The organism is Sphingomonas sanguinis (assembly GCF_001476905.1).
GTDB classification, from domain to species: domain Bacteria; phylum Pseudomonadota; class Alphaproteobacteria; order Sphingomonadales; family Sphingomonadaceae; genus Sphingomonas; species Sphingomonas sanguinis_B.
The window spans coordinates 1-53031 of sequence record NZ_LDTE01000018.1 but is presented as its reverse complement, the minus strand read 5'-3'; the positions used below and the strand labels follow the sequence as shown (position 1 = coordinate 53031).

The 53031-nt window shown below is 67.2% G+C and carries 53 protein-coding genes; 18 read left to right on the top strand and 35 right to left on the bottom strand.

All coding sequences use genetic code 11. The features are described 5' to 3' along the window. Window positions 1–58 precede the first annotated feature (58 nt). Complete coding sequence (locus SB4_RS04200; RefSeq protein WP_058751546.1) at window positions 59–505, bottom strand: hypothetical protein; 447 nt, start codon at window positions 503–505, stop codon at window positions 59–61. Between the two features lie 138 nt (window positions 506–643). Here SB4_RS04200 and SB4_RS04195 point away from each other — a divergent pair, with 138 nt between their 5' ends. Beyond that, complete coding sequence (locus SB4_RS04195; protein ID WP_058751545.1) at window positions 644–838, top strand: hypothetical protein; 195 nt, start codon at window positions 644–646, stop codon at window positions 836–838. Window positions 839–851: 13 nt separating this feature from the next. Here SB4_RS04195 and trmB read toward each other — a convergent pair whose 3' ends face one another. Beyond that, window positions 852–1532: a tRNA (guanosine(46)-N7)-methyltransferase TrmB gene (gene trmB / locus SB4_RS04190; protein WP_058751544.1), complete on the bottom strand. Its 681-nt coding sequence runs from the start codon at window positions 1530–1532 to the stop codon at window positions 852–854. A 64-nt stretch (window positions 1533–1596) separates the two neighbouring features. On the opposite strand from trmB, the gene SB4_RS04185 reads away from it, so the two are divergent. Next, window positions 1597–2415 carry a formate/nitrite transporter family protein gene (locus tag SB4_RS04185; RefSeq protein ID WP_058751543.1) on the top strand — a complete coding sequence of 273 codons (819 nt, stop codon included), beginning with the start codon at window positions 1597–1599 and terminating at the stop codon, window positions 2413–2415. Here the strand turns inward: SB4_RS04185 and SB4_RS04180 are convergent. The 3 genes from SB4_RS04180 to lnt form a co-directional block, all read right to left on the bottom strand. Then, window positions 2369–3241 carry a hypothetical protein gene (locus SB4_RS04180; RefSeq protein ID WP_058751542.1) on the bottom strand — a complete coding sequence of 291 codons (873 nt, stop codon included), beginning with the start codon at window positions 3239–3241 and terminating at the stop codon, window positions 2369–2371. The genes SB4_RS04185 and SB4_RS04180 overlap by 47 nt on opposite strands. A 130-nt stretch (window positions 3242–3371) precedes the next feature. Next, window positions 3372–4571, bottom strand: coding sequence for a methionine adenosyltransferase (metK, locus tag SB4_RS04175; protein ID WP_058751541.1), 1200 nt, complete (start codon window positions 4569–4571; stop codon window positions 3372–3374). A 41-nt stretch (window positions 4572–4612) separates the two neighbouring features. Then, complete coding sequence (lnt, locus tag SB4_RS04170; protein WP_058751540.1) at window positions 4613–6151, bottom strand: apolipoprotein N-acyltransferase; 1539 nt, start codon at window positions 6149–6151, stop codon at window positions 4613–4615. A gap of 170 nt (window positions 6152–6321) precedes the next feature. Here lnt and SB4_RS04165 point away from each other — a divergent pair, with 170 nt between their 5' ends. From SB4_RS04165 to SB4_RS04155, 3 genes are all read left to right on the top strand, one after another. Then, complete coding sequence (locus tag SB4_RS04165) at window positions 6322–6753, top strand: VOC family protein (protein ID WP_058733988.1); 432 nt, start codon at window positions 6322–6324, stop codon at window positions 6751–6753. Then, on the top strand, window positions 6750–7052 hold the full coding sequence (locus SB4_RS04160; protein ID WP_058733987.1) for a polyhydroxyalkanoic acid system family protein: 303 nt from the start codon (window positions 6750–6752) through the stop codon (window positions 7050–7052). Before SB4_RS04165 ends, SB4_RS04160 begins: the two co-directional genes overlap by 4 nt. A 91-nt stretch (window positions 7053–7143) precedes the next feature. After that, complete coding sequence (locus tag SB4_RS04155; protein WP_241488467.1) at window positions 7144–7539, top strand: hypothetical protein; 396 nt, start codon at window positions 7144–7146, stop codon at window positions 7537–7539. 71 nt (window positions 7540–7610) lie between these two features. On the opposite strand, the gene SB4_RS04150 is transcribed toward SB4_RS04155, so the two are convergent. Then, entirely contained in the window at window positions 7611–8939 is a 1329-nt protein-coding gene (locus SB4_RS04150) for a PQQ-dependent sugar dehydrogenase (RefSeq protein WP_058751539.1), read from the bottom strand. A 127-nt stretch (window positions 8940–9066) separates the two neighbouring features. Between SB4_RS04150 and SB4_RS04145 the strand changes: the two genes are divergently transcribed. Further along, the gene (locus SB4_RS04145; RefSeq protein WP_153006060.1) at window positions 9067–9909 is read left to right on the top strand and encodes a hypothetical protein; all 843 of its coding nucleotides are present in this window, start codon (window positions 9067–9069) and stop codon (window positions 9907–9909) included. 303 nt (window positions 9910–10212) lie between these two features. Here SB4_RS04145 and SB4_RS04140 read toward each other — a convergent pair whose 3' ends face one another. From SB4_RS04140 to SB4_RS04090, 12 genes are all read right to left on the bottom strand, one after another. Further along, window positions 10213–11118, bottom strand: coding sequence for a hemolysin family protein (locus tag SB4_RS04140; protein WP_058716008.1), 906 nt, complete (start codon window positions 11116–11118; stop codon window positions 10213–10215). Between the two features lie 9 nt (window positions 11119–11127). After that, window positions 11128–11643 carry an rRNA maturation RNase YbeY gene (gene ybeY / locus SB4_RS04135; RefSeq protein WP_058751537.1) on the bottom strand — a complete coding sequence of 172 codons (516 nt, stop codon included), beginning with the start codon at window positions 11641–11643 and terminating at the stop codon, window positions 11128–11130. Between the two features lie 103 nt (window positions 11644–11746). Next, the gene (locus SB4_RS04130) at window positions 11747–12745 is read right to left on the bottom strand and encodes a PhoH family protein (RefSeq protein WP_058751536.1); all 999 of its coding nucleotides are present in this window, start codon (window positions 12743–12745) and stop codon (window positions 11747–11749) included. 428 nt (window positions 12746–13173) lie between these two features. Continuing rightward, entirely contained in the window at window positions 13174–14496 is a 1323-nt protein-coding gene (gene miaB / locus SB4_RS04125; protein WP_082669946.1) for a tRNA (N6-isopentenyl adenosine(37)-C2)-methylthiotransferase MiaB, read from the bottom strand. Window positions 14497–14580: 84 nt separating this feature from the next. After that, the gene (locus SB4_RS19460) at window positions 14581–14760 is read right to left on the bottom strand and encodes a hypothetical protein (RefSeq protein ID WP_153006059.1); all 180 of its coding nucleotides are present in this window, start codon (window positions 14758–14760) and stop codon (window positions 14581–14583) included. A gap of 276 nt (window positions 14761–15036) precedes the next feature. Further along, the gene (locus tag SB4_RS04120; protein ID WP_058751535.1) at window positions 15037–15786 is read right to left on the bottom strand and encodes a lysophospholipid acyltransferase family protein; all 750 of its coding nucleotides are present in this window, start codon (window positions 15784–15786) and stop codon (window positions 15037–15039) included. Beyond that, complete coding sequence (locus tag SB4_RS04115) at window positions 15783–16205, bottom strand: Fur family transcriptional regulator (RefSeq protein ID WP_007406973.1); 423 nt, start codon at window positions 16203–16205, stop codon at window positions 15783–15785. Before SB4_RS04115 ends, SB4_RS04120 begins: the two co-directional genes overlap by 4 nt. 99 nt (window positions 16206–16304) lie before the next feature. Then, window positions 16305–16775 (bottom strand): GNAT family N-acetyltransferase, encoded by a 471-nt coding sequence (locus tag SB4_RS04110; protein WP_058751534.1) that lies wholly within the window; start codon window positions 16773–16775, stop codon window positions 16305–16307. Then, window positions 16775–17425: a tRNA (adenosine(37)-N6)-threonylcarbamoyltransferase complex dimerization subunit type 1 TsaB gene (gene tsaB / locus SB4_RS04105; protein ID WP_058751533.1), complete on the bottom strand. Its 651-nt coding sequence runs from the start codon at window positions 17423–17425 to the stop codon at window positions 16775–16777. Before tsaB ends, SB4_RS04110 begins: the two co-directional genes overlap by 1 nt. Window positions 17426–17432: 7 nt before the next feature. Then, on the bottom strand, window positions 17433–18023 hold the full coding sequence (locus tag SB4_RS04100) for a malonic semialdehyde reductase (protein ID WP_058751532.1): 591 nt from the start codon (window positions 18021–18023) through the stop codon (window positions 17433–17435). After that, a complete protein-coding gene (locus tag SB4_RS04095) occupies window positions 18023–18592 on the bottom strand; it encodes a NifU family protein (RefSeq protein ID WP_058751531.1) in 570 nt (189 codons plus the stop codon). The genes SB4_RS04100 and SB4_RS04095 overlap by 1 nt, the downstream gene beginning before the upstream one ends. A gap of 166 nt (window positions 18593–18758) precedes the next feature. Beyond that, window positions 18759–19475 (bottom strand): aspartyl/asparaginyl beta-hydroxylase domain-containing protein, encoded by a 717-nt coding sequence (locus SB4_RS04090; protein WP_193753730.1) that lies wholly within the window; start codon window positions 19473–19475, stop codon window positions 18759–18761. Window positions 19476–19665: 190 nt separating this feature from the next. On the opposite strand from SB4_RS04090, the gene SB4_RS04085 reads away from it, so the two are divergent. Both SB4_RS04085 and typA read left to right on the top strand, forming a co-directional pair. Beyond that, on the top strand, window positions 19666–22626 hold the full coding sequence (locus tag SB4_RS04085; RefSeq protein WP_058751529.1) for a M16 family metallopeptidase: 2961 nt from the start codon (window positions 19666–19668) through the stop codon (window positions 22624–22626). A 259-nt stretch (window positions 22627–22885) separates the two neighbouring features. Further along, window positions 22886–24727, top strand: a complete 1842-nt coding sequence (gene typA / locus SB4_RS04080; protein ID WP_058733973.1) for a translational GTPase TypA — start codon at window positions 22886–22888, stop codon at window positions 24725–24727. A 234-nt stretch (window positions 24728–24961) separates the two neighbouring features. On the opposite strand, the gene SB4_RS04075 is transcribed toward typA, so the two are convergent. The 6 genes from SB4_RS04075 to SB4_RS04050 form a co-directional block, all read right to left on the bottom strand. Further along, window positions 24962–26701, bottom strand: coding sequence for a chloride channel protein (locus SB4_RS04075; protein WP_058751528.1), 1740 nt, complete (start codon window positions 26699–26701; stop codon window positions 24962–24964). 105 nt (window positions 26702–26806) lie between these two features. Further along, entirely contained in the window at window positions 26807–27694 is an 888-nt protein-coding gene (locus SB4_RS04070) for an LOG family protein (protein ID WP_058733971.1), read from the bottom strand. 33 nt (window positions 27695–27727) lie between these two features. Further along, window positions 27728–28390, bottom strand: coding sequence for an extensin family protein (locus tag SB4_RS04065; RefSeq protein WP_058751527.1), 663 nt, complete (start codon window positions 28388–28390; stop codon window positions 27728–27730). Between the two features lie 42 nt (window positions 28391–28432). Beyond that, a complete protein-coding gene (locus SB4_RS04060) occupies window positions 28433–28654 on the bottom strand; it encodes a helix-turn-helix domain-containing protein (RefSeq protein WP_058751526.1) in 222 nt (73 codons plus the stop codon). Beyond that, window positions 28654–29160 carry a DUF2975 domain-containing protein gene (locus SB4_RS04055; protein WP_058751525.1) on the bottom strand — a complete coding sequence of 169 codons (507 nt, stop codon included), beginning with the start codon at window positions 29158–29160 and terminating at the stop codon, window positions 28654–28656. Before SB4_RS04055 ends, SB4_RS04060 begins: the two co-directional genes overlap by 1 nt. A 102-nt stretch (window positions 29161–29262) precedes the next feature. Next, entirely contained in the window at window positions 29263–30000 is a 738-nt protein-coding gene (locus SB4_RS04050) for a DUF4328 domain-containing protein (RefSeq protein WP_082669943.1), read from the bottom strand. A 79-nt stretch (window positions 30001–30079) separates the two neighbouring features. Between SB4_RS04050 and SB4_RS04045 the strand changes: the two genes are divergently transcribed. Both SB4_RS04045 and serA read left to right on the top strand, forming a co-directional pair. Then, on the top strand, window positions 30080–31234 hold the full coding sequence (locus tag SB4_RS04045; protein WP_058751523.1) for a phosphoserine transaminase: 1155 nt from the start codon (window positions 30080–30082) through the stop codon (window positions 31232–31234). Window positions 31235–31385: 151 nt separating this feature from the next. After that, window positions 31386–32963 (top strand): phosphoglycerate dehydrogenase, encoded by a 1578-nt coding sequence (serA, locus tag SB4_RS04040; RefSeq protein WP_058751522.1) that lies wholly within the window; start codon window positions 31386–31388, stop codon window positions 32961–32963. A gap of 409 nt (window positions 32964–33372) precedes the next feature. Here the strand turns inward: serA and SB4_RS04035 are convergent, their stop codons facing one another. Continuing rightward, window positions 33373–34221 (bottom strand): hypothetical protein, encoded by an 849-nt coding sequence (locus SB4_RS04035; protein WP_058751521.1) that lies wholly within the window; start codon window positions 34219–34221, stop codon window positions 33373–33375. 236 nt (window positions 34222–34457) lie between these two features. Between SB4_RS04035 and SB4_RS04030 the strand changes: the two genes are divergently transcribed. Both SB4_RS04030 and SB4_RS04025 read left to right on the top strand, forming a co-directional pair. After that, window positions 34458–35564 carry an ATP phosphoribosyltransferase regulatory subunit gene (locus tag SB4_RS04030; RefSeq protein WP_058751520.1) on the top strand — a complete coding sequence of 369 codons (1107 nt, stop codon included), beginning with the start codon at window positions 34458–34460 and terminating at the stop codon, window positions 35562–35564. 112 nt (window positions 35565–35676) lie between these two features. Then, on the top strand, window positions 35677–36966 hold the full coding sequence (locus SB4_RS04025; RefSeq protein WP_058751519.1) for an adenylosuccinate synthase: 1290 nt from the start codon (window positions 35677–35679) through the stop codon (window positions 36964–36966). Between the two features lie 137 nt (window positions 36967–37103). Here SB4_RS04025 and SB4_RS04020 read toward each other — a convergent pair whose 3' ends face one another. The 6 genes from SB4_RS04020 to SB4_RS03995 form a co-directional block, all read right to left on the bottom strand. Beyond that, window positions 37104–37511 carry a hypothetical protein gene (locus SB4_RS04020; protein WP_058751518.1) on the bottom strand — a complete coding sequence of 136 codons (408 nt, stop codon included), beginning with the start codon at window positions 37509–37511 and terminating at the stop codon, window positions 37104–37106. Between the two features lie 61 nt (window positions 37512–37572). Then, a complete protein-coding gene (gene aroC, locus SB4_RS04015) occupies window positions 37573–38640 on the bottom strand; it encodes a chorismate synthase (RefSeq protein ID WP_058751517.1) in 1068 nt (355 codons plus the stop codon). Next, window positions 38637–39182, bottom strand: a complete 546-nt coding sequence (locus SB4_RS04010; protein WP_058751516.1) for a GNAT family N-acetyltransferase — start codon at window positions 39180–39182, stop codon at window positions 38637–38639. The genes aroC and SB4_RS04010 overlap by 4 nt, the downstream gene beginning before the upstream one ends. A gap of 199 nt (window positions 39183–39381) precedes the next feature. Next, entirely contained in the window at window positions 39382–40185 is an 804-nt protein-coding gene (gene fabI / locus SB4_RS04005; protein WP_153006058.1) for an enoyl-ACP reductase FabI, read from the bottom strand. Beyond that, entirely contained in the window at window positions 40182–41153 is a 972-nt protein-coding gene (locus SB4_RS04000) for a YihY/virulence factor BrkB family protein (RefSeq protein WP_058751515.1), read from the bottom strand. Before SB4_RS04000 ends, fabI begins: the two co-directional genes overlap by 4 nt. Window positions 41154–41160: 7 nt before the next feature. Further along, complete coding sequence (locus SB4_RS03995; RefSeq protein ID WP_058751514.1) at window positions 41161–42105, bottom strand: DnaJ C-terminal domain-containing protein; 945 nt, start codon at window positions 42103–42105, stop codon at window positions 41161–41163. Window positions 42106–42206: 101 nt separating this feature from the next. On the opposite strand from SB4_RS03995, the gene SB4_RS03990 reads away from it, so the two are divergent. Then, window positions 42207–42437, top strand: a complete 231-nt coding sequence (locus SB4_RS03990; protein ID WP_058751513.1) for a hypothetical protein — start codon at window positions 42207–42209, stop codon at window positions 42435–42437. A gap of 28 nt (window positions 42438–42465) precedes the next feature. Here the strand turns inward: SB4_RS03990 and SB4_RS03985 are convergent, their stop codons facing one another. From SB4_RS03985 to SB4_RS03975, 3 genes are all read right to left on the bottom strand, one after another. Further along, the gene (locus SB4_RS03985) at window positions 42466–43098 is read right to left on the bottom strand and encodes a transglycosylase domain-containing protein (protein WP_241488466.1); all 633 of its coding nucleotides are present in this window, start codon (window positions 43096–43098) and stop codon (window positions 42466–42468) included. Between the two features lie 82 nt (window positions 43099–43180). Continuing rightward, the gene (locus tag SB4_RS03980) at window positions 43181–44092 is read right to left on the bottom strand and encodes a transglutaminase family protein (RefSeq protein WP_058751511.1); all 912 of its coding nucleotides are present in this window, start codon (window positions 44090–44092) and stop codon (window positions 43181–43183) included. Then, a complete protein-coding gene (locus SB4_RS03975; RefSeq protein WP_058751510.1) occupies window positions 44089–46545 on the bottom strand; it encodes a circularly permuted type 2 ATP-grasp protein in 2457 nt (818 codons plus the stop codon). The genes SB4_RS03980 and SB4_RS03975 overlap by 4 nt, the downstream gene beginning before the upstream one ends. Window positions 46546–46708: 163 nt before the next feature. On the opposite strand from SB4_RS03975, the gene pdxH reads away from it, so the two are divergent. From pdxH to SB4_RS03950, 5 genes are all read left to right on the top strand, one after another. Further along, window positions 46709–47290, top strand: coding sequence for a pyridoxamine 5'-phosphate oxidase (pdxH, locus tag SB4_RS03970; RefSeq protein WP_058751509.1), 582 nt, complete (start codon window positions 46709–46711; stop codon window positions 47288–47290). Beyond that, window positions 47287–48240, top strand: coding sequence for a cation diffusion facilitator family transporter (locus tag SB4_RS03965; RefSeq protein ID WP_058751508.1), 954 nt, complete (start codon window positions 47287–47289; stop codon window positions 48238–48240). The genes pdxH and SB4_RS03965 overlap by 4 nt, the downstream gene beginning before the upstream one ends. Next, entirely contained in the window at window positions 48240–49043 is an 804-nt protein-coding gene (locus tag SB4_RS03960) for a PhzF family phenazine biosynthesis protein (RefSeq protein WP_058751507.1), read from the top strand. The genes SB4_RS03965 and SB4_RS03960 overlap by 1 nt, the downstream gene beginning before the upstream one ends. Window positions 49044–49127: 84 nt before the next feature. Then, entirely contained in the window at window positions 49128–49559 is a 432-nt protein-coding gene (locus SB4_RS03955) for a hypothetical protein (protein WP_206597983.1), read from the top strand. After that, window positions 49556–50020, top strand: coding sequence for a DUF3828 domain-containing protein (locus SB4_RS03950; RefSeq protein WP_058751506.1), 465 nt, complete (start codon window positions 49556–49558; stop codon window positions 50018–50020). Before SB4_RS03955 ends, SB4_RS03950 begins: the two co-directional genes overlap by 4 nt. 44 nt (window positions 50021–50064) lie before the next feature. Here the strand turns inward: SB4_RS03950 and SB4_RS03945 are convergent. After that, a partial coding sequence (locus tag SB4_RS03945; RefSeq protein WP_058751505.1) for a chromosome segregation SMC family protein occupies window positions 50065–53031 on the bottom strand: 2967 nt, incomplete at its 5' end.

Sequence of the window (53031 nt, the reverse complement as noted above, 5' to 3'; positions counted from 1 at the left end):
AAGCCCCCCTCCGTCAGGGCTGGCGCCCTGCCACCTCCCCGTGCCGGGGAGGATACAGCTACTCCGCCGCCAGAATCCCCTGAATCTCGTCTTCGCTGATCCCGAAGGCAGCGGCCAGTCCGCCCAGCGACGCGCCGCGCTTGGCGAGTTCGCGAATCCGGCCCTCATCGACCAGCGTGGCATAGCCGCGCGTATCGCGCTGTTCGCGCACCACGTCCTTGCGGCCCGAGGTGCGGTGGCGCTTGGCGGCGGCGGCGTGGGGGTCCTTGGCGGCGGCCGCCATCTCGGCCTCGCGGCGGGCGGCGCGTTCGGCTTCGCGCGCGGCGATGTCGCGCTCGCGATTGGCGGCGCGCGCTTCCAGGCGGCTGGCCATCAGCGATTCGCGCTCGCTGGCCCGGGCCTCGCGCGCCTTGGCGCGGGCGGCGGCGCGGTCCTCCAGGCTGTCATTGGTGCGGATGCGCAAACCGCCCTTGGCGGGCGTCACGCCCCAGCTGTCGTCGACCAATTCCCCCTCCCATGCCTGCAAAGGCGGCCGTCTATAGCGACGGGGCCGGTCGCCACCAGAGGGATTGATCGCGTGGCCGAGGCAACAAGTGGACAATCCGCTGGTTATTGATCCAGACTAACCATCTGGGAGGATGCGATGAACCCGATGCTCGACCCCGATCTGATCGAATATATGGACGACCCGACGCTGCTGGCCGCCTTCACCATGGCGATGGGCGCAGCCGACCGCGACGATATCGCCGCGATCAGCGCCGAGATGGCCCGCCGCAATCTGGCCCCGCCGCCGCCCTTGGCGGGACTGGCCGGACGTCCGGAGTTGCGGGTCGCCTGAAATACCGGTCCGCTTATTGGCGGATATACCGGAAATACCACACCTCATGCCCCTGACGCCGCGCCTTGCGCTCGTAGCGGGTCTCGGGCCAGTCGGCGGGTCGGGTGAGGAAATCCTGGGGGCTGCGCGCCTGCCAGACGAAATCGTCGCGGCCGTTCATGATCATCATCGACCAGTGGCAATAGGTCGGATCATCGGTGCCCAGGCGGAACTCCCCACCCGACTTCAGCTTGCGTGCGATGGTGTCCAACGGACCGTGGTTCATCATCCGCCGCTTGGCGTGGCGCGCCTTGGGCCAGGGATCGGGATGGAGGAGGTATACGCGGTCCAGGCTGGCATCGGGCAACCGCTCGATCACTTCCAGCGCATCGCCCATGTGCAGGCGGACATTGGTGAGGTCACGGTCGCGGATATGGCCCAGCGCGCCGACCACACCGTTCAAGAACGGCTCGCAGCCGATAAAGCCGGTGCCGGGCGTCGCCTCGGCCTGACCCGCCAGATGCTCGCCCGCGCCAAAGCCGATCTCGACCTGAAGCGGTCGGTCGTCGCCGAACAGGCGCATGGCGTCGAGCGGCCCGTCCTCGGGCACGCTGAGGCCGGGCAGCATGTCCTCGACTAGCGCGGCCTGGCCCTGGCGCAGCTTGTGGCCCTGTCGCCGACCGTAAAGGCGGCGGATCGTCGTCGGATCGTTCATCGCCGGGCCCTTAGCGCGAGAGGGCAGGGGAGCCAAGACTGGCCTGGCTCGTTGCCTGCCGCAGATGGACGACGAACTCCCCCAATCCGATGGGCCCGAGCCCGATAGCCGCGCGCAAAAGGCCGCCGATGCCAAGGACCTCCACCGGGCGGTGCGCGAGGCGGGGGAAAGCGAACTGGACCGGCCCGCGGGGGCACTGTTCTGGTCGGCATTGGCGGCGGGCGTTGCGATCCATAGCTCGCTGATTGCGGAGGGCGCGCTGCACGCCGCCTTGCCGGACGCGAAGTGGCGCAGCCTGATCGCCGCGCTCGGCTATCCGGTCGGTTTTCTGGTCGTCATCCTCGGGCGGATGCAGCTGTTCACCGAAAGCACCATCACCGCGATGCTGCCGCTGGTGACGAAGCCGTCGCGCTGGGCGTTGCAGCGGACCGTGCGGCTATGGGTCATCGTGCTGGTCGCCAACCTGATCGGCACGGCGCTGGCGGCGGGCATGGTTGCGGGCGGGGCGCTGGGCAATGCCGAGATCCGGCACGCGATGATCGAGGTGTCGGCACGAATCCTGGAGCTGGGCGGGTGGCAGACCTTCGTGAACGCCATCCCGGCCGGATTCCTGATCGCGGTGGTCGCCTGGATCTTGCCCAATGGCCGGACCCAGGCCTTCTGGATCATCCTGGCGATCACCTATGTCATCGCGATCGCCGGGTTCAGCCATTCGATCGTCGGGGCGGATGAGACGTTCCTGCTGCTCTTCACCGGGCGGGTGGATGCGATGCGGGCGGTGTTCGGGCTGATGCTCCCGGCGATCCTCGGCAATCTGGTCGGCGGGGCCGGGCTGTTTACCCTGCTGGCGCACGGCCAGGTACAGGGGGAGACGCGGGAATAGCGCTATTTCGCCTGGGGCAGGGCGCTGATCCGGCGGCCCTGCACCAGCCAGGCGGTCTTCTCCCCGTTGCCTTGTCCTCGGTCGCGACGAACAGCGGCGAGCCCATGCTGTACGAGGTGAAGACGTGAATCTCGGTGGGCGTCGGATCGAGCAGATGGTTGACCACCATGCCGACCGGCTCGGCACCCTTGGGGAGTTTCGGCTTGGTCTGCGCCAGGCAGCTGACGTTGAACGGCCGGGCGTTGGTCACATGCCCGTCGGGAGCGATCACCACGCGGTAATTGCCGCCCATCATATAGCTCTTGGTCGTCACTTGCGCGGTCAGCAGATAGACCGCGACGGGGCCGCCGGGGCGCATCGGCACGACCACGGTGTTGAACGGCGCGGGCGTGCAGGGTTGATAGTTGCGGGCGTGCGCGGTGTCCTTGGCGATCTCACGCGCGCGGGCGAGCAGCATCTGGTCGGGGGTCAGCGGCACGGGCTGGGCCAGCAGTTCGTGACGTGTGACTTTGCCGCCCTTCACATCGGCGACGAAAAAGGCCTGGGCCGAAATCGCCGGACCCCGGAAATAGGTGGCGCGCAGCACGCCGCCGCCCAGCGGTTCGATGACATAGCCACCGGCACCGGTCAGCTGGTCCTTGGGGACCGCGTCCATCAGCGCATCGGTGCTGACCCAGGCGGCCTTGTCGAAGGCGAAGATCGTCGCACCGGTATTGCCGATGGCCTCCAGCGTGCGCGTATCGGCGGATACCGTTTCCGGGATCGGCGCCGCGGCCCCTCCCGATTGCAGGATCGCCGTCGCTGCCCAGAGCATCCATGCCGTCATCGTGATTCTCCCCTCTCCCCGGGAGCAGGGTGCCAAGCCGATGCGACGGGAGCAAGTCACCGGACATGCAAACGCCCGTGCGAAGGACTCTCCGCACGGGCGCTCAGCCGGTCAATGCTGTCGCGCAGACTTAGGCGACGGCGGCCTTGATCTGGTCAACCAAGTCGGTCTTTTCCCAAGTGAACAGTGCGCCTTCGGCTTCGCGGCCGAAGTGACCATAAGCCGCGGTCTTCGAATAGATCGGCGCGTTCAGCTTCAGATGCTCGCGAATGCCCTTGGGGGTCAGGCGAACCAGCTTGGGCAGCGCGGCCTCCAGCTTGGCTTCCTCGACCTTGCCGGTGCCGTGCAGGTCGACATAGACCGACAGCGGCTCGGCGACGCCGATCGCGTAGGACAGCTGGATGGTGCAGCGCTTGGCCAGGCCCGCCGCAACGACGTTCTTGGCGAGGTAGCGCGCGACATAGGCGGCCGAACGGTCGACCTTGGTCGGGTCCTTGCCGCTGAACGCGCCGCCGCCGTGCGGGGCCGCGCCGCCGTACGTGTCGACGATGATCTTGCGACCGGTCAGGCCGGCGTCACCGTCCGGGCCGCCGATTTCGAACAGGCCGGTCGGGTTGACGTAGATCTGCTTGTCTTCCGGCAGCCAGCCCTCGGGCAGGATGTCGGTGAGGACCGACGTCACATAGTCACGCAGCTTGGCCTGGCCCGCCTCGTTCGACAGCTCGGCCGAGTGCTGGGTCGACACGACGATCGCGGTCGCGCGGACCGGCACGCCGTTTTCATATTGCAGCGTGACCTGGCTCTTGGCGTCGGGCTCCAGGAAGGGGGCCGCGCCGGAGTGGCGGTCGGCCGCCATCTTTTCCAGGATCTTGTGGCTGTAATAGAGGGTGGCGGGCATCAGGCCGGGCGTCTCGTCGGTCGCATAACCGAACATGATGCCCTGGTCGCCCGCGCCTTCGTCCTTGTTGCCGCTTTCGTCCACGCCCATCGCGATGTGCGCCGACTGGGCATGCAGGTTGTTCGAGAAGTCGAAGGTCTGCCAGTGGAAGCCCGACTGCTCGTAACCGATCCGCTTGACGGTATCGCGCACGGTCCGCTCGATCTCTTCCAGCGCGCCCTCGGCCCACTGGTCGTTCTCGAACACGCCCTTGCAGCGGATTTCACCCGCCAGCACGACCTTGTTGGTGGTGGTCAGGGTCTCGCACGCGATGCGCGCTTCCGAATCCTTGGACAGGAACAGGTCGACGATCGAGTCGCTGATCTGGTCTGCGACCTTGTCGGGGTGACCTTCGGAAACCGATTCCGAGGTAAAGATGTACGAGTTCCGCATTCCCGTCCTCATAAGGATATAAAGATAGCTTTATATCGGTCCTAGCGGGCGCGACGCCGTATGGCAACGCCGATCGCGGCCAGCCCTGCGGCGATGGCCAGCGCCATCATGTTGCCGATCCGCGAAAAGAGCGTCGGCGGCAGGGCGGCGGGCAGGGGGGCTTGGGCCGCTCCGGCTGTCTCTTGCGGGACGGTCGTGATCAGGCGGCCATCGGCGGCGATGATCGCGGAGATGCCGGTCGGTGTGGCGCGGATGATCGGCAGCCCCTCCTCGATCGCGCGCATCCGCGCCTGCGCCAGATGCTGTGGCGGGCCCCAGCGGCCGAACCAGGCATCGTTGGAGGGGTTGAACAGCAGGCGTGGGCGATGTGCCTCGTCCACCACCTGGCCCGAAAAGATGATCTCGTAGCAGAGCTGCACGCCGACCGGCCCGAAGCCGGGCACGCGCAGATTGCGGGGGCCGGGGCCGGGGGTGAAGTCCATGTCGCCGGGGACCAGCCGTGCCAGGCCCAGCGGCTTCAGCAGCCACGGCATGGGCAGATATTCGCCGTAAGGCACCAGATGCGCCTTGTCATAGCGACCGGTGATCTGTCCGTTCGGCGCGACGGCAAAGACACTGTTGGTCGCGCTCGACACCCGGTTGCGGTCCGGCGAGAAGAGCAGCGCGGTGCCGCCGACCAGCGCGGTGTCGCGCGGGCCCAGGGCATTGGCGATCTGGCGCCGCGTCCAGAAGGGCGGGGCATAGTTGAAGCCCATATAGGCCCAGTCAGGATAACCATCCTCGATCATGTCGCGCACCACGCCTTCGGGCCAGACGACCAGGCGGGGGCGCGGACCGGGGCGGCCCGACAGCGCGATCAGCCGCTGGAGCAGCAGCGGCCCGTCACTTTCGCCGCGCTGGTCCTGGCTGACATTGGGCTGGACCACGCGGACCAGCGGCGCGTTCGGACCGGGCTCGGGCGCGCGGGTGAGTGGGGCGGACAGCGCCGCCAGACCGGTCGCAGGCACCATGACGGCGGCGAGATGCCACTCCTTGCGCAGGCACAGCCAGATCGCCCCCGCCAGCACGACGGTCAGCCCCGACAGCGCATAGGTGCCGACAAAGGCGCTCATCCGCGCCACGCCGATGACCGGCAACCACGCGACGCCGATCGGGTCCCAGGCATAGCCAGTGAACAGCCGCGCGCGCAGATATTCGGTCGCGATCCACGCGGCTCCGAAGATCAGCACATAAGGAACGTCAGCCCGCCGTCCACGAAGCCGCCAGGCGACGCCCGCCGCCGCCATCGGAAAGATGGCGAGGTACAGCGCCAGCCCCACCGCCGCGAAATAGCCCAGGACGGGGGGCATCTTGTCCTGAAAGTCGAAGGCGTGCTGGAACCAATTGTTGTTGACGGTGAAATGTCCGACCCCGAACACCCAGCCCCGCCATAGTGCGGCGCGGATGGACGGCGCATCCTGCACCAGCGCCAACAGGACGATCAGCCCGACGAGCAGCAGCGGCCAGAGATCGAGCGGCGCAAAGCCACAGGCTGCGACGGCCCCGGCGACCAGGGCGATAAGAGCGGGATAGCGGGTCACGGCGCTGGCTATGGCGCGGGCCTGTGACAGGAGCAATGCGGGATCACCCCAAAATTCCTGCTCTGTAAGGGGGGCATGCGGAGCTTGGTGGAGGGGAGCGCCCGCCACCTCCGCTTGCAGGGGAGGATGCTGGGGTGGAAAACTCCGGCCCACCATCCTAGCTTCCTTTCATGACCCTGCGCCCCTTCCACCTCGCCTTTCCGGTCCATGATCTGGCCGCCGCCCGCCAATTCTACGGTTCCGTGCTGGGATGCTCGGAGGGAAGGTCGAGCGATCACTGGATCGACTTCGACCTGTTCGGCCATCAGATCGTCGCGCATCTCGATCCCGCCGCCAAGCCGGTCGCGGTCGAGAATGCGGTCGACGGCCATCAGGTGCCGGTGCCGCATTTCGGCGTCGTGCTGACCATGGCCGACTGGGAGGCCCTGGCCGCGCGGGTGGAGGCGGCGGGCGTGCCGTTCGGCATCGCCCCCCATGTCCGGTTCAAGGGGCAGCCGGGCGAGCAGGCGACGATGTTCTTCCGCGATCCCAGCGGCAATGCGCTGGAGTTCAAGGCCTTTGCCGACGACACGATGCTCTTTGCCACGGAGATGACCGCATGAGCGCCCCCATTTCGCTCGATATCCCGCACAAGCTCGGCAAGGAGGGCGTTCGCCAGCGGCTGGACGGCGGCATCGGCAAGATCGGCCGGATGATCCCCGGTGGGGCGACCGTCGAGCATCGCTGGGACGGCGACACGATGCACTTCACCGTCGGCGCGATGGGCCAGTCGATCGGCGCTGAGGCGACGGTGTATGAGGACAAGGTGCACGCGGTGGTCAACCTGCCCGCTTTTCTGTCGCTCTTCTCCAGCCAGCTGGAGGCGGTGATCCGCTCGGAGGCGCCGAAGCTGTTGAAGTAGGGCTTGAGCTTGATCTTCAAAACCAACAGATGGAGATCGGCCACCTCTCTGGCAGATTGCCGATGATCAACCAGCACTTTATGAAATGATCATGAAGCACGGCTCACTCGTCGCGTTCCTCTCAGGCGATCTCTCGTCAGAAAAGTTTATGGAGGAAATCGCTGACGAGATCACGGCGTTCTATGCCGATCTTCGAAATACCAATCAGGGCGTCGTAAAAATTTCGAGCGGGTTGCCCTTTGTTGTAACTCGATCTGCGGCCCGCCATTTGCTGGCTGCCATCAGCACTCAGGCTTTGTCCCCTGATGCGGCCGTGTATGTAGCTGACTGCATCGTAGCCAGTGACGACATCACCTTCGCAGATGAAGCTGCTCGCGACGCGGTCTTTTTTGTCGAAGATGATTCCGGTCGTTTTGCCCATGGTCGGGACGATGTGTGGACGTCTGAAGAAATTCTACAAGCGCTGGCGTCGCTCGACCAAGAGTAGTTTCGTTCGCGTGACGCCAAAAAAGCATTTTGCGAATGTGCGTGAAGGAGGCCGCAAAACGACCCCCGACCTCACTTCGCCGCGCTGACCTTCCACACCACATTGCCCACATCGTCCGCGACCAGCAGGCTGCCGGTCTTGTCGACGATCACGCCCACGGGCCGTCCCTGCGCCTCGCCCTTGGCGTTCAGGAAGCCGCTGACCACATCGATCGGCTTGGCCTTGGGCGTCGGGAAGGGGCCTGGGCCGAACGGCACGAACACCACCTTATAGCCCGAGGGCGGCTTGCGGTTCCACGAGCCATGCTCGCCGATGAACGCACCGTTCGCGAACCGGTCACCCAGCTTCGTGCCGGTCGCGAAGGTCAGTCCCAGCGCCGCGACATGCGGCCCCAGCGCATAGTCCGGGCGCTTTACATATTGCTGGAGCGGAGGATTGTCGGGCTGAACCCGATTGTCGGGATAGCCGCCCCAATAATACCAGGGCCATCCGAAATGATCGCCGAACTCGACCTGCGTCAGATAGTCGGGCGCAAGGTCCGAGCCGAGCATGTCACGCTCGTTGACGACGGTCCATAGCTGGCTGTTGACGGGGTTGAGCGCCATGCCGGTCGGATTGCGCAGGCCCGCCGCATAGATGCGCCAGTTCTTGTCCTTCGGCCAAACCTGAAGGATGGCGGCGCGATTCTTCTCGGCGTCTAAACCGTTGTCAGCGATGTTGCTGGCCGAGCCGACCGAGACATACAGCGTCTGTCCGTCGCCCGAGGCGATGACGTTGCGCGCCCAATGATTGCCACCGCCCCGCAGCGGCACGACCTTTTCAGGCGTGGCGGTGATCTTCGTCGTGCCCTCGGCATAGGGTACGCGAACCAGCGCGTCGGTGTCGGCGATGTAGAGTTGCCCATCGAACAGCACCATGCCGAAGGGCGAATTGAGCCCGGTCAGGAACGGTGTCTTCAGGTCCGCCTTGCCGTCGCCATTGGTGTCGCGCAGCAAGGTGATCCGGTTCGCCGACGGCACCGCCGCACCCGCCCGGCCCAGGAAGAAATTCATCACCCGGTCGACGATCCCGGCGCTGGGTCGCGGCGGCGAGTTCGTCTCCGCCACCAGCACGTCGCCATTGGGCAGCTCGTAGAGCCAGCGCGGATGATCCAAGCCGGTCGCAAAGGCCTGGATCGCCAACCCTGGCGCGACGTTGGGCTTGGCCCCGTTCGCCCAGCCGACCGGCTTGGCGATGTCGACCGTCGGTATGACCTGCTCGCGCGGAGCCTGGATCGTCGGCTGCTTGCCCGCCACCTGGTCGACGCTCAGCCGCGCCGTGTCGGGCCAAGCCAGCCAGGTGACGACGGCGATGCCGATCAGGACGATGATGCCGATGACGATCAGGACATGTTTGCGCATGGGACAGGAATAGGCCCTGCGAGGGGCGGGGGGAAGGGGCGTGGGCGCAAAATTGGCTGGCGGTCCGTCACACGTATCGTCATCATTGCGTTGGCGCGATGAAAGCTTGGGAGGGCATGGCATGCGCATGAGGTTGTTTCTAAAGCTGTCCGCTTGGTCGATCTGTGTCCTGACGTTGACCAACCTATCAGCGGTAGCGCAAAATTCTCCAGCTACGGCGCCCAAGGAGCAAAACCGCGAAATCGTCGTAGAGGCAGACCGGTTACCTCCGAGAAAGGCTCCGCCGCCGCCGGGGATCACGATCCAAAGTGACAGGCAGGTCAACCGGGTGCTTGACGAAAAGGCGCAGATGTTTGTCCGCTGCGCGCCTTTCTTTCCTCCGAAGATCTTGCGCCGCGTCATCGATGGACAGCCCAACACGCCGAAAGCCATGCTGGCGATGGACAGCTTCATTCGCGCCAATATGGCTTGCTGGCCTGATATGCCAGCCGCTCCCACGCCACCGCCGCCCACGTTGGCCAGTTGCTGGCAGGCCTATACGGTCGCGGACATACCCGTGTGCCGTAGCAATTACGATCGTGGTGCCATCTTGGAGGCGGCGATCATGCGCTTTGCACCGGATGCGAAACTGACGGTGCAAGATGTCGACGACCCCGCCGTGATGGCACGATTGAAAGCCAGCGAGGAGGTTCGGCTGCAATATGCCTATTCCGATGAGCGTATCCGCGCTCATGTGGCCCAGTGTCTGGTACGGTCGGAACCCGATGAAACGACGCGTCTGGTGCACGCGCATGGCGACGCGCTGCTGCAGACCCAATATGTCTACCGCATTCTCGACCGCGCGAAACATTGCCTGGGAAATCCCGAACGTGTCGAAGTCGAGCCACTATATTTCCGATATGTGTTGATCGACGCTTTTTACCGCTGGGTCGTCGCGGCCCGTCATGTCGATACGCTGTTTACGACCTGAACAATGCCGTTGGCCGCCGGTGTCACGGGGAGCGCACCGGCGGCCTTCGAGAGCGCAAGCGTTAGGGAGATTGTCTCGCGCCCTCGATTTGGGAAGCCATACGGCCTGATGCTTGGCATAGGTCGGTGATGCCAGCCGCGCCAACGCATTGTGTCGACCAATGTGATCGATTGCATCACTGCTTGAATAGGAACGTGACACGGCGTGAAAGGACGTGATGGTCCTAGCTGTCCGTGCGCCTCGGCAGGGGCGTATAGCCGACGCCCCCACGGTGAGGGAAGGCGTCGTCCGTCCGAGCCTCGCTTACTCCACCTCCGCCGCTACCGCAGGATGCAGCCTCAGGCGATGGATACGGCGTTCATCCGCCTGGGTGACCTCGATCCGCCAGCCGCTGGGGTGGTCGATACAGGTACCAACCTCGGGCACTTGGCCCGCCAGTACGGCGGTCAGGCCGCCCAGCGTATCGACATCGTCCTCGGCTTCTTCCAGCGCCGGGTCGACCGCACGGCCGACCTCTTCCAGGCTGACGCGCGCATCGGCGTCCCAGGCCCCGCCGTCGAGCGGCACGAGCAGCGCCTGCGGCGCGTCGTCATGCTCGTCCTCGATTTCACCGACGATCTCTTCGATCAGGTCTTCGATGGTGACCAGGCCCTCGGTGCCCGAATATTCGTCGAGCACGACGGCCAGATGCACCCGCTTCTGGCGCATGTCGGCCAGCAGATCGAGCGCGCCGCGCGACATCGGCACATAGAGCGGATCGCGGATTAGCCCGGCGATGGTGGCGGGATGCTCCGCGCCGGTCGCCAGGATGTTGAACACGTCCTTGATGTGGACCATGCCGATGATCTGGTCGAGCGTCTCGCGATAGACGGGCAGGCGGCTATGTCCGGCCTCGGCAAAGATCTGGACCAGATGGTCGAAGGTCGTCCGCTCTTCGACCGCGATGATGTCGGCGCGGGGCACGCCCACGTCGCCGGCATCGCGCTCACCGAAATGCAGCAGGTTGCGGACCATCTGCCGCTCCAGCGGGGTCAGGTCGCCCTTGGCATCGGGGCCGGGATCGCCTTCGTGCCGGTCGATCGCGTCTTCCAACTGGTCGCGCAGCGACTCTTCCTGCTCGCCGCCGAAGATCAGGGACTTCAGCCCCTGCCAGATGCTGTTTTCGTTGGAGTCACCGTTGCCGGTGCTGCTACTCGGGCCGTCGGCCATCGGGGGGTGTCAGTCCTCGCGCACTAGATAAGGGTCGGCGATGCCGAGGCTGGCCAGCGCGTCGCGTTCGATCGCTTCCATCGCTTCGGCCTCGTCATCATTCATGTGATCATAGCCTAGCAGATGCAGCACGCCGTGCACCAGCAGATGAGTCGCATGGGTTTCGGGCGAAATCCCGCGCTCGGACGCTTCCGCGACACAGACGCCGTGGGCCAGCACGATGTCGCCGAGCAGCACCTCGCCGTCGTCGGAGTTCTGCGTCACCGTCTCGATCAGGTCGGGCTGGACCATGGGGAAGGACAGGACGTTGGTCGGCTTGTCCTTCTGCCGATACTGACGATTTAGGGCGTGAACCTCCTCGTCGCTGGTCAGCCGGACCGAAATCTCGATCAGCGCAGGCGTGGTCAGCAGCGGCCCATGCGGCGTGCGCTCGACTGCGGCACGCGCGGCACGGGTGGCGAGCGCTTCCCAGCTTTCCTCGTCCCCGGACCAAGGCTCTTCATGGATCAGCGCAATCTCGATCATCGGAGCCTTTCGGGGTGATGGGGGCGGACGGGGTGAAAATCGCCGCCCCCTAACAACAGTTCCATCGTTACGCCATCGAAAGCAGGTGTGGGCGAAAGCCGGATCAGGCGTTCGGCCCTTCATAGGCATCAACGATCCGCCCCACGATCGGATGGCGAACCACGTCGGCGGCGGTGAAGCGGCTCATCGCGATGCCTTCCACGCCCTCCAGGCGACGCACGGCATCGGCCAGCCCGGATGCCGCGACGCCGCCGGGCAGGTCGACCTGGTTGGGATCGCCGCAAATGACCATGCGGCTGTTCTGGCCGAAGCGGGTCAGGAACATCTTCATCTGCGCGGGGGTGGTGTTCTGCGCCTCGTCGAGGATGACGAAGGCATCGGCCAGCGTCCGGCCGCGCATGAAGGCGATGGGCGCGATCTCGATCTCGCCGCTGGCGATCCGCCGCTCCACCTGTTCGGCGGGGAGGCAGTCGTGCAGTGCGTCGTAGAGCGGACGGAGATAGGGATCGACCTTCTCTTTCATGTCGCCGGGCAGGAAGCCCAGCTTCTCGCCCGCCTCGACCGCCGGGCGCGACAGGATCAGCCGCTGGACCGAGCCGGTGATCAGCTGCGCCACCGCCTGCGCGACCGCGACATAGGTCTTGCCGGTGCCCGCCGGGCCGAGTGCGAAGATCATGTCGTTGGACACGAGCTCCTTCATATAATGCGCCTGGGCGGGGGTACGCGGCACGATCGTCTTCTTGCGCGTGCGGATCATGACCGATGGGGTCGAGCTGCGCTCGGCGCTGAGGATACCGTCAAGCGTCGGCTCGGACGCCATCGCAATCGAGGCGTCGACCAGCCCGGTATCGATCTCCTCGCCGCGCTGGATACGGGCATAGAGATCGTTCAGCACGTCGCGGGCCAGCGCGACCTGCTCGGCGGTTCCCTCCAGCCCGACACGGTTGCCGCGTGCGGTGATGTAGACGCCCAATCGATTTTCCAATGCAACCAGATTGCGGTCATATTGGCCAAACAGCTGCGCCAGCACTTGCGGCTTGTCGAAGCTGAGTTCCGCCCGGCTGCGTTCACCGGCCTGGGCGGGGAGGGGCTTGCGGCTCATGCGGTCCTTTCACCGTCTGTGGTCGCCACCAAGATGGGGGCGGCAGGACCGGAACGCCAGCGAAATTGCGTGACATGGGTATGACGGGATGAGGCTTTTTGCGCGCAGAGGCGCAGAGGCGCAGAGGCGCAGAGGGCGCGGAGAAGAAGAGCATGGCGTGGCGATCGGAAGACATTCCTCTTCCTCTGCGTCCTCTGCGCCTCTGCGCGACTAAGAAGATTTGTTCGCGCGGAGACGCGGAGGCGCGGAGAGGGTGTATCCAGCCGCAATCTTGGCCTGTCTGCCTCAGGCGGTCGGACAATGTCTCCCGGCCGCGAAGACCGGATGAACCATCGGCAGGCCAGACATCTCCGCGCCTCCGCGTGAACAAAATCGCGGAAGTGCGGGCGTAGGCTTCGACCTCGCTCAGCCTGAACGAAGTTTGGCGCTTACGCCGCCGCCTTGGCCTTCGCCTGCCCGGTCAACGAGTTCGGCCCGGCCGCGACCAGTTCCACCTCGACCAGGTCGCCGATCTGGTGGTCGCCGATCAGGTGGACCGACTGGAGCCAGGGCGACTTGCCGAGCATCTGGCCGGGCAGCTTGCCGCGTCGTTCGAGCAGGATGGTGCAGGTTCGCCCGACGCTGGCGAGGTTGAACGCGTGCTGGTCGCGGTTGAGCGCGGCCTGCAGGCGCTGGAGCCGGTCGTCCATCACCTCGGCCGCGACCTGATCCGCCATCGTCGCGGCGGGGGTGCCGGGGCGGGGCGAGTATTTGAAGCTGAACGCCTGGGCATGGCCCATCGCATCGACCAGGCTCAGCGTGTCGGCGAAATCCGCTTCGGTTTCGCCGGGGAAGCCGACGATAAAATCGCCCGACAGCGCGATGTCGGGGCGAGCGGCGCGCACCCGGTCCATCACCCGCATATAGCTGTCGCGTGTATGCTGGCGGTTCATCGCCTTCAGGATGTGGTCGCTGCCCGACTGCACCGGCAGATGGAGGAAAGGCATCAGGCTTTCGACGTCGCGATGCGCGTCGATCAGCCCCTGGGTCATGTCGTTGGGATGGCTGGTCGTGTAGCGGATGCGGTGCAGCCCGGAAATCCGGTCCAACTCGCGGATCAGGCCGTGCAGGCCGCGATCGTCGGCATCGTTCCACGCATTGACGTTCTGGCCCAGCAGCGTGATCTCGCGCGCGCCCGCATCGACCAGCGACCGCGCCTCGTCCATGATCGCCGAATAGGACCGGCTGACCTCCGCCCCGCGCGTATAGGGCACCACGCAATAGGTGCAGAATTTGTCGCAGCCTTCCTGCACGGTCAGGAAGGCCGAAGGGTTCACCTTGCGACGGCCCGGCAGATGGCCGAACTTGGATTCGACCGGCATGTCGGTGTCGAGCGCAGCCTCGCCCGCTGCGGCCTTGGCGACCAGCTCGGGCAGGTTGTGATAGGCCTGCGGCCCGACGACGACGTCCACCTTGGCGCGGCGGACGATCTCCGCCCCCTCGGCCTGGGCGACGCAGCCCGCGACTGCGATCATCGGCTTGCGGCCCTGCTCGCCCGCGTCCTTGCGCAGACGGCCGATCTCCGAATAGACCCGCTCGGTCGCGCGTTCGCGGATGTGGCAGGTGTTGAGGACGATCAGATCGGCGGCGCTGGCATCGTCGGTCGTCGACAGGCCCTGCGCGGCCATCAGCTCGGCCATGCGCTCGCCGTCATAGACGTTCATCTGACAGCCGAAGGACTTGACGTGGAAGGTCTTGGGGGATGCGGGCATCCGCGCCCCTTATCGCAAATCGCGTGCGGTCGCCAGCGTTGGGCGTATGCCCGCTATTCCTCCCCTTCCAGGGGAGGAATAGATTTAGCCCTTGGGCAGGCAGACGCGGGTTTCGTCGGCCATGTCGCTGCTCTGGCGGTACAGGTCGGTGAAGGCGGAATAGGCCGCGTCGCGGGCCGCCTGGGACATGGTCGGGCCATAGCGGGTGATCGTCACCGCTTCGGCATCGGTGACGGTGGGGCCGCTGGTCCCCTTGGTCAACACGCGGAGCAGGGTGGTGCGTGTCGGATCGTTGTGGCTGGTGTACCATGCGTTATGCGCGGCGACCGCCTTGGCGAAGGTCGCCCACTGGCCGGGCTTGATCTTAGTTGTGGCGGATGGTGGCGGGCTGGGTGCCGCCGGGGCAGGGGTTGGCCATCTGCGCGCTCGCGGTGGTGGCGGTCATCAGGCTGGCGGCAACGAGAATCGTCTTGAGCATGGCTTCCCCCCGAATGGTCGGCGGATGCTACCGCGCCGACCCGGGCAAGGCGATGGCCTATTTCAGGACATGACGATCCGCCGCCGGGCCTCCGCCGCGATCGCCTTGCGGTCGGGGAAGTCGGCAGGGTCAAAAGGCTCCAGATAATGGAGCGTGACGGTGAACCGGCCCCGCCGCCGCAACACCCGTTTGACATGGGCATCACCCGGATCGGTGCCGAGCCAGGCCAAGTCGGCCGCCGCCGTCCCATAGTCGATCCGCACTGGCTGCACCCGAATACCGGGCAGCGGCGGGACCAGCGCGGCGAAGAGCGCAGGCTTGAAGGGCAGGATGCCCAGGTCGTCACCGGTCGTCCCCTCGGGAAACACCGCTAGCGGTTGCCCCTCGGTCAGGGCGGCGCGGATCGTCGCGACCTGATCGCCGACGCCCAGCCGGTCACCGCGCTCGACGAAGAGCGTGCGGTTGAGGCTGGCCAGCCAACCAATCAGCGGCTGGCTGGCGACCTCCGCCTTGGCCACGAAACGTGTGCCCGACGTGCCCGCCAGCAGCAGGATATCCATCCAGCTCAGATGATTGGCGGCGATCATGGCATCGCGGCGCAGCGGGGTGCCGACCACGCGAATGTCCGCGCCCAGGATGATCGCCACCCGGCGCAGGAAGCGGCGCGGCCAGGGCGAAAAGCGACCCAGCGCCCGCCATGTCCCATGCAGCGCCAGCGCGACCAGCAGCACGGCCACGATACACAAAAGGCGACCCGCTGCACGCAGGCCGCCCTTGCTGTCGGCGTCGGTCGAAGTGGCGACCGCCATCATCCCTTGCGGTCGAGGCTGACGCCGTAGAGTTCCATGCGGTGGTCGACCAGACGGAAGCCCAGCTTCTCGGCGATCGCCTTTTGCAGCTGTTCCAGTTCGGGGTCGACGAACTCGATCACGCGGCCGGTTTCGACATCGATCAGATGGTCGTGATGCGCCTCGGGCGAAGGCTCGTAGCGGGCGCGGCCGTCGCCGAAGTCGTGGCGGTCCAGGATGCCCGCTTCCTCGAACAGGCGGACGGTGCGGTACACGGTCGCGATCGAGATGCCGGGATCGATCTTGGCGGCGCGCTCATAGACCTTTTCGACGTCAGGATGGTCCTCCGCCTCCGACAGGACGCGGGCGATCACGCGGCGCTGTTCGGTGATGCGCAGACCTTTTTGGGCGCACAGCGCTTCGAGATCGATTTTGCGGGCCATGGTAACGTTTCAACTCCTCGGGCAAACCCCTCTCTACCCCTAAAGCCTAATTGCGAAAAGGGGATAGCGACTCGCAATAACCCGGAAACTGTGATCGGGTCAGCCGATAGACCGATGATAGGTGTGCGCGTCGTAGTGCCGCCCGTCCGCACCCTTATAGTAATTGCGCCGCTCGCCGCACTTGGCAAAGCCGTGGGCGGCGTAGAATTGCACGGCGGGATTGTTCGACCGCACCTCCAGATGGAGCGTCGTCACGCCTTGATCGGCGCAGTCGGCGACGACCGCCTCGACCAGTTGGCTGCCGATCCGTGCACGACGATGATCGGGCGCGACGCCCAGCAGCAGCAGCTCCGCCTCGTCCAGCACTGCACGGGTCAGCGCGAAGCCCGCCGGTTCCTCGCCCGCCTCGGCGATCAGCAGCTTGATGCCGGGCAACGCCATCACGCCAAGCAGTTGCGACCGGTTCCAGGCCTCGCCCCATTGCGGGTCGAAAGCGGCGGTCATGACCTGTTCGACGACACCGGCGTCGCGCGCGTCACCGGGGCGAAGCGAGATGCCGATGCTGGCCATCAGGCGGGCCCGAGACCGATGGTGTCCGGGGGCGTGACGCCGCCGGGCAGCTTGGCATCGGGCGCGCGGCCATAGACGGGGCGCGGAGGCAGGGCAGTGAGGTCGCCGGGCAGCCGCCATGCCTCCGACGCATCGGGCAGCGCCTCGACCACCGGCAGATCGGGTGACAATGCGGCCAGCCAGCGCACGCCGTTGCCGATCGCGACCCGGCCTTCGAGTGCGGCAAGCGCGGCATCGGGCTTCAGAGAGGCGAAAGGGGAGAGGGCGGTCAGGTCGCGGGCAAAGGTCTGGACGAACACTTCGCCATGCCCACCCTCCAGCACGACGGTCAACGCGTCATCGTCGCGCGCGGCGAACCCGGCGGCGGCGACCAGCGCCAGCGACTGATAGCCGGTCGCGGTCACGCCCCAGCCCAGCGCCAGCCCGCGCGCCGCCGCGATGCCGACGCGGATGCCGGTAAAGCTGCCCGGCCCGCAATCGACCAAGATGCGCTCCGCCCGGCCGCCATCGGGCAAGGCCGCGATCATCGGCACCAGCCGCTCGGCATGGCCGCGCCCGACCACGTCATGGCCATGCGCGACCACCCGGTCGCCGTCGAGAAGCGCGACCGAGCAGGCGGCGGTGGCGGTGTCGATGACCAGCGTGCGCAAGTTCGGCTCAGGCGATGCGGTTGGCTTGCTCGAACGCCAGCCGGGGGTTGCGCGGGTGTAGCTTGCTGCGATCGCCGTACCCCAGCGTCGCGATGAAGTTCGACCGCACGCCCGGCTGGTCGGCGAAGAAGGCCGCATCGACCTTGGCCTTGTCGAACCCCGCCATCGGCCCGGTATCCAGCCCCAGCGCGCGTGCGGCGAGGATCAGATAAGCCCCCTGCAGGCTGCTGCTCTGCATCGCCGATCCACGGCGCTTTTCCAGATCGCCCTCAAACCAGCTCTTCGCATCCATATGCGGGAACAGCTGGGGCAGATGCTCGTGGAAATTCTCGTCCATGCCGATGACGACGGCGGTGGGCGCGTTGCGGATCTTGTCGGCATTGCTGTCCGAGGCGCAGGACGCGAGCTTTTCCTTCGCCTCTTCGCTCAGGCACCAGACCATGCGCGCCGGGCTCTGGTTGGTCGAGGTCGGCGGCATCTTCATCAGATCCCAGATCGCCCGGATCTCGTCCTCGCCGACGGGCGTGTCGAGATAATGGTTGAAGGTGCGGCCCTCGCGGAACAGCCGGTCCAGGCTGGCGTCGTCGATCGGGTTCATCAGACGGCCTTCACTTCGGTGACCTCGGGAACATAGTGACGCAGCAGCTGCTCGATGCCGTTCTTCAACGTCGCGGTGGACGAGGGGCAACCGGCACAGGCACCCTGCATCTTGAGATAGACTTTGCCCTTGTCGAAGCCGCGATAGACGATGTCGCCACCGTCATTGGCGACCGCAGGCCGCACGCGCGTGTCGATCAGCTCGCGGATCTGCGCCACGATGTCGGCATCTTCGGGATCGTCGGTAAAGCTATCTTCGGAGGGCACCAAGAAATCGGCCGCGCCCTGGCGGAACAGCGGCATCTGCGCCGAGAAATGGTCGAGCAGGATGCCGAGCACGTCGGGCTTCACGTCGGACCATTCGGCCCCCGGCGCGATCGTCACCGATACGAAGTCGCGGCCGAAGAACACGCCGGTCACGTCACCCAAGTTAAAGATCGCCTCGGCCAGCGGGCTGGCGGCGGCTTCCTCGGGCGAGGCGAAGTCGCGGGTCCCGCTGTCCATGACCTTGCGGCCGGGCAGGAATTTCAGCGTCGCCGGATTGGGCGTCGGTTCGGTCTCGATCAGCATGGCCCCCATGTGGCGCGGGTCGCGACGGGGATCAAGCAGGGTCCGGGAAAGGATGCGTTTCCGGTGCGCAATCGTCGGTATGGTGCGGCCATGATGCGACGCGCCTGCTATTCCTTGGCTTGCAGGAGCCGTCATGAAGACTGCACCGCTCGAATGTCGATGGGCTTTAGGCCGCCTCGCCCAGCAACCGCACCACGCCGTCCGCGACCGCCCGGCCCGGCTGGCGCAGCGGCCGCGCGAACCGCAGGCGCAGGATGATGCGGGGCGTCTCCGCCTCGTTCCACAATTGGTGCGGATAGCTGTCGTCGAAGACCAGCGTCTCGCCCTCCGCCCAGCGGACGATCCGGTCGCGAACCCGCATCCGGGCATCGCCATCGCGCGGCACCACCAGGCCGAGGTGACAGGTCAGCAGCGCCTTGGTCGGGCCGCGCCGCGCCGCGACATGCGTGCCCGGCGCGAGCAGCCCGATGGCCGCGTCGTGCAGGCCGGGCACGCCGTCCAGCGCCGCCGACAGGCCGGGGCATTGGCGCAGCGCCGCGGTGCCGGGGCGGAGCGGCACGATCCCGCAGGACCGCACCATGCCGGTCAAGGCCACGGCGTCCTCGCGGATCGCGCGCCACTGACGCCGAAGCCCAGCCGTCCAGTCGAACTGGCGGACGTCGAGCACCGGTTCGTTAGAGACCAGTGACGAGGCGGCAATCACCCCGTCGAACAGGCGGCAGACACGGGCCAGGGCGGGATGAGCCTGGGCAATTGGCTGGGGTGCCACAGTCGGAGAGAGCACGGGGGCGACCGCCCGCAGGGTCCGTTCAGCCTCGCCCGAATGGGGCCATATTGTGGCGGTGCCCTGATGCGGGGCGTGCGCCTTCATCGTCTTGCTCATCACGTTTCCGACCATCCCCGGCCTGCCCCTTTGCGCATCGGGCTTCGACGGCCCGTATGACGCTGGTGCAGCGGTGTTCTTCTAGGCGGCCACTGGGTCGAAATGATGGCGGCACAGGTGCTTTGCCGAGTCGCATTGGGGCGATTTAGGGGCGGCTGGTGATCCGCGTTCCGCCGGGGTAAGAGGGGGCATGGCGTTTCCGTCCCGCGCGATGCGCAGTCTTGCTCTGTCGGCCCTTCTCGGGCTGGCGATTCCCGTTATCGGTCAGGTCCCCCAGGGCCAGCCGAGCCAGCCCAGGCCCACCGACAATCGATCGGTGCCCCAGGGGTTGCCGGTGCCCGTCGCGGTCGTCGGCCAGGCCGCCGATCCGCTCGCCCCGCTGCCGCCGATCCCCGGCGTCGATCAGTCGCCCTGGCTCTACAAGGGCTCCGACCTGCCGCAGGACAAGATGTGGAAGTTCGGGCGGCTGGCCAACGGGCTGCGCTTTGCGGTGCGTCGCAACGGCGTGCCGCCGGGGCAGGTGGCGGTGCGGGTGCGAATCGACGCTGGCTCGCTGAACGAGCAGGATTCGGAGCGCGGCTTTGCCCATCTGATCGAGCATCTGTCCTTCCGCGGATCGCAGCATGTGCCGGACGGCGAGGCCAAGCGCATCTGGCAGCGGCTGGGCGCGACCTTCGGCTCGGACTCCAACGCGTCCACCACCCCGACCCAGACCGTCTACCAGCTCGACCTGCCCGGCGCGACCGAGGCGGGGCTGGACGAGAGCCTGAAGATCCTCAGCGGAATGATGGCCGCGCCCTCGATCACCGCCCAGTCGCTGGGGGCCGAACGCCCCGTGGTGCTGGCCGAGCGGCGCGAGCAGCCGGGGCCGCAGGTCCGCTATTCGGACAAGCTGCGCGAAACCTTCTTTGCCGGGCAGCCGCTCGCCGAGCGTTCGCCAATCGGCCAGCTCCAGACGCTGGAGGCCGCGACGCCCGAGACGGTGAAGGCGTTCCACGACCGCTGGTATCGCCCGGAGCGCGCGGTCGTCATTATCTCCGGCGACATGGACCCGGCGCTGCTAGCCAAGCTGGTCACCAAGAATTTCGGGTCCTGGCAGGGCGTCGGCCCCAATCCGCCCGATCCCGATTTCGGTACGCCCAAGGCCGATGCGCCCGTTGCGGGCACGCTGGTCGAGCCGTCGATGCCGCCGGTCGTCGCCATGGCGGTGCTGCGCCCGTGGAAGTATCAGGACGACACCGCGATCTTCAACCAGAAGCGGATGGTCGACATGGTCGCCGCCCGCCTGATCAGCCGTCGCCTGGAAAACCGGGCGCGGGCAGGGGGCAGCTTCCTCCAGGCCAGCGTCGCGCTCGACGATGTGTCGCGCTCGGCCAATCTGACGACGGTCAATGTCGTGCCGATCGGCGACAATTGGGAAGCCGCGCTGAAGGACGTGCGCGCCGTCGTCGCCGATGCGATGGCGACCCCGCCCAGCCAGGCCGAGATCGACCGCGAGCTGGCCGATTACGATGCCATCCTGCGCAACCAGGTGGACACTGCGCGGGTCGAGGCGGGATCGAAGCAGGCCGACGACATGGTCGGCGCGCTCGACATCCGGGAGACGGTGACCGCGCCCGAAACCAGCTACCAGATCTTCAAGCAGGCGGTGGCGGCGAAGATGTTCACGCCCGACACCGTGCTGGCGTCGACCCGCAAGATATTCCAGGGCACCGCGACCCGCGGGCTGGTCAACACCCGCACGGCACAACCCGATGCAGTCGCCAAGCTGACCGCCGCCTTGAAGGCCGATGTCCGCCCGCTCGCCGAGCAGCGCCGCCGTCAGGGCAAGATCAGCTTCGCGCAACTGCCGAGGCTGGGCGCACCCGGCAAGGTCGTCTCGCGCGAGAAGATCGCCGAGCTGGGGCTGGAAAAGGTCACCTTCGCCAATGGCGTCCGCCTTCTCCTGCTGGCCAATGATGGCGAGACGGGGCGCGTCTATCTGCGCGTCCGGTTCGGGCGCGGTTACGACGCACTGCCCGCGACGAAGGAAAGCCCGGCCTGGGCCGCCGATGTGGCGCTGGTCGCCGGCGGGATCGGCAAGTTCGACCAGGGCGATCTCGACCGGCTGACCGCCGGGCGGACGATGGGCATGGATTTCGACATCGATGACGATGCCTTCGCCTTCAACGCGCTGTCTTCGCCGGGCGATTATGCCGACAACCTCAAGCTGATCGCGGCCAAGCTGATCGCGCCGCGCTGGGACCCGGCACCCGTGGCCCGCGCCAAGGCGGCTATGCTGGCGGGCTATGACGGGTTCGACGCCTCGCCCGACGGAGTGTTGGGCCATGACCTGGAGCGGATGCTGCGCGACGGCGATCCGCGCTGGGGTACGCCGCCGCGGGAGGCGGTGGCGGCGACCACGCCGGAATCCTTCAAGGCGCTGTGGGCCCCGCTGCTCGCCTCGGGCCCGATCGAAGTGTCGGTGTTCGGCGATGTGAAGGCCGATGACGCGATCAAGGCGGTGGCCGAGAGCCTCGGCGCGATCCCGGCGCGACCCGCGACGGTCGGCCCGGTGCCGCCTATCCACTTCCCCGCGCATGTCGCGGAGCCGGTGGTGCGCATGCATACCGGCCCGGCCGACCAGGCGGCGGCGGTGATCGCCTGGCCGACCGGCGGCGGTTCGGCCGACGACCGCATCCGTAACCGGCTGGACGTGCTGGCCCAGGTCTTTGCCGACCGGCTGTTCGACCGGCTGCGTTCGCAGGCGGGGGCCAGCTATAGCCCGCAGGTCGCCAGCCAGTGGCCGATCGGCCTGCCCAGCGGGGGGCGGATGATCGCGATCGGCATGGTTGCGCCCGATAAGGTCGACTTCTTCCTGGCGACCGCGCGCTCGATCGCGGCCGATCTGGCCTCCAAGCCGATCGACGCCGACGAGTTGCAGCGGATCAAGAGGCCCATGGCACAGCGACTGGCGCGCATGGCGTCGGGCAACATGTTCTGGATGCAGCGGCTGGGCGGCGCGGCGTACGACCCGCAGCGGATCGAGGCGACCAGGCGGCTGGCGCAGGACTTCGTGTCGATCGGCCCGGCGGACTTGCAGGCGGTCGCGGCGAAATATCTGCGGCCGGATACGGATTGGACGCTGAAGGTGGTGCCGAAGGCCAAGTAAGTTCCTCCCCCGCAAGGGGGGGGGGACCATGCGCAGCATGGTGGAGGGGGCGCGCCGCGAATGGCGTCCTTAGGGGAAGTCCCCCTCCGTCAGGCCTTCGGCCTGCCACCTCCCCGTGCCGGGGAGGAACCGGTCGCCTCTCCACACGTTTTGGCGACGGAAAACCTTTGTGCGCCGCAATATCCGCGCCGCCCTTTCGCTTTGCTTGGCTTTCGGCTATGGCGCGCGGCGACATACCCTCCGAACAAGAGAAATTTGCATGAGCCTCCGCAACGTGGCGATCATCGCGCACGTCGACCATGGCAAGACGACCCTGGTTGATCAGCTGTTCCGCCAGTCGGGCACCTTCCGCGACAACCAGCGCGTCGAAGAGCGCGCGATGGACTCCAACGACCTGGAAAAGGAGCGCGGGATCACCATTCTCGCCAAGCCGACCTCGGTCGACTGGACTCCGCCGGGCAGCGACGAGTCGATCCGCATCAACATCGTCGACACCCCCGGCCACGCCGACTTCGGCGGCGAGGTGGAGCGCATCCTGTCGATGGTCGACGGCGTCGTCCTGCTGGTCGATTCGTCGGAAGGCGCGATGCCGCAGACGAAGTTCGTGACCGGCAAGGCGCTGGCGCTGGGCCTGAAGCCCATCGTCGTCGTCAACAAGGTCGATCGCGCCGACGCGCGTATCCAGGAAGTGCTGGACGAAGTGTTCGACCTGTTCGTCTCGCTCGACGCGAATGACGAGCAGCTGGACTTCCCGGTCCTCTACGCCTCGGGCCGCAACGGCTATGCCTCGACCGACATGGACGCGCGCGAAGGCACGCTGATCCCGATGTTCGAGACGATCGTAAACCACGTGCCCGCCCCGAAGGTCGAGGTCGAGGACGTGCCCTTCACCTTCCTGGTGACGCTGCTCGACCGCGACAACTTCCTCGGTCGTATCCTGACCGGCCGCGTCAACTCGGGCACGGTCAAGTTGAACCAGGCGATCCACGCGCTCGACGCCGATGGCAACATCGTCGAGACCGGCCGTGCGTCGAAGATCATGTCGTTCCGTGGCCTGGACCGCGTGCCGGTCGACGAAGCCAAGGCAGGCGACATCATCTCGCTGGCGGGTCTGGCGGTCGCCACGGTGGCGAACACCATCGCCGACACCTCGGTCAGCGTGCCGCTGAAGGCGCAGCCGATCGATCCGCCGACGCTGTCGATGCGCTTCGCCGTCAACGACTCGCCGATGGCGGGCCGTGAGGGCTCGAAGGTCACCAGCCGCATGATCCGCGACCGCCTGATGCGCGAAGCGGAATCGAACGTCGCGGTGAAGGTCACCGAGAGCGACGACCGCGACAGCTTCGAGGTTGCCGGTCGCGGCGAACTTCAGCTGGGCGTTCTGATCGAGACGATGCGCCGCGAAGGCTTCGAGCTGGGCATCAGCCGCCCGCGCGTGCTGTTCGGCGAGGACGAGGACGGCAAGAAGACCGAGCCGTACGAGACCGTCATCATCGACGTGGACGAGGAATATTCGGGCACGGTCGTCGAGAAGATGAACCTGCGCAAGGCCGAGATGACCGACATGCGTCCCTCGGGCGGCGGCAAGACCCGCATCACCTTCTCGGCGCCTTCGCGCGGCATGATCGGTTACCACGGCGAGTTCCTGTCGGACACGCGCGGCACCGGCATCATGAACCGGCTGTTCGAGAAGTATGGCCCGCACAAGGGCAAGATCGAAGGCCGCAAGAACGGCGTCCTGATCTCGAACGGCGCCGGCGAAGCGCAGGGCTATGCCCTGGGTCCGCTCGAAGAGCGCGGCATCCTGTTCGTCGGTCACGGCGAGGCGCTCTATGAGGGCATGATCATCGGCGAGAACGCCAAGACGGATGACCTCGAGGTCAACCCGATGAAGGCGAAGCAGCTGACCAACTTCCGCGCGTCGGGCGGCAAGGATGACGCCATCCGCCTGACCCCGCCGAAGAAGATGACGCTGGAGCAGGCGATCGCGTATATCGACGACGACGAGATGGTCGAAGTGACCCCGAAGTCGATCCGTCTGCGCAAGCGCTACCTCGACCCGAACGAGCGCAAGCGCGCGGCGCGGTCGAAGGCGGCGTAAGCCGAACAGGCTAGTGGGAACAGGGGCCGGGCGGAAACGTCCGGCCCTTTTTCTATGGGGCTAGGAAAGCGCTGCTCCCATTCCCATCCTCTTGCCCCACCTCGCCGTCAGGCCTTCGGCCTGCCACCGCGCCTTGCAGGGGAGCAATAGGAAGAATGTCGATCCGGTCCAGGTTGGGTGAGGCAATGAAGGCCGAGGGGCGGGCGGCATGAGCCAAGCATTCCCGAACGACCTTCAATGCTCCCCGAACAATTCCCGCTGCGCCTTGTCGAGTTCCTCGGCATAACGCCGCCGGACATAGGGTTCGGACAACAGCCCCAGCACCGCGCGGTCGGTATCGATCACCGCCAGTTCGTCGGCATCGGCGGCGTCCAGCGCGCTCATCACCGCCTTGATATCCGCATCGGGCAGCAGGGCATGGTCGCGGTGGATGGCGAGCGTGCCGATCGCGGCCGCCGGATCGAGCCCGTCGGCATAGGCGCGCGCGGTCTGGACGACTCCGGCATAATGATCCTGCTCGTCGATCAGGACGACCCGGCTGGTCGAGCCGAGCGGGAAGGTGCGGCGGAATTCGGCGATGCTCATCGCGGCGGGCGTGGCGCGTTCCACCCGGCGCATCATGCGGCCCGCGGTCAAGGTGCGTATCCAGCCGACATCGCGCGCGCTCTTGATCGTCTCGCCGCGCAGGTGAAGCCGCCAGGTCGAGAAGGAATAGCCGAATGTCTCGCGCACGATCGTCGTCGTGACCAGCGAGGCGGCGATCGCTGCGCCCGCCAGCGAGAAGTCGTGGGTGGCCTCCAGCACCAGCATCGCCATGGTCATCGGCCCGCCGACGACCGCGACCGCAAAGGCGGCCATGCCGACCAACGCGGCATTCTGCGGATCGATGATCGCCGACCCTGCGCCCCAGGCGATCAGGTCGGCATAGATATGCCCCAACAGGCTGCCCAGAAACAGCGAGGCAAAGAACAGCCCGCCGCGAAATCCGAAACCCAACGAGACGACCGACGCGGCGCTCTTCATGATGAAGATCGCAGCCAGGAAGCTGAGCGGCAAGCCATATTCCAGGTCGAGATGCAGCGCGCCGTGCCCTGCCGACAGCACCTGCGGCGTCAGTATCGCGAGCGGGATCAGCAGGAACCCGCCCAGTACCGGCCGCCATGACGGTTGGACCGGCAGGCGGCGGGTCAGCGTTTCCATCTCGGCGACCGCGCGCATCAGGACGATGCCGAGCAGCGCGGCGATGGCGCCCAGTCCCGCATAGAGAAGATAATGATGGCTCAGCACCGGCTCGCCCGCGACGGCGTTGACGATGTAGGGCTGTGCACCCAGCATCTGCGCCACCAATACCCCGGTCAGCGACGCCGCTGCGACGGGGGCGATGGCGGCGGGGGTATAGGCGCCGATCACGATCTCGAAGGCGTAGAAGGCCCCGGCCAGCGGCGCGCCGAACGCTCCCGCAATGGCCGCGCCGGTGCCCGCACCGACCAGCACGCGCAGGTCGCCGCGTCGCAGCTTCAGCCAGCCGCCCGCGATCGACGCCAACCCTGCGCCGAGCTGCGCATAGGCGGCCTCAAGCCCCACCGACGCGCCGAAACCGTTGGAGATGATCGTCTGCCCGGAAATCACCAGGCTGTCCGACCAGGACAGGCGACCGCCATGCAGGGCATTGGCCTCGACCGCATCGACCAGCCGCCGCTTGCGTGCGCGCGTCGCCCGCGAGAACAGGGCCAGCATCAGGCCGCCAAAGGGCAGGGCGAGGAGGGCAATCGGCGCTATGGTCGCGGTGGCGCTCAACCGCTGGTCCGATTCCAGCGCGAACAGCCAGTGTTGCAGCGTGCGGGCGACCGCGCCCTGCGCCACGCTGAGCAATCCGGCCCCCGCGCCGATGGCGATGGCCAGTAGAACCAGGCTCGCTTCACTGGCGCGAACCTTGCGCCGAACCCAGGCGGGAGCGAGTCGAAGGACGGACATGGGGCAGGCTATGTCGGGATTCGAGGCGCGCGACCAGCCGCTACAACGACAAGGCCCGCCTTCTCGCGAAGACGGGCCTTATGGATATCATAAGGATCGGCGGGATCAGGCCTGTTCGGCTTCCTTGCGGGCGCGTTCCTCATAGAAGTTGCGCACCACGTCCCACGCCTCTTCGGCGGTCTCGACATAGGTGAAGATGCTCAGGTCGCGCTCGGACACCACGCCTTCCTCGACCAGCGCCTCGAAATTGACGACGCGTTCCCAGAAGGCGCGGCCGAACAGCAGGACGGGGATGGGCTGGATCTTGCCCGTCTGGATCAGGGTCAGCAGTTCGAACAGCTCGTCGAACGTGCCGAAGCCGCCGGGGAAGGCCGCCAGCGCGCGCGCGTGCAGCAGGAAGTGCATCTTGCGCAGCGCGAAATAGTGGAACTGGAGGCTCAGCGACGGCGTGACATAGGGGTTCGGCGCCTGTTCGTGCGGCAGAACGATGTTCAGGCCCACCGACTCGGCGCCGACGTCCGCCGCGCCGCGATTGGCGGCTTCCATGATCGAAGGGCCGCCGCCCGAGCAGACGACGAACTGGCGCATGCCGCGATCGTCGCGGGGCAGCCGGCTGGTGATCTGGGCCAGCTCGCGCGCGATGTCGTAGTACTTGCTCTTGGCGACGAGATTCTCGGCGATCTTGCGCGACTTATCGTCATGCGCCAGCGCCAGCATCGCTTCGGCCTTGGCAGGCTCCGGGATACGCGCCGAGCCATAGAAGACGAAGGTCGAGGCGATCTTGGCCTCTTCGAGCAGCAACTGCGCCTTTAGCAGTTCCAGCTGGAAACGGACGGGGCGAAGGTCTTCGCGCAGCAGGAAGTCCATGTCCTGAAAGGCCAGCGTGTAGGCGGGGCTTTCGGTCTGCGGCGTCGAGACGATCGTCTTGGCGCTCTCGGCGTCCTGGCTGGCATTGGGGAAGACGCGGTTCGGTACTTGGGTTTTATCGGTCATTTTGGATGATGTAGGATATCCCACGCCCCTGCGCTACCGGCAAAAGCGCGCATTATCGTCCTCCAGATGCAGGTGGTTGCGATGCGCCGCATTATAGTCGGGGCTGAGTACCGTGCCGAAGCGCTTGCAGGCCGAGGCGCGAATGACGGTCCAGAAATGCCGCACCTGTGGATCGCTCGAATACCAGTCGTTCAGCAGGGTGATCCGCCGCCCGTCCTTCAGCACGAAGCCGCCGACATCGACCGCATTGGCCAGTGCATGGCCCGAACGCCGGTCGCCGATCCGCTTGGTCCCGACGATGTTGCGACAGGCATAGGTGCCCATCCCCTCGACCTTGGCCAGCGGCGAGCCGAGGATCTGCCAGGCGGCGGGTGCGACGGCGTTTCTCACCCATCCGGCAAAGGCGCGCGCATTGCCGCACCGCATCGCGGTGACGCCGGTGACCGGCACGCCGATATCGGTCAGCTGCACCGTGCCGTAGAGGCCGCAGCCGGGGCCCAGTTCCTTGTCGGGCAGGCGGCGATACTCCACCCCCTCGCGCCGCAGATCGGCCTCGCACTGCGCGGTTTCGCGGATCGGCGGGCGGTAAGGTTCGGGGCGCGAAGCCTGCTGAACGGGCCGGTCGGGACGACCACAGGCGGAAAGGAGCGCCGCCCCCAGGATCGGAACGGCGAGAAACAAGGGGACGCGAACCATGCGACCCCTTGCTCCCTTTCCCGCCGCTTTGGCCAGCCCCGATCAGCCGTGCGGAGGCGTGTCTGCGACATGCTCCAATATGTCGCCAGGCTGGCAGTCGAGCGCGGTGCAGATCGCATCCAGCGTGGTGAAGCGGATGGCGCGGGCCTTGCCGGTCTTCAGGATCGACAGATTGGCGAGCGTCAGGTCGACCCGCTCGGCCAGCTCGGTCAGCGACATGCGCCGGTCGAGCAGCAGCCGGTCGAGGTTGATGCGGATCGCCATCAGATCGTGCCCTCGGCGTCTTCGCGCAGGCGCACACCTTCGCGGAAGACCTGCGCCAGCACCAGCGTCAGCAGAATGGCGAACACGCCGTCCACGCCCATCGGCTTGACCATGCCCTGTGCGCCGAAGGGCAGGATCGGCGGCAGGGCGAATTGCAGCAGATAGGCGACTGCGATGGTGCCTGAGATCTGGTGGAGCCGCTTGACGTTGGCGAGGGTGAAAGGTGCGCCCGCCGCGGTGCTGCGCAACATCTGGATCAGCGGCAGTAGCGCTGCCCAGGCAAGACCCAGGGCCATCAACATGACGGCCAGCACGGCCGCCACGACGCCGGGGGTCTTCGTGTCCAGCACCTGTGCATTGACGTGCACCGCCCCCAGCGCACCTGGCGAGATCGCATCGACGATCAGCACGCCGACCGATGCCAGGATGACGGCCGTGACGAACGCCAGAATGGCGAGCAGCGCGGCGTAGAGCAGCGTGCTGATGTGACTGGCAAAGCGTGTCATAGCGTCCTGTCCCTCCATATCGAATCACTATCGATAATCGATAATACATCATCGATTATCGAACAATATAAATATCGAAATTCGATATGCGGGCGTTGGCGGTCAGGGCAACAGCGATGTCTCCGCGCCTGACATGTCGGCTTCGCGGGCGATACGCTGGCTCTGCAATGTCGAGATGTCGGCCAACAGGCGGCACAGCAGGATGGTCAAGGGTACGTCCAAGACCAGCGACACGACATAGAGCCAGTCGACCGCGATCAGCGAATCAGGCGTTTTCGCCGCTACCGACAGGCGAAAGGTCAGATTGCCGAGCAAGGTCGAGGCGAGCCAGAATCCCCACCACAGCCGCATCCAGTCTGGCACGGGCACCGAATCGGGGCTTTCCGAATCGATCGTAGCCCCCCGGGTCTGGCGAATCCCGGCGAACGGCATCCACAAATTGGCGCCCGGCACGAAGAACCAGCCGACATTCCATTTCGGACCGATAGTCATCTTATCGCTCCAATGATGGGCGTTGCGGTTGATCCGGTGAATCCAACGCGCCACGAGGATGCCGCAGACGATATAGGCCAGCATATAAGGCAGGCTCGCCAATACAGAAATATCGGCAGCGTCTTCAATCGCTTCGGCGGTGCCTGGCGGCGAACCCAAGCCGCCCAGGACATAGATTTCGCCGATACAGGACAGGGCCAGAATGCCTTCGGTGGCAAGCCACAACCACGCCATTCGCTTGCCCCATATTGCCAGGCCCGTGGGATCGCGCAGCATTACCTTTCCTCCTTCGGCAAGTTTGGCACCAAAACTGGCCGAATATTGCGTCAAGACGATTGCGGTTGTCATCTTCGATCGACATCGCTAGAGCCGTCGACGGGCCACGCGGTCCCAACGCCGCGCGTGCTCTCTGTGAGGAGAGTCTTAAATGACTGATGTGAATACCGCTGACGCCACTCTTGCGCCCGCGAAGCCCGCCACCAAACCGGCGCGTCCCTATTTTTCTAGTGGCCCCTGCGCCAAGCCTCCCGGTTGGGAAGCGGCCAAGCTCGCGACGGACAGCCTCGGCCGTTCGCATCGCTCGAAGATCGGCAAGCAGCGGCTGCAATATTGCATCGACCTGATGCGCGAGCTGCTGAAGCTCCCCGACACCCACCGCATCGGCATCGTCCCCGGCTCCGACACCGGCGCGTTCGAGATGGCGATGTGGACCATGCTCGGCGCGCGGCCCGTCACCACGCTCGCCTGGGAAAGCTTCGGCGAGGGCTGGGTGACCGACGCGGTCAAGCAGTTGAAGCTCGACCCCACCGTCCTGCGCGCCGATTACGGCCAGATTGCGGACCTGAACGCGGTCGACTGGTCGAACGACGTGCTCTTCACTTGGAACGGCACCACCTCCGGCGTGCGCGTGCCCAACGGCGACTGGATCGCCGACGACCGCGAGGGCCTGTCCTTCGCCGATGCGACCAGCGCGGTGTTCGCCTATGACCTGCCCTGGGACAAGATCGATGTCGCGACCTTCTCGTGGCAGAAGGTACTGGGCGGCGAGGGCGCGCACGGCGTCCTGATCCTCGGCCCCCGCGCGGTCGAGCGTCTGGAGACCTACACCCCGGCCTGGCCGCTGCCCAAGGTGTTCCGCCTGGTGTCGAAGGGTAAGCTGGCCGAAGGCGTGTTCAAGGGCGAGACGATCAACACGCCCTCGATGCTGGCCGTCGAGGACGCGATTCTCGCGCTCGAATGGGGCAAGGGTCTTGGCGGCGCCGAGGCGCTGATCAAGCGTTCGGACGCCAATGCGGCGGCGCTGAACAGGATCGTCGAGGAGCGCGATTGGCTCGGCCATCTTGCCGCCGATCCGGCGATCCGCTCGACCACCAGCGTCTGCCTGACGGTCGAGGGCGCGGACGAGGCAGTCATCAAGAAGATGGCCTCGCTGCTGGAGGCCGAAGGCGCAGCCTATGACGTGGCGGGCTACCGCGACGCGCCCGCTGGCCTGCGCATCTGGTGCGGTGCGACGGTCGAGACCGCCGATATCGAGGCGCTCGGCCCCTGGCTCGACTGGGCCTACGCCACCGCCAAGGCCTGACCTTCCAAAGCCCTCTCCCCGCTGGGGAGAGGGTTGGGTGAGGGGCGGTGCTTGGCAAGGCGGCTAGTTGGTCGCCCAGCCTCACCCCCTCACCCCGACCCTCTCCCCAGCGGGGAGAGGGAGAAATTCCCCTATTCCCGGAGCTTGTCCCATGCCCAAAGTTCTCATCAGCGACAAAATGGACCCCAAGGCCGCCCAGATCTTCCGCGAGCGCGGGGTCGAGGTGGACGAAATCACCGGCAAGACGCCCGACGAGCTGAAGGCGATCATCGGCGAATATGACGGCCTGGCGATCCGCAGCTCGACCAAGGTGACCAAGGAGATTCTGGAGCACGCGACGAACCTGAAGGTCGTCGGCCGCGCCGGGATCGGCGTCGATAACGTCGACATCCCCGCCGCCAGCGCCAAGGGCGTGGTGGTGATGAACACGCCCTTCGGCAACTCGATCACCACCGCCGAACATGCCATCGCCCTGATGTTCGCGCTCGCTCGCCAGCTGCCCGAGGCCGACGCCTCGACGCAAGCCGGCAAGTGGGAGAAGAACCGCTTCATGGGCGTCGAGCTGACGTCCAAGACGCTGGGCCTGATCGGGGCGGGCAATATCGGCTCGATCGTCGCCGACCGCGCACTGGGTCTGCGCATGAAGGTCGTAGCCTTCGATCCGTTCCTGACGCCCGAGCGCGCGCTGGAGATGGGCGTGGAGAAGGTGACGCTGGACGAGCTGCTCGCCCGCGCCGACTTCATCACGCTGCACACCCCGCTGACCGACCAGACCCGCAACATCCTGTCGGCGGAAAACCTCGCCAAGACCAAGAAGGGCGTGCGTATCATTAACTGCGCGCGCGGCGGCCTGATCGACGAAGAGGCGCTGAAGGCGGGGCTCGATTCGGGTCATATCGGTGGTGCGGCGCTCGACGTGTTCAAGGTCGAACCGGCCAAGGAAAGCCCGCTGTTCGGCACCCCGAACTTCATCTCGACCCCGCATCTGGGCGCGTCGACCACCGAAGCGCAGGTCAATGTCGCGATCCAGGTCGCCGAGCAGCTGGCTGATTTCCTGGTCTCGGGCGGCGTCACCAACGCGCTCAACATGCCGAGCCTGACCGCCGAGGAAGCGCCCAAGCTGAAGCCGTACATGGCGCTGGCGGAAAAGCTAGGCTCGCTGGTCGGCCAGCTGTCGCACGGCGCGGTCACGGGCATCGCGATCGAGGCGGAGGGTGCGGCCGCCGCGCTCAACCTCAAGCCGATCACGGGTGCGGTGCTTGCGGGCTTCATGCGCGTCCATTCGGACACGGTGAACATGGTCAACGCGCCGTTCCTCGCCAAGGAGCGTGGCCTCGACGTGCGCGAAGTGCGCCATGACCGCGAGGGTGATTACCACACGCTGGTCCGCGTGACGGTGACGACGGCGGACGGCGAGCGTTCGGTCGCGGGCACGCTGTTCGGTGATCAGGCCCCGCGCCTGGTCGAGCTGTTCGGTATCAAGGTCGAGGCCGACCTCGCCGGGCCGATGCTGTACGTCGTCAACGAGGACGCACCGGGCTTCATCGGGCGCCTCGGCACTACGCTGGGCGAGGCGGGCGTCAATATCGGCACCTTCCACCTCGGACGACGCTCGGCCGGCGGCGAGGCGGTCCTGCTGCTCTCGGTGGACGAGGCGGTGGACGCGGAGCTGCTGGCCAAGGTCAAGGCGCTGCCGGGTGTGAAGACCGCGATGGGCTTGGCGTTCTGATCCGATAGGATCGGATGTCGGCAAAAAGGGTCGGGTGCCAAAAGGCATCCGGCCCCTTTTGATTTGCGGTCAGTCGGGCGTCGCTTCCGCGCCGCCGAGAAGGGGGCGTGGGGTGGGGCCGGATGGCGGCTCTATGGGTTCGAGGCCATCGTCGCTGCGCAGTGGAGGGAATTTCGGCGGTGGGCGACCGCCCGCTACGAAAATGGCGGTTATCGCCGCCCGTATCTCCGCCCGTTCCGCATCGGTCATGCGGGGTGGGCCGGTAAGGTCCTTGATCGGCATGGGCAATCCTCCCGCGATGCTGACGTGCGCAGGATAGCATAGCTCGACCAAGCGCGCGAAGGTCTTGCCCCCTGGATGGATCGCCAAAGCAAGGGCGGGGTCTTCTGTAGTCCCCGCCCCTTGAGCATCAGACGACGGGTTCCGGAGGCAACAGCGCATCGCGGCGGGCGCGGATGACCTCGGCTTCGTCTGGCGTCAAATCCAGTCGATCGAGTCGCTCGTCGAGCAGAACCGGCAGCGTGGCAGCGGGGTGGACCACCGCCAGGGTGAACGTCTCGTCCTGCGTGGGGTCGTAATGCGTCCAGGGCCGCTCGTTCTTGGCGAAGCCGCTGGCGATCGCCTTGCCGGTCAGTGCCGGGTCGATCGGCGCATAGGTGATCCGGCTGCGGTCCTTCTTGTCGGTGCGCTGGGTGATGCGTGCCCAGACCGGCCGCAGCGGCGCCGGGTGGCGCATGGCCTTGATCGAAGCCGACTGATGCAGGACGCGCCGCATCATCAGGACCGAAAACACCGCAAAGACGACCACGACCAGCAGCGAGCCGAGGAAGCGGTTCCAGAACTCCTCGATCGCCAGCGACAGGGTGATGTTGTCTGGGTTGCCACGTTCCGCGACGATACGGGTTTCGCGATCCTCGTTGCTGAACGCCATGTAGGAAAAGCTGACCGCCCGCGATTGGATCGCGCCGTCGCTGGGATAGGCGATGGTCGCATTGCAGCGGACGCTGAACTTGCGCATCCGGCATTCGCCATCGACCATCGACGCTTGCGGCACCTCGACCGGGGCACGCAGGATACGGTAATCAGTGTACAGGCCCGGCCAGATGGTGGCGACGATAGCCAGCGCGCCGAAACCCAGCAGGATGCTGAACACCAGCAACCGATAATGATCGGCAAATCCGGTCCGTCGCACCTTGATGGGCCGCGCGGGCAGCAGCCCCGATGGATCGGGTAGGCCGTAGTCGATCGTCTGCAACATGCTCCTCCTTGGTTCGGCGGCTATCTATCGTCGTTCCGCCAACAGATGCGAAAGCCCCGAGCGACCAAGGGGTTGCATGCGTAACGAGAATTGCAGTGGGCAATCGCGGTTGACGCCGCAGGCCTTAGTGACCAATCACGACATCCTCCGTTCCCCACCGACGATCGAGCTACAGGGTTTTTGCGCGTGATCCGCTTCCCCACATCCGACTGTGCATGCTTCAAGGACAATGCCCGATGACCGCGCTCCTTCCCGAAGGCTATCACGACCGTCTTCCCCCCTATGCCGATGCCGCTGCGTCGGTGGAGGCGCGGGTGTTGGAGGCGGCGCGGCTGCATGGCTATGAGCGCGCCGATCCGCCGTCGATCGAGTTTGCCGAGGCGCTGGGCTCGCGGTTGAAGGCGGGGGGGCTGCATGATGCGGTGCGCTTCGTCGATCCGGTATCGCAGCGGACGCTTGCCATCCGGCCCGACCTGACCGCACAGGTGGCGCGGATCGCGGCCACGCGCATGGGCCATCATCCGCGCCCGGTGCGGCTTTCCTATGCGGGCACCGTGGTGCGCCTGCGCGGTTCCGAACTCGCCCCGGCGCGCGAGTGGCGGCAGATCGGGGCTGAACTGATCGGGCTCGACTCGACGGCCGCCGCGACCGAAGTGGTACGCGTCGCGGTCGAGGCGCTGGTCGCGGCGGGGACGACCGGCATTTCGATCGACTTCACGCTGCCCGATCTGGTCGACCTGCTCGCCGCCGGGCCGCTCCCGGTCGCTCCCGATCAGGTGGCGGCGCTGCGCGACCGGCTGGACGCCAAGGATGCGGGCGGGGTCGCGGCGATCGCGCCCGACTATCTGCCGCTGGTCGAGGCCGCCGGGCCGTTTGCGACCGCGATGGAGCGGCTGCGCGCTTTCGACACTCAGGGCGTGCTCGCCAGCCGTCTCGATGCGCTGGAGGCGATTTCGGCGGCGCTGGGCGAGGGGGTGTCGATGACGCTCGACCCGACCGAGCGGCATGGGTTCGAGTTCCAGAGCTGGCTGGGCTTCTCGCTGTTCGTCGCCGGTCCCCCGCGCGAGGTCGGGCGGGGCGGCACCTACACCATTTTCCACGAGGACGGTGCGGAAGAGAAGGCCACCGGCTTCTCGCTCTATGCCGACGCCATCGTCGCGACCGCCCCGCCGACCGAGCGGCGGCGGCTGTTCCTTCCTCATGGCACCGAACCTGCGACGGGCGCCTCGCTCCGCGCGCAGGGCTGGGTGACGGTGCAGGCGCTGGAGGAAGGCGACACGCCCGAGGCACAGCTTTGCACCCATATCCTGACGAACGGCCAGCCGACCGCCATCGTCGGTTGACATACGGGGGCGCGTCCCGCTAGGCGCGCCCCGCACATTATTGGAAACCCCCATCCGCCGAGTCCTGTCGAAGGGCGCATGGGGTCCGTCCGGCAGGCGGAGCATAGCATCCATGGCAAATGTAGCAGTCATCGGCGCGCAATGGGGCGACGAAGGCAAGGGCAAGATCGTCGACTGGCTGGCCGAGCGCGCCGACATGGTCGTCCGCTTCCAGGGCGGGCATAATGCCGGTCACACGCTGGTCGTCGGTGAGAATGTCTACAAGCTGTCGCTGCTGCCCTCGGGCATCGTGCGCGGCACCCCCAGCGTCATCGGCAACGGCGTCGTCCTCGATCCCTGGGCATTGAAGGCCGAGATCGAGCGGCTGGGCGAACAGGGCGTGCACGCTTCCCCCGAAACGCTGCGCATCGCCGACAACTGCCCGTTGATCCTGCCGATCCACCGCGACCTGGACGGTCTGCGCGAGGACGCGAGCGGCGCGGGCAAGATCGGCACCACGCGGCGCGGCATCGGTCCGGCCTATGAGGACAAGGTCGGCCGCCGCGCGATCCGCGTGTGCGATCTGGCGCATCTGGATGACCTTGGCCCGCAGCTCGACCGGCTGTGCGCGCATCATGACGCGCTGCGTGCGGGCTTCGGCGAGCCACCGGTCGATCGCGAGCGGCTGCTGGCCGATCTGCGCGAGATCGCCGCCTTCGTCCTGCCTTTCGCCAAGCCGGTGTGGCGCGACCTCAACGAGGCGCGGACGGGCGGCAAGCGCATCCTGTTCGAGGGTGCGCAGGGCGTGCTGCTCGACATCGACCATGGCACCTATCCCTTCGTCACCTCGTCCAACACCATTGCGGGCGCGGCGGCGGGCGGATCGGGCCTGGGGCCGTCGGGCGTCGGCTTTGTGCTGGGTATCGCCAAGGCGTACACCACCCGCGTCGGCTCGGGGCCTTTCCCGACCGAGCTGGAGGACGAAACCGGCCAGCGTCTGGGCGAGCGCGGCCATGAGTTCGGCACCGTCACGGGCCGCAAGCGCCGCTGCGGCTGGTTCGACTCGGTGCTGGTCCGTCAGTCGGCGGCGGTCGGCGGCATCACCGGCATCGCGCTGACCAAGATCGACGTGCTCGACGGGTTCGACGAGGTGAAGATCTGCGTCGGCTATAAGCTGGGCGACCAGACGCTGGATTATTATCCGACCCATGCGGCGGATCAGGCCAAGGTCGTCCCCGTCTATGAGACGATGGAAGGCTGGCAGGAATCGACGGCGGGTGCACGGAGCTGGGCCGATCTGCCGGCGCAGGCGATCAAGTATATCCGGCGGATCGAGGAGCTGATCCGTTGCCCTGTGGCGCTGGTGTCGACCAGCCCGGAGCGCGAGGACACGATCCTGGTTCGCGATCCCTTCGCGGATTGATTTTGGAGGCCCCGGCGACATGTCGGGGCCTTTTTTGTGAATGCCATGGCGTCGGACTTCGCTGAAGCCGTTCGCCAAAAAAAGACCCGGCCGCTCGCGCGACCGGGTCCCTCCCGTAGTGATGTGCCCGAAAGGGATCAGCGCATGCCGCCACTGCTGCCCGGCGGTGTGGTGGTGCCGCCGGTCGTGCCACTGCCGACCTGACCGCTGGTGGTCGTGTCGCTGCCCATCGTGCTGCCGCCAGTCGTATCGGGCATGGTCGAAGGCGTATTGACCGTGCTGTCCGGCGTCGTGGTACGCGAACGGTTCTTGGACCGGGTGGTCGAGCGCGTGCTGGTGCTCGGCATCGTGCTCATCGTGTCGCCGGGCTGTCCCATGGTGGACTGGCCGGGCATCGTGGTCTGCCCCGACATTTGACCGGGCATCGTCTGGCCCGGCGCGGTGGTCTGTCCAGACATCCCGCCGGTCGTCCCACCCGATACCTGGGCCATGGCGGCGGCGGGAAGGATTAGGGCACTGGCGGCGATCACATGCATATAACGCATTGTTTCTCTCCTGCTTTTTTCTCGTGTTATCAACGAGGCAGGAGAGGGCCCGTTCCTCTGGTCAGCCGCATTGGCCGCGATGAAGCAACGCCTGATCGGCTAAAACCAGCGCGACCATCGCCTCGACCACGGGAACGCCGCGAATGCCGACACAGGGGTCGTGACGCCCCTTGGTAGCAATCTGCGTTTCTTCGCCGGTGCGGGTGATGGTGTCGACGGGGGTGAGGATCGAGCTGGTCGGCTTGAACGCGACGCGCATCGTGACCGGCTGGCCGGTGGCGATGCCGCCCGCAATGCCGCCCGCATGGTTCGCCAAGAAGCGTGGTCCGCCATTGCCAGCGCGCATCGGGTCGGCATTCTGCTCGCCGGTCAGCGCGGCGGCGGCGAACCCGTCGCCGATCTCGAAACCCTTGACCGCATTGATGCTCATGCATGCGGAGGCGAGTTCGCTGTCCAGCTTGGCATAGAGCGGCGCGCCCCAGCCGGCCGGTACGCCGGTCGCTTCGCAAGCCACCACCGCGCCGACCGAGGAGCCGGACTTGCGTGCGCCGTCGACGATCGCTTCCCAGCGTTCGGCCGCCGCTGCATCGGGGCAGAAAAAGGGGTTGGCGTCGATCTGCGCATCGTCGAACGCCTCATAGTCGATCCGGTCGCCGCCGATCGACTCGACCCACGCCCGGATTTTTACCTGCGGGATCACCGCGCGCGCGACCGCACCCGCCGCGACCCGCGCCGCCGTCTCGCGCGCGGAGGAGCGCCCGCCGCCGCGATAGTCGCGAAAACCGTACTTCGCGTCATAGGCATAGTCGGCATGGCCGGGGCGATAGGCGAGCGCGACGTTGCCATAGTCCTTGGACCGCTGGTCGACATTCTCGATCATCAGGCTGATCGGGGTGCCGGTGGTCTTCCCCTCGAAAACGCCGGACAGGATACGGACCTGATCGGGCTCGCGCCGCTGCGTCGTGAAGCGGCTGGTGCCCGGACGGCGCTTGTCGAGCCAGGGCTGGATGTCCTCTTCCGACAGCGCGAGGCCCGGCGGGCACCCGTCGACCACTGCGCCCAGCGCCGGACCATGACTCTCGCCCCAGGTGGTGAAGCGGAACAGGCGGCCGAAACTATTGAAGCTCACGCAGCATCTCCCAGCCGGGCAAAGGCCGGCGCATGTGTGGCGGCCCCGCGCACGCCGCAGGGGATCAATCCGCCCTGCAGCGGGGCGGCGAGGAAATAGTCGCCCGCATAGGGGCTGTCGAAGCCGCTCGCGACATCGGCGGCGAAACCGAAGCGGCCGTAGAAAGCGGGGTCGCCCAGCGCGAAGCAGAGCACGACACGTTCCTTCTCCAGCCGTTCGAGCCCCGCGGCGACCAGCGCCTCGCCAACGCCCTGCTGCCGCCAGTCGCGCGCGACGGCGATGGGGGCGAGGGCGACCGAATTGATCGGCTTGCCGCCGATGTCGACGGCCATCCGGCTGAACGCGATCGCGCCGATCAGCGTGTCGGTGTCGTCGTCGATGGCGACGAGCATCAGGACCATGTCGCCCTCGACGCACAGGTCGCGGACCAAGGCGGCTTCGGCGGGGGCGGGGAAGCTGGCGACGAGCAGCGCGTCGAGCGCGGCGACGTCAGTCCCTTGGGCGGGGCGGATCGTGATGGCGGCGATAGGCTGGTCGGACATGGATTCGTCTTTAGCGTCGCCGAAGCGCAAGGCGCGATAGATAATGTTGGCCCCAATTCCTCCCCTGGAAGGGGAGGTGGCAGGCCACAGGCCTGACGGAGGGGTGTCCCCGTCGGCGAGGAATGGTTTTACTCGCAAGCGGTGACACCCCTCCACCAGCTTCGCTGGTCCCCCTCCCCTTGCAGGGGAGGAAAGGAAGTCACGCCAGCGCGATGTCCGGCGCGTCCTCGGCTTTCATGCCGATGACGTTATACCCGGCGTCGACATGGTGGATCTCGCCCGTCACGCCCGACGACAGGTCGGAGAGCATGTACAGGCCCGCGCCGCCCACATCCTCGATCGTCACGGTGCGACGCAGCGGCGAATTCAGCTCGTTCCACTTCAGGATATAGTTGAAGTCGCCGATGCCGCGCGCCGCCAGCGTCTGGATCGGGCCTGCCGAGATGGCGTTGACGCGGATATTCTCCGGGCCGAGGTCGACCGCGAGATACTTGACGCTGGTCTCCAGCGCCGCCTTGGCCACGCCCATGACGTTGTAATGCGGGATGACCTTTTCCGCGCCATAATAGGTCAGCGTCAGGATCGAGCCGCCCTCTGGCATCATCGCCCGCGCACGCTGGGCGACCGCGACCAGCGAATAGGCCGAGATGTTCATGGTCATCAGGAAATTGTCGAGCGTGGTGTCATAATAACGACCGCGCAGCTGCGACTTGTCCGAAAAACCAATGGCATGGACCACGAAGTCGATCGTCGGCCACTCGGCCTTCAGATCGGCAAACAGCGTGTCGAGCGACTCCATCTCGGACACGTCGCAATCGAACAGGCGCGCCACGCCCAGCTGTTCGGCCAACGGGCGGACCCGCTTTTCCATCGCCGCGCCCTGATACGAAAAGGCGAGCTCCGCGCCCGCCTCCGAAAGCTGCTTGGCGATGCCCCAGGCCAGCGACTTGTCATTGGCCAGGCCCATGATGAGCCCCCGCTTGCCTGCCATCAATCCGTTCACGCCGTTACCGCTCCTGCCGGTTCACCATCTTCAAGCGCCCTCTCTAGCCCCGTTTCCGGTGGTTCCGCCAGTGCCGCGTTCAAATGCGCCCCGAAAACCAGCCCAAGGCCGATCAGATAGAAGAACAGCAGCATCACGACGACGCCCGCCAGGCTGCCATAGGTCAGATCATAGCCGCCCAGTTTCGACAGCACCCAGGGCAGCAGCGCGGTCATGCTGACCCACCAGGCGGCCGTGAACAGCGCGCCGGGCCATTTGGGGCAATCGCTCTCGCGATACTTGCCCGGCGTGACCGAATAGAAGAGCAGGTAGAGCGCCCCGAACATGACCGCGCCGGGGATCAATCGCGACAGGCCGATCCAACCCGCCATGTCCTGTGCAAAGGGGACGAGGCGATAGATGAACTGTTCCGCCGCCGTCAGGATACCGGCCGCCAGGAACGACAGGAGCGCGACGACGACCGAGGCGATCATGACCAGCGTGGACGACAGCCGCGATTTCCAGAAGGCGGCCGTCGCCTTTACGCCATAAGCGCGGTGGAAGATGTCGCGGATCGTCTCGATGAACCCGCCGACCGTCCACAGGCCGACCAGACCGCCCAGCCAGAGGAGCGAGCCGGTCCGCGCGGCCAGCACATCGGCGATCGGTTTGCGCAGCAGGTCGCTGACATCGGGGGGCAGGACGTGGAGAAAGCTCTCCACCGCATGTTGCGTCTCGTTGCTCTGGCCGAATAGCGAGAGCAGCGCCGCCGTGGTGATGAAGAAGGGAAACAGCGTCATCAACGCCAGATAGGCGAGGTTCCCGGCATGGATGAACCCGTCGTTGAAGACGCCGAGCGAGGTTCGCTTCAGGATTTCGAAGGCATAGGAGCCCGGCCGGACCTTGGCGAGTTGCCGGTCCAGCCGGGTGCGGGCCTTCCCATGTTCATGTGCACGTTCTTCAGGGGTCAGGCCATTCGCATCGCTCATGGAACGATCAGACGTTCATGGCGGCCCTCGGGTTCCTGCTGTCGGTCCATTCCGCCGCGAACTGTTGCAGCGCGGCATCATCGGCGGGGATGTCGATGATGAGCGTGATCAACTGGTCGCCGCGTCCGCCATCCTTCTTGTGAAAGCCCTTGCCCTTCAGGCGCAGCGTCTTGCCCGACGTCGTACCCTTGGGAATGGTCAGCATCACCGGACGCTCGACGGTGGGGGCCTTCACCTGCCCGCCCAGCACTGCCTCGGTCAGGCTGATGGGCAGGTCCAGGCGGACATCGTCGCCGTCACGGGTGAAGAAGGCGTGCGGCACGACCTCGATCGTGATGATCGCATCGCCGGGCCCGCCGGGGCCTTGTTCGCCCTTGCCGCTCAATCGCATCTGGGTGCCGGTGTCGACGCCTGCGGGCAGTTTCAGGTCGATGGTCTTGCCATCGGCCAGCGTGATCCGCTGCGGGCTGAGCGCGGCGGCATCGACGAAGGGCACGCGCAGGGCGTAGGCCGAATTGGCACCCTTCGGGGCCGAACGACCCCGGCCGCCAAAGCCCCCCGAAAAGCCGCCACGGCCAGCGCCGCCGAACATCCCTTCGAAGATATCCGACATGTCGGCACCCTCGCCGCCAAAGTCGAACCGCTGGCGAAAGCCGCCCGCGCCGCCGGGGCGGGGACCGGCCCCGCCGCCGAACCCGCCCGCGCCGCCATAGCCGAAGGGCGAGGCCGGGTTGCCGTCGCCGTCGATCTCGCCCCGGTCGAACCGGGCGCGCTTGTCCTTGTCGTTCAGCAGGTCATAGGCATTGGTGACCTGGCTGAACTTCTCCGCCGCCTTGGGATTGTCCTTGTTGCGGTCGGGATGCAGTTCCTTCGCCAGCTTGCGATAGGCTTTCTTGATATCGGCTTCGCTGGCCGTACGGCTCACGCCCAGCGTCTGATATGGATCGGCCACTCTGTTCCCCGTTGGCAGTGTATTACCGATCTATGTGGGGAAGTCCGCGCCGGAGCGCAATCCGTGTCCCACGCGTTGCAGCATGGAGAAGGAGACGGATCATGACTCAGCCGATGCAGGTCGTGGGGAAGGACGGCAAAAAAGGGGTGCCGGACGGCGTGTCGGATACGCCGGGCAAGAAGGGCGGCGAGAGCCAGGGCGGCGGTTACGAGGGTGCCCCCGAGCGAAAGGGCGACTTCCATGGCGGCCAGAGCGGCGCGGCCTATCATGGCAAGGGCGGCCATCCCGACCCGGACAAGGACAATCCCAATGCCGTGATCGAAGAGGGGTGAGAGCCGCCACGGGATGACGGCTCCCTCGTCAAGCGCAGCCGTCGAGCATCACATCGCCATTGCCCCGTGGCTGGCACATTCCGGCGACCAGCCGCTCGATACGCCGGACCCGTTCGTCAAGACGCGGGTCCGGACCGAACAGATGAAAGTCGGAGGGTGTTACCAGAACCGCGACCAGCCGTAGCCATTGTGCTTGGGTTAATTCGGCAGGTGATTTGCCGTAAACCTGCGCGCTGGCGGTGAACACGCCCTGCATCCAGCCCTTCGGCCCTCGCCCGAACGGAGCTTCTGCCAAAAACAGGGCCAGGATCTGTCGTTTGGACAGGCGGGCCTCCAGCCCCTTGGCATAGGTGGTCTGCCGGATCTTGCGAAGGCCCGGTTTGAACGCGGCAAAGGCCAGTTGCTTGGACAGCGATTGAGTGATCGTCGTCACACCTGCGCCGGGCGTGTTATTGTCCACCCCGTGATGATGCCAGAAATCGGGGTCTTCCACGCAAATCAATTGCCGCAGTTCAGCGGGCGTCAGCGCATCGGGGCCGCGCCCCTCGGTAATCAGCCGGTCCGCTCGCGCCTTCAACCGGGGCGCATCGCGCAAGGCATCGGCATAGCCCATGGCCGCATAGAGCAGCAGGGCGAGCAGAGCGCCGAGGATCGCGAACAACAGGATGCCGAGGATCGATCGGCCCCGACGCGGCAGGGATCTCGAGGTCATCGGCTGGTTCCTCTCCCCGGCAGGCTGCCGATCAGTCGGACAGCGTGGCCTCCGCCATGTCGGCGCGCCCGACCGGCGCGACGTCGACGCTGACGTCCATCTTCTGCGCACCCGAGCCCAGAACCACGCCATCGACCGGCGCGATCTCGGCATAGTCGCGGCCGACCGCGACGATGATGTGGTCGCCTGCCATCCAGATACCGTTGGTGGGGTCAACGCCGACCCAGCCCGTTTGCGGCCCGCCCCAGATCAGTACCCAGGCATGGGTCGCGTCCGCTCCGACCAGCCGCGCTTGGCCCGGCGGCGGCAGGGTGCGGATATAGCCCGAGGCATAGGCGGCCGGGATGCCCGCTGCGCGCAGGCCCGTGATCATGATCTGAGCGAAGTCTTGGCATACGCCGCGCCGCTGGCGAAAGGCTTCGGCCGGGGGCGTGTCGACCAGGGTGGCGGCGGGATCGAAGGCGAATTCGCGCTGGATGCGGTTCGCCAGGGCAAAGCCCGCCTCCAGCGCGCCGCGATCGGGCGACAGGTCGGGCGCACACCACTCGGCAATGGCGGGGTCGAGCGGGATCAGCGGCGAGGGAAAGATATAGTTGGCGGGGCCCGCCGCCGACAGGTCGCGGCTCGACCGGGCGAGCGCGGATATCTCGGCCAGCGTGGGATCGCTGGGAGAGGGCATCGGCACCGGGCGGTCGACGACCATGCGCGCGCGGCTCTCGATGGTCAGGCTGCGCACCGGTCGGTCGACGACCAGCCGCGTGACATGCGCCAGTCCCGCCTCGGCCCGTGCGGAGCGGGTGCGGCCGACCGGCTCGACGATCAGGTCGTAGGTCTCCAGCCGCTGTCCGGGCCAGTCGATCGGCTGGAGCCGCAGGTTGCAGCGGGCATATTTGACCTGCGCGCCGTAATCGAAGCGGGTGATGTGGCGGATGTCGTAGATCATGCGAGGGTAAGTCCCCCGGCGCGCAACGGCTCCGCGCCTTGCAGGAAATAGCGCCTGGCGATCGCTTCCGACAGCAGGCCCAGCCGCCGCTCGACATCGCCCAGCGTATCGGCGTCGAGGGTGCGGGCATCCGCCGTTTCCAGCGCGGCGCGGACCGCGATCGCCTGGGCCTGTTGCGGCTCGGCCATGTCGTCGTCGGACAGGACCGGCAGGCGCGACAGGCAGTCGGCGATGCGCGCGGTCTGATACGCCAGGGCGCGCGGATTGTTGGGATCGAGCGCAACCAGATCGACCACCGCGACGCGCGCGATACCGGTCGGATAACGCTGGCGATAGCTGATCTGGCTGTTGGCGAGGTCGAGCAGGGTGGACAGGTCGTCCGCCGACGCGCCCGCCATGCCGAACAGCCGCGTTGCCCTCGCCACCGCCATTGCGCGTTCGACCCGGCGACCGAGATCGTGAAAGCGCCAGGCGGTGGTCCTGACCATATGCTCGGCGGACAGCCCGGCGATGGCGGCATAGCGGCGCTGGAGCGAGCCCGCCCGGTCGAGCATCCCCGGATGGGTGGGGAAGGGGGCTTCCAGCAGGCGCACCATGTCGGCGGACAGCCGGTCGCGCGACCCCTCGCTGATCCCGCGCGCCAGTCGGTTGATGCGCGCCACCGAGTGCCAGCCTTCATCCTCCATCGCAGTGCGCGCGAACTGGGTGAGGGCGGCGCGGCGCAGGCTGTCGGGATGCGGGGCCGCGCCGCCACCGGTGATGAGCCCAACCAGCCGCCCCAGCGTGCGCGGGTCGAGCGCGCCGCCGCCATCGACATCGATCGAATTGCCCAGCATGACCCGGATCGCGGCGAGCAGCGCCTCGCCCCGCTCCAGATAGCGGCCGAGCCAGAAGAAATTGTCGGCGACCCGGCTGGGCAGCGTCCCCGGATTGCGCCGCACATGCAGCGAATCGGGATCGGCGAGCAGCGAGACTGGGGCCACCGGCTCGGCCCCGTGGATGCAGACATCGGCGGACCACAAGCCCTCGCCGATCATCGCGGCGGTCGCCTCGGGATGCTCGCCGATCCGGCCGAACCCGCCGGGCAGGACGGTCCAGCGGCCCTCGGCATCGCGCGCGGCGAAGACCCGCAGGGAGAAGGGGCGCGGCTCCAGCCGGTCGCCGATGACGACGGGCATGGTCGACAGGCGTACCATTTCCTGCCCGACATAATCCTGCGGCCGCCGGGCCATGTCGTCGCGCAGCGTCGCGCGTTCCTCGGGCGACAGGCTCGCGCCCGTCCGCGCGCCATCGGGCAGGCCCAGTGGACGGGGGCCGAAGGCCGGGGCGATCAGCAGCCGGTCGAGATGTTCGGCGACATGCGCCGCCTGGGCCGGGCCGCCGCACCACCAGGTCGCGATATTGGGCAGCCGGAGTGCCTCGCCCGACAGATGCTTGGCCAGGGCAGGCAGGAAGGCGGAGACGGCCGGGCTCTCCATCACGCCCGCACCCGGCGCATTGGCGATGACCACCTGCCCCTCGACATAGGCGTCGATCAGGCCGGGCACGCCGATCTGCGAATGGCTGTCGAAAGCCAGCGGGTCGAGCATCCGGGGATCGAGCCGCCGCCACAGCGCGTCGATCCGCTTCAGCCCCGCGACGGTGCGGACATAGACCTGTCCCTCGATCGCGGCGAGGTCGGCGCCCTCGACCAGCAACAGGCCCAGATAACGTGCCAGATGCGCTTGCTCGGGATAGCTGGGGTTGAAACGGCCGGGCGTCAGCAGGCCGATGCGCGGATCGGCGCGGCGGCATTGCGCGGCGAGCCCGGCGCGAAAGGCGGCGAAAAAGGGGGCGTGCCGTTCCACGTTCAGCCGGTTCTGCAGGCCGCCCAGCGTCCGGCTGACCGCCAAGCGGTTCTCCAGCGCATAGCCCGCACCCGCCGGATTGCGCAGGTGATCGGCCAGCACCCGCCACTCGCCGTCCGGCCCGCGCGCCAGGTCGAAGGCGACGAAGCTCAGATGATGGCCGCCCGGCGGCGTGACGCCGACCATCGGCCGCAGGAAATAGGGGCTGCCGGTCGCCAGTGCGGCGGGGATATGTCCCTCCGCCACCAGCCGTCCAGGGCCGTAGAGATCGGCGAGGATCGTCTCCAGCAGATCGGCGCGCTGGGTCACGCCCGCCGCGATCCCCGCCCATTCGCCGCTGTCGATCAGCAGGGGAACGGGGGAGACGGGCCAGGGGCGCTCGTCGGTTTCGCCGATGATGCGGAAACCGGTGCCGATATCGGCGGCGTGCCGCTGCACCCGTTCGCGCGCATGGGCCAGGTCGCTGGCGACGGCGGCCAGTTCCTCCAGCATCGCGCGCCAGGCGGGGTTGTCGGAGCCCGCCAGCACGTCCGCCTCGCCCGCGGTGGCGCGATAGGCGGCGATCCAGGCGGCGGCCTGGGCGGGGCTGTCCTCTGCGGGGTCCATGGGGGGCGGAAAATCGCCGCATCGGACCGATGTTGCAACACATGATTGGTGGTGGGCCGGTTCGGCCCGAATAAATCCTTGGTCGTCAAAGCCATGAGGTCAGGACTCAGCGTTTCCGTTCGTGACGTTGGTTTTCCCGGCCCACAGGCGTATGGGCGGGCGCATGGCAGACGATCCCCATGCACTCTTCCGCGCCTGGTTCGCCGAGGCGCGGGCGAGCGAAATCAACGATTCCAACGCGATGGCGCTGGCGACGGTCGACTCGACCGGGCAGCCATCGGTGCGCATGGTGCTGCTCAAGGGCCATGACGAGCGCGGATTCGTGTTCTACACCAACCGCGAAAGCCGCAAGGCGCAGGAGCTGGGCGAGGGCAGCAAGGCCGCGCTGCTGTTCCACTGGAAGTCGCTACGTCGCCAGGTCCGCATCGAGGGACGGGTCTCGCGCGTCGATGATGCCGAGTCGGACGCCTATTTCGCCAGCCGTGGCCGCGACTCGCAGCTGGGCGCCTGGGCTTCGGAGCAATCGCGCCCGCTCGACGCGCGTGAGACGTTCGAGGCGCGATTCGAGGCGATGCGCGCCCGGTTCGAGGGCGGCGTCGTGCCGCGCCCGCCGCATTGGGGCGGATATCGCGTGACCCCGCAACGGATCGAGTTCTGGCTCGACCGCGAACACCGGCTGCATGAGCGCCGGGTTTTCACCCGTACGGCCGAAGGTGGCTGGGACGAAGGATTGCTGTTTCCGTGACCCAGGACGAACGTAAGAGAGTCATTCCGCTGGCGACCCGCGCGGCGCTGGCCAGCGTCGCCATGGCGCTGTTCCTGCTGGCGCTGAAGGGTTTTGCCGCGTGGCGGACCGGATCGGTCGCGATGCTGGGCTCGCTCGCCGACACCGCGCTCGACCTGCTCGCCAGCTTGGTGACGCTGTACGGCGTGCGGCTGGCGGCGACCCCGGCGGACCATGACCACCGGTTCGGCCATGGCAAGGCAGAGGCGCTGGCGGCCCTGTTCCAGGTGGCGCTCATCACCGCCTCGGCGGCGGGCATCGCCTGGCGCGCGGTCATGGCGCTGGGCGCGGACAATCCGACCAGCGATGCCGAGTTCGGCATTGGCGTGTCGGTGATCGCGATCGCCGCGACCGTCGTTCTGCTTGCCTATCAGCGCAGCGTCATCCGCCGTACCGGATCGGTCGCGATCCTGGCGGACAATGTCCATTACCAGTCGGACGTGATGCTCAACGGATCGGTCATCATCGCGATGGTGCTCGACCAGTATCTCGGCTGGCACGGCGCGGACCCGATCTTCGGCATTGCCATCGCGCTGTGGCTGGCCTGGGGCGCGTTCCAGGCGTCCTCGACCGCGATCGACCAGCTGATGGACAAGGAATGGTCCGACGACCAGCGCGCCGCCTTTCTCGACGTCGCCGCGCGCCAGCCGGGTCTGAAGGGCATTCACGACTTCCGCACCCGTCGCTCGGGTAGCCACGACTTTGCGCAGTTCCATATGGAGGTCGACCGCAACATGACGGTCGCCGCCGCGCATGACGTGGTCGAGGGCGTCGAGCGGGCGCTGCGCCGTGCCTTCCCCAAGGTCGAGGTGCTGATCCACCTCGATCCCGAAGGCCATGTCGATACCGACAATCCGCTGGTCGAGGCGGACGTGACCCCGCACTGGTTCGGCAAGCGCGTCGGCTATTGATGCGCATTCCCTTCACCCAGGTCGATGCCTTTGCCGACGCAGCCTTTGGCGGCAATCCGGCGGCGGTGATGATGTTGTCCGCCTGGCTGGACGACGCCACGCTGCTGGCGGTCGCGCAGGAGAACAACCTGTCCGAAACCGCCTTCCTCGTGCCGCATGAGGGCGACGAGGCGGATTTCGACCTGCGCTGGTTCACGCCGGGTGACGAGGTGGAGATGTGCGGCCATGCCACGCTGGCGAGCGGGCATGTCGTGCTGTCGTCGGATACGACGCGGGACCGGGTGCGCTTCGCCACGCGCCATGCCGGGGTGCTGGAGGTGGCACGCGACGGGCTAGGCTATAGCCTGTCCTTGCCCGAGCGCACGCCGTCGTCCGAGTCGCTGCCCGCCGTGGTCGAGGCGCTGGGCGTCGATGGCGTGGTCGAGACGCTGCGCCATCCGGCGGGCTATTCCGTCGTCGTGGTGGACGAGGCGGCAACCGTGCGGCGGTGTACGCCCGACTTCACCGCACTGGCCAGGGCGGGGCGCTATGTCGTCATCCTGACCGCGCGCGGCGCGGCGGGCGAGGCGGATGTGGTCAGCCGAGTCTTCGTACCCGCCTTCGCCATCGACGAGGACCCGGTGACGGGTGCGGCCCATGCGGTCATCACGCCCTATTGGACGGAAAAGCTGGGCCGCGACGCGTTCACCGCCGAACAGGCCAGCGCGCGGGGCGGGCGGCTGACCTGTCGGCTGGACGGCGACCGGGTGATCCTGGGCGGCGGATGCGTGACGGTGATCGAGGGGACGTTCCTGCTGCCGTGATCGCGTGTCGATCGGTGAATCGTTGCGATCGTCCTATCATCGCTTTATTATTGCGCGCAGTTTCTACGATGAGAGCATCGGCTGATGTGGAACGTGGACGCGGCGCTGAAACATCTGCGGCTTCACGCGAGAGACGCGAGTCGCGGACAATGCGCCAGATATGTGCGTGAAGCCGTAGAGGCGGGCGGTGTGGCGCTGGTCCGCCATACATCTGCCAAAGACTATGGCAGCAGCCTCACGAAGGTCGGTTTCGTTTCCCAAGGCGCACTGGCCACCGGCTTTCGGACTGGCGATATCGCGATCATTCAACCGATAAAGGGCCATCCGCATGGCCATATCTGCACGTATGACGGCCGCTACTGGATTTCCGATTTCAAGCAGTTGCACGGCTTTTATCCGGGGCCGAGTTATCGCAAGCTGAAGCCATCCTATCAAATCTATCGTTATCCCGGCGCAGGCACCGCAAGCCGCGCTGACGAACAGGTGGGCGTGCCCGCCGGAAAGGCAAGGCCATGAATCCCGGCATTCGGACGATCGCGGCGGCATGCGTGGCCTCGGCCACGGTGATCGGCAACCTCCCCGCCGATGCGACCGCAATGGCGGTTACGGCACCACGGCTCAAAGCGCCTGATGCCGTCGCACGGGATTTTTATACCTGGTATGTCGGCCTGATGGCCCATGACAAGGAGCCGACCGACGAGCCTCAGGTCTATGCCCGTTACGTGAGCAAGTCGCTCCGCGCGAGCATCGCCCGGCAGATCGCCAGTCCGGACGGCATGGAGGCCGATTACTTCGTCAAGGCGCAGGACTATATGGATTCATGGATCGGTCATGTCGCATCGACCCCGGCCATGGTTCGCGGCAATACCGCCCAGACGATCGTGACGCTGGGCAGTGGCGCAAAGCCATGGCGGCTTTCCGTCCGATTGGCCAAGGAAGACGGCGGCTGGAAGCTTGCCAGCGTCTCGCGTCGATAGAGCTTTGATCCGCGGGGCGGCCATGCGCGACCCGTGGGCCAATCTCACTCCGCCGCCAGCAATGTCTCCGCCGCCTGCAGGTCCACCGACACCAGCCGGCTGACCCCGCGTTCGATCATCGTCACGCCGAACAGCCGGTGCATCCGGCTCATCGTCACGGCATTGTGCGTGACGATCAGATAGCGCGTATCCGTCTCACGGGTCATCCGGTCGAGCAGCCCGCAGAAGCGGTCGATATTGGCATCGTCCAGCGGCGCATCGACTTCGTCCAGTACGCAGATCGGCGCCGGGTTGGTCAGGAACAGCCCGAAGATCAGCGCCACCGCCGTCAGCGCCTGTTCGCCGCCCGACAGCAGGGTCAGCGACTGAAGCCTTTTGCCCGGCGGCTGCGCCATGATCTCCAGCCCCGCCTCCAGTGGATCGTCCGAATCGACCAGCGCCAGATGCGCCGATCCGCCGTCGAACAGCGTCGCGAACAGCGTCTGGAAATGGCCGTTCACCGCCTCGAACGCCTCCAGCAGCCGCTGCCGTCCCTCACGGTTGAGCAGCCCGATCGAGCCGCGCAGTCGCGCCACCGCCTGGACCAGATCCTCGCGCTCGGCGGCACTCGCCGCGCCGCTCGCCTCCAGCTCGGCCAGTTCCTGTTCGGCGACCAGGTTGACCGGGCCGATCCGCTCGCGATCGGCGGACAGCTTGTCGTGCGCGGCGGCCTCGGCCTGGGGCGAGCCCACGCCCGCGCTCTCGAATCCCAGCTTTTCGGGCAGGACCGGGGCAGGGCAGGCGAAGCGCTCGCCCGACACGCGGCCCAGTTCGACCCGGCGAAGCTCGTGATTCTCGACCCGTGCCAGCGCTCCCGCGCGCGCCTCCCGCGCCGCCGACAACAGGGCATTGGCCCCGGCATGGGCGGCCTCGGCGGCGCGAAGAGTGCGTTCGGCCTCCGCCTCCTCGTCTTGCGTGCGTTCGGCCTCGACCTTGGCGCTGTCGTGCGCGGCGGCGAGGGTGGCGATCTCCTCGGCGAGCTGCGCCGGGCGGTCCGCGAGTGCGGCGGCATCCTGGTCCAGTGCGGCGGCGCGGGCATCCATGTCGGCGATCCGTCCCGCCGCCTGGCCTGCGCGCTGGTCCCAGCTTTCCGCCTCCGATGTCGCGGCGGCCAGCCGGTCGCGGGTCTGCGTCAGGCTGCGCTCCAGCGTCGTCCGTTCCGACCGGGCGAGTGCCACCGCCGAGCGCGCCAGCTGCGTCTCGGTCTGCAGCCGCGCCGTCTCCGCCGCGCTCGCCGAGCCATCGGGCAGCGCCGCCAGCGCCGCCTCGGCACGGTCGCACTCTGCGCGCGCCTCGTCCATCTCGGCGGCGATCCGTTCGGCGCGGGTGGCGAGGTCGGCGCGCTGGGCGGTCAGCCGCTCGATCACCGCCTGCGCGCGGTCCTCGGCGCGCTGGGCATCGCGCAAGTTGGTGACGGCGGTGGCGTGGAGCGTGCGCGCACTGGCGGCGGCGGCGCGGGCGCGGGCGATGCGATCCTCGATCACCGCCCGCGCCTCGGTCGCGGCCTGAACCGCGGCCTCGGCCGCCGGATGCTCCGCCTCCAGCGCGGCCAGCCGGTTGCGCCGCTCCATCCGCTCGGCCGCGGCCGCGCCGCCGCCCTCGCCGATATAGCCGTCCCAGCGTCGCAGCCGCCCCTCGCGCGTGACCAGCCGCTGCCCGACCGCCAGGGGCTGGCCCGAATCCACCTCGACTAGGAAAATCTGCGACAGCCTCCGGGCGAGCGTCGGCGGCGCGGCGATCCGTTCGCCCAGGCTCAGCGTCCCGATCGGCGGGGCGGGATCGCCGGGCGAGACGTCCGAGCCGTGCCAGTCGACCAGTGGCGTATCCAGCTCGTCGCCCAGCGCCGCCGCCAGCGCCCGCTCGAACCCGGGTTCGGCCTGCACCTCGTCGAGCAGCCGGTCGCCGCTCTTGCGCTCGGTCGCGCGGGTCAGCGTTGCCGCTTCGGCATCCAGCGCGGCGAGCGCGGCGATGGCGCGGGCGCGGGTCGCCTCGGCTGCATCGCGCTCGGCGCTGGCGGTCAGCTCGCTTTCCTCGGCCCAGCCAAGCGCGGCGTGCGCCTTGTCCGCATCGATCCGGGCGGCGGTCTGGGTCGCGACGGCGGCTTCGCGGGCGGCCTCTTGTTCGGCCATGTCGGGCAGCGCCTCGATCGCGGCGGCGACGGCACGGGCGTCGCGTTCGGCACGGGCATGGCGGCCTTGCGCATGGGCGAGCGCGGCTTCGGCGATCCGGCGCTCGGCAGCCTCCGCCGCCTGGGCGGACAGCGCCCGGGCGAGCGCCACCTCGGCATCGCGATTCTTCGTCTCCGCCTCGGCCAGCAGCGCGTCGAGCCGGGGCATGGCCTGCATGGCATGGGCGATGCGCGCGTACAGATCCTCGCGCTCCTCGACCAGCCGCCCGATCGCGGCGGCGGCGTCATGCGCCAACGAGTCCTCGCGCGCCCGGTCCTCGGCCAACCGCGCACGGGTGGTCGCCAATTCCTCGATCCGGCGTTGCAGGCCGTGGCGGCGGTCGCGCGTACGCGACAGGGCATGGCCCGCCTCGCTCAGGGCATCGCGCGCGGCCAAGGCGGCGGCGCGGGTGCGCGCGGCGAGCAGCGCGGCCGCCTCCTGCGCTTGGGCGGCGTCCCGCTCGGCGGCGGTCGTGCTGGCGACCTGGGCCTCGGCGGCCTCGGCTTCGGCCTTGGCGGTGGCGGCGGCCCCGGCGGCGTCGCGCCAGCGGGCGAAGATCATCCGCGCCTCGGCCAGACGGATCTGCTCGGAGAGCAGGCGATAGCGCTCCGCCGCGCGCGCCTGTCGCCGCAGGGTGGCGATGCGGGCATCCTGATCGGCAATCGCCTCGTCCAGCCGCGTCAGGTTCGCCTCGGTCGCGCGCAGCTTGCCCTCGGCATCGCGGCGGCGGACGTGCAGCCCGGCGATGCCGGCCGCTTCCTCCAGCATCGCGCGGCGCTCGGCAGGCTTGGCGGCGATGACCGC

Bases quoted from the DNA above. Each gene is read 5' to 3' on its own strand.
- SB4_RS04195 (WP_058751545.1), top strand. From the start codon at position 644: ATGAACCCGATGCTCGACCCCGATCTGATCGAATATATGGACGACCCG.
- trmB (WP_058751544.1), bottom strand. From the start codon at position 1,532: ATGAACGATCCGACGACGATCCGCCGCCTTTACGGTCGGCGACAGGGC.
- SB4_RS04185 (WP_058751543.1), top strand. From the start codon at position 1,597: ATGGACGACGAACTCCCCCAATCCGATGGGCCCGAGCCCGATAGCCGC.
- SB4_RS04180 (WP_058751542.1), bottom strand. From the start codon at position 3,241: ATGACGGCATGGATGCTCTGGGCAGCGACGGCGATCCTGCAATCGGGA.
- metK (WP_058751541.1), bottom strand. From the start codon at position 4,571: ATGCGGAACTCGTACATCTTTACCTCGGAATCGGTTTCCGAAGGTCAC.
- SB4_RS04165 (WP_058733988.1), top strand. From the start codon at position 6,322: ATGACCCTGCGCCCCTTCCACCTCGCCTTTCCGGTCCATGATCTGGCC.
- SB4_RS04160 (WP_058733987.1), top strand. From the start codon at position 6,750: ATGAGCGCCCCCATTTCGCTCGATATCCCGCACAAGCTCGGCAAGGAG.
- SB4_RS04155 (WP_241488467.1), top strand. From the start codon at position 7,144: ATGAAGCACGGCTCACTCGTCGCGTTCCTCTCAGGCGATCTCTCGTCA.
- SB4_RS04150 (WP_058751539.1), bottom strand. From the start codon at position 8,939: ATGCGCAAACATGTCCTGATCGTCATCGGCATCATCGTCCTGATCGGC.
- SB4_RS04145 (WP_153006060.1), top strand. From the start codon at position 9,067: ATGAGGTTGTTTCTAAAGCTGTCCGCTTGGTCGATCTGTGTCCTGACG.
- SB4_RS04140 (WP_058716008.1), bottom strand. From the start codon at position 11,118: ATGGCCGACGGCCCGAGTAGCAGCACCGGCAACGGTGACTCCAACGAA.
- ybeY (WP_058751537.1), bottom strand. From the start codon at position 11,643: ATGATCGAGATTGCGCTGATCCATGAAGAGCCTTGGTCCGGGGACGAG.
- SB4_RS04130 (WP_058751536.1), bottom strand. From the start codon at position 12,745: ATGAGCCGCAAGCCCCTCCCCGCCCAGGCCGGTGAACGCAGCCGGGCG.
- miaB (WP_082669946.1), bottom strand. From the start codon at position 14,496: ATGCCCGCATCCCCCAAGACCTTCCACGTCAAGTCCTTCGGCTGTCAG.
- SB4_RS04120 (WP_058751535.1), bottom strand. From the start codon at position 15,786: ATGATGGCGGTCGCCACTTCGACCGACGCCGACAGCAAGGGCGGCCTG.
- SB4_RS04115 (WP_007406973.1), bottom strand. From the start codon at position 16,205: ATGGCCCGCAAAATCGATCTCGAAGCGCTGTGCGCCCAAAAAGGTCTG.
- SB4_RS04110 (WP_058751534.1), bottom strand. From the start codon at position 16,775: ATGGCCAGCATCGGCATCTCGCTTCGCCCCGGTGACGCGCGCGACGCC.
- SB4_RS04100 (WP_058751532.1), bottom strand. From the start codon at position 18,023: ATGAACCCGATCGACGACGCCAGCCTGGACCGGCTGTTCCGCGAGGGC.
- SB4_RS04095 (WP_058751531.1), bottom strand. From the start codon at position 18,592: ATGCTGATCGAGACCGAACCGACGCCCAATCCGGCGACGCTGAAATTC.
- SB4_RS04090 (WP_193753730.1), bottom strand. From the start codon at position 19,475: ATGAGCAAGACGATGAAGGCGCACGCCCCGCATCAGGGCACCGCCACA.
- SB4_RS04085 (WP_058751529.1), top strand. From the start codon at position 19,666: ATGGCGTTTCCGTCCCGCGCGATGCGCAGTCTTGCTCTGTCGGCCCTT.
- typA (WP_058733973.1), top strand. From the start codon at position 22,886: ATGAGCCTCCGCAACGTGGCGATCATCGCGCACGTCGACCATGGCAAG.
- SB4_RS04075 (WP_058751528.1), bottom strand. From the start codon at position 26,701: ATGTCCGTCCTTCGACTCGCTCCCGCCTGGGTTCGGCGCAAGGTTCGC.
- SB4_RS04070 (WP_058733971.1), bottom strand. From the start codon at position 27,694: ATGACCGATAAAACCCAAGTACCGAACCGCGTCTTCCCCAATGCCAGC.
- SB4_RS04065 (WP_058751527.1), bottom strand. From the start codon at position 28,390: ATGGTTCGCGTCCCCTTGTTTCTCGCCGTTCCGATCCTGGGGGCGGCG.
- SB4_RS04060 (WP_058751526.1), bottom strand. From the start codon at position 28,654: ATGGCGATCCGCATCAACCTCGACCGGCTGCTGCTCGACCGGCGCATG.
- SB4_RS04055 (WP_058751525.1), bottom strand. From the start codon at position 29,160: ATGACACGCTTTGCCAGTCACATCAGCACGCTGCTCTACGCCGCGCTG.
- SB4_RS04050 (WP_082669943.1), bottom strand. From the start codon at position 30,000: ATGACAACCGCAATCGTCTTGACGCAATATTCGGCCAGTTTTGGTGCC.
- SB4_RS04045 (WP_058751523.1), top strand. From the start codon at position 30,080: ATGACTGATGTGAATACCGCTGACGCCACTCTTGCGCCCGCGAAGCCC.
- serA (WP_058751522.1), top strand. From the start codon at position 31,386: ATGCCCAAAGTTCTCATCAGCGACAAAATGGACCCCAAGGCCGCCCAG.
- SB4_RS04035 (WP_058751521.1), bottom strand. From the start codon at position 34,221: ATGTTGCAGACGATCGACTACGGCCTACCCGATCCATCGGGGCTGCTG.
- SB4_RS04030 (WP_058751520.1), top strand. From the start codon at position 34,458: ATGACCGCGCTCCTTCCCGAAGGCTATCACGACCGTCTTCCCCCCTAT.
- SB4_RS04025 (WP_058751519.1), top strand. From the start codon at position 35,677: ATGGCAAATGTAGCAGTCATCGGCGCGCAATGGGGCGACGAAGGCAAG.
- SB4_RS04020 (WP_058751518.1), bottom strand. From the start codon at position 37,511: ATGCGTTATATGCATGTGATCGCCGCCAGTGCCCTAATCCTTCCCGCC.
- SB4_RS04010 (WP_058751516.1), bottom strand. From the start codon at position 39,182: ATGTCCGACCAGCCTATCGCCGCCATCACGATCCGCCCCGCCCAAGGG.
- SB4_RS04000 (WP_058751515.1), bottom strand. From the start codon at position 41,153: ATGAGCGATGCGAATGGCCTGACCCCTGAAGAACGTGCACATGAACAT.
- SB4_RS03990 (WP_058751513.1), top strand. From the start codon at position 42,207: ATGACTCAGCCGATGCAGGTCGTGGGGAAGGACGGCAAAAAAGGGGTG.
- SB4_RS03980 (WP_058751511.1), bottom strand. From the start codon at position 44,092: ATGATCTACGACATCCGCCACATCACCCGCTTCGATTACGGCGCGCAG.
- SB4_RS03975 (WP_058751510.1), bottom strand. From the start codon at position 46,545: ATGGACCCCGCAGAGGACAGCCCCGCCCAGGCCGCCGCCTGGATCGCC.
- pdxH (WP_058751509.1), top strand. From the start codon at position 46,709: ATGGCAGACGATCCCCATGCACTCTTCCGCGCCTGGTTCGCCGAGGCG.
- SB4_RS03960 (WP_058751507.1), top strand. From the start codon at position 48,240: ATGCGCATTCCCTTCACCCAGGTCGATGCCTTTGCCGACGCAGCCTTT.
- SB4_RS03955 (WP_206597983.1), top strand. From the start codon at position 49,128: ATGTGGAACGTGGACGCGGCGCTGAAACATCTGCGGCTTCACGCGAGA.
- SB4_RS03950 (WP_058751506.1), top strand. From the start codon at position 49,556: ATGAATCCCGGCATTCGGACGATCGCGGCGGCATGCGTGGCCTCGGCC.